Raw genomic sequence first — 57,671 nt, forward strand, 5'->3', positions numbered from 1 at the left:
GGTGTCGTTGTCGAAGCGCAGGGCCTTCATGCGTTTTGCGGTCAGCTTGGAGCCGACCATGTCGTGGTGGCGGAAGCTCACCGCGCCGCCCGGTTCGAAACGGCGCGTCGCCGGCTTCCCGACGTCGTGCATCAGCGCGGCGAAGCGCAACACAAAGTCCGGGCCAGGCACCGGGCCGTCCGGGCCAGTCTCGAGCGACGCGGCCTGCTCCAGGACCTGCAGGGAGTGCTGGTAGACGTCCTTGTGCCGGTGGTGCTCATCGGCTTCAAGGCGCAGCGCAGAAACCTCGGGGAGAACGAATTCGGCCAGTCCGGTGTCCACGAGGAGGTCGATGCCCGCACGCGGGTGCGCACCGTTAACGAGCTTGACGAGCTCCTCGCGCACGCGTTCGGCGGAAATGATCTTGATCCGCTCGGCCATCCCGGACATGGCGAGGCGCACGTCGTCGTGCACTGCAACGCCGAGCTGCGCCGCGAAGCGGGCGGCGCGCATCATGCGGAGGGGATCGTCGGAAAATGACGATTCGGGTGCTCCCGGGGTGGCGAGGACCGAGGCATGGAGGTCGCGGACCCCGCCGAACGGATCCACGAGTTCCAGGGAGGGCAGCCGGAGCGCCATGGCGTTGATAGTGAAGTCGCGGCGTAGGAGGTCGTCCAGCAGCGAGGAGCCGAAAGCGACTGCAGGCTTGCGGGAATCGGCGTCGTAGGCCTCGGCCCGGTACGTCGTGATCTCAATCTGGAAGCCGGACTTCTTCATACCGATCGTTCCAAAGGCGCGGCCGATCTCCCAGAAATTGTCGGCCCACCTCTTGATGATGGAAAGTGTCTGGTCCGGAGTGGCGTCAGTGGTGAAATCCAGGTCCGGCGAGACGCGGCCGAGAAAAAGGTCCCGCACCGGGCCGCCAACCAGCGACAGTTCGAATCCAGCGTCCACAAACCGCTGCCCGAGGTCCAGGACCACTGGATCCATCTGGAAATTAACTGAAGAACTGTCCAATACTTGCGCCATAGTTCCTTAAGCTTGTCAGATTTCGCTGCGCCATCCCACCGGATCCTTGTCATTGCGCTGTGATTGCGTGGCGACGGCACCGGGATCACGGGCGAGCGCCATCCGTACGTCACCGCGAGTCCATGTCCCGGTCATCACCAACGGGCAAGAGTCGTTAGAGTGGACTTCATGGCCAACCCGATCCCGAGTGCTCCTGGCAGGAGGACGAACGCACCATTGCCGTCGGCAATTGGTGCCCACGTCGCGCCCGTCCCGCACCCGGCCCAGGCGGCCCTTCCGACGGTGGAGGAAGTCTCCGCAGGCGGCGTCGTTGTAGACACGTCCGACGGCGAACTAAGGGTTGCGATCATCGCCCGCCTTAATAGGGGTGGCCGGCTCGAGTGGTGCCTTCCGAAGGGGCATCCGGAGGGCAAGGAAAACAACGAAGAAGCAGCCGTGCGCGAGATTGCTGAGGAGACCGGGATCGAAGGCAACGTCCTCGCTCCCCTCGGCAGCATCGACTACTGGTTCACCGTGAGCGGGCACCGGGTCCACAAAACCGTGCACCATTTCCTCTTGCGCGCGACCGGTGGAGAGCTGACCATCGAGAACGATCCCGATCAAGAGGCCATCGATGCCGCCTGGGTTCCCCTCCAGGAATTGGCCCGCAAGCTGTCCTTTCCCAATGAGCGGCGTATCGCGGATCTTGCCCGGGAAGTCCTGCCCGAACACCTCTAACGCAGCCTTTTATACGGTCTTGACGCACTAGGCAGCCCGGCTCATGGGACGATAATGACAATGTCTGCCGCCAAAACAACCCAGTCAACCCAATCCGGAGAAACCCGTTCCAGCGCCGTCATGGCTGCCGGGACGCTCGTTTCACGGTTCCTCGGCTTCGCCAAAACCTGGATGCTTGGCGCCGCACTGGGCCTGGGATCGACGGTTAACGACACGTTCATCAACGCAAACAACCTGCCCAACCTGATCTTCCTCTTGGTGGCGGGCGGCGTGTTCAACGCCGTACTGGTCCCACAAATCATCAAAGCCAGCAAGGGCCCGGACCGCGGCGCGGACTACATCAGCCGGCTCCTGACGCTGGCGGTGCTGGTTCTCTTGGCGCTGACGGCGCTGGTCACACTGGCCGCGCCCATGGTTATCGACCTCACGACCCAGGGCTATTCACCCCAGCAGAAATCGCTGGCCGTAACCTTCGCGTTCTATTGCCTGCCGCAGATCTTCTTCTACGGTTTGTATGCGCTCCTGACCCAGGTCCTCAACGCCAACGGCGCCTTCGGGCCCGCCATGTGGGCGCCGATCCTAAACAATGTGGTGGCCATCGCTGGACTGGGGATGTTCATCTGGATCCTCGGCGCCAACATCACCAACCCCCACACTTTGGACAACTGGGGACCTTTCCAGACCTTCCTGATCGCGGGATTCTCGACCGTCGGCGTGATCGCGCAGACCGCCATACTCCTCGTCCCGGTGATCCGCCTGAGGCTCGGGCTCCGGCCGCGCTTCGGCTGGCGGGGCGTGGGACTGGGCAAGGCAGCAAAACTGAGCGTCTGGACGCTCCTGACCGCCGCCGTCGGGCAGCTCGCTTTCCTTTACGTCATGAGGATCGCCACGATTCCCGGCTCCGAGCGGCTCCGCCTGGCGCACGAAGGGGACCCTGCTGCCGCCACCCTCCCCGGTAACGCGGTCCTGGAAGTCGCCAGCCAGCTGTACTTGCTCCCGCACTCGATCATTGCGTTGTCGCTCGCCACGGTGCTGTTCAACCGGATGGCCCACGCCTCCCAAGCAGGCAACAAAGCCGAGCTCCGCGAAGCACTTTCGCACGGACTGCGGACCATGGCCGTCGCCACTGTCTTCGGGGCACTCGCCCTGTTCGCCCTCGCCGGACCGCTGGGCATGTTCTTCTCCGGCGGGAACCCCCAGGACGGCGTCATGCTCGCCCAGACGCTGACGATCCTCGCGCTGAGCACGCCGTTCATGAGCGCCAACTTCATGATGTCCCGGGTCTTCTACGCCAACGAAGACGCCCGGACCCCCTTCTACATCCAGCTCATTCTGGCCCTGCTCAACGTTGTGGGCGCGTTCATCATCCAGTTCCTGCCGGTGGGCCGGATCATCTTCGCGATCGCCGTCCTGTACATGCTTGGCAACATCCTTTCCGTGGTCATCAGCGTCTGGTTCCTGCGACGCCTCCTCGGCCATGTGGACGGCCCCCGGATCGCAAACTCGTATATTCGCATGGGCTACGCCGCCTTGGGATCGGCGATCGCAGGCGCCTTGGCCTTGTGGCTCCTGGGCAGCTATCACGCTGACGGCTTCGCCTGGAGCAGCAGGCTCGCCGCTTTGGTGACGGTGGTCGTCGTCGGGCCCGTCATGCTGCTTGCGTACCTGTTCCTACTGCGCGTCTTCCACGTCAGTGAGCTCCGCGATTTGCTCCGACCGGTGCTCGGCCGGCTCGGCCGGGGAGTTCCGGTCGCGAAGGCACCGTCCGCGGGCGGAAAGCAGCCCCCGACGGCGGTCCGCGCCACAGTATCCGACGACACCGGGCTCATTCCGCGTATCTCGGGCGAATTCGACGCAGCATCCTTCCGCGCCGGACCCGCCTTGCAAACCATCCCTTCCAAGGACGGGTGGGATGGCGGCCACGATCCTGACCACCTTGCCGATGGGGGCATTGCGGAAGGGAAAGATACAGTGGACGCTTGGTCCGACATCGAGAAGTCATATCTGCCGGATGAACACATCCCCAGCACCGCGCAAGGGGCCGCAGGCCGCCCAGGCATCCCGTTGCCTGGCCGCCGTACCTATCAGGGGACACCGGGAAACAACCCATATTTCCGCGGTGGACCCCGCCGCAAAAGGTGACGCATCCTCGCAAACCCGGAGCCGGAACGGCCCAATCAGCTAGGATCAGAAACTAATACAGGTAGTTGCAGACCACGGGTCACCCGGCTGGCCGGATCCCGTATTCAGGACCCGCAGCTTCCGGACAGTCATAGGAGGAACCCGTGTCCCACCCGATCGATGTCGGATCAGTGCTTGGCGGCCGCTACAAAGTCACAGCCACCGTGCTGACTTCGCACGACCAAGATCTGGTGCTCGACGGCGTGGACCAGGTCCTCAACAGACCTGTCAGCATCCTCGTGGCCGGCCCCGGAAACGCTGAGCAGGTCGCCAAAAGCGCCCGCGAGGTAGCCACTGGGGAACGGCCCGGCCATGTCCAGATCCTCGATCTCGGCGTGAGCGACAGCACCACGTACCTCATCACCAACCACAGCAGCGCTCCTGACCTACTGGATCTCGTAGTGGCCACCAACCCGCCCTACGTCGAACCGTTCTTCACGGACACTCTTGGCAGCGAGATCTTCGGCCAGGCAAGGTCCCACGAACCCGAGACCTACGACGGACTGTACGACGAAGAAGAGCACGACGCCGAGTACATCAGTTACGACGAGGTCGAGCCCCATCCCGCCGGCGATTCGTTGCAGGGTGCCCCGGCACCTGCGGACCCGCGCCGCCCGGTGGTTCCTCCCATGCCTGCTGCCCGGCCGACGTCGGCCCCTGGGGGCATCGGTTCCCGCATCGCTGCTGCGGCAGCGGGAGCAGGGGCGGCTGCCGCTGCGGCCGCAGCCGCCGTAAAGGGTAACGGAAGATCAACCAGCGACCACGGCGAAGCCGCACCTTCCGGGAGGGCCGGATCCGCTTCGGCCGCCGAGTCGAGCCGGACCGCTCCCCAGCAAATCCAAGAGGCACCCGCCACGCAGGCTGTTCCGGCGTCCACCCCTCCGGCGCCTACCTCCGCGAACCCCGCCCAGGAATCCAAGGTCTCTCTCTGGTCCGAAGACGACTACGGCTTTGTTACCGACGACGCCGGCTCCCGAGGTGCGGGCGCTTCTCGCGATGCGGCCGCAGCTACCGGGGGATACAGCCGAGGAGCATCGAGCTTCCCCTCGACGGCGCGCGAGCAGGCAGAGCCCCTCGACGAGGACGAATACTACGACGAAGAGCCAGTCCGCGAGCCCCGTTCCTTCCGTTGGCTCGTGGGTGGGGTCCTTGCCGCCGTCTTGATCGTGGGTTTGGTTCTGGCTGTCACCAATCTCGGCAACCTCATCCCCGGCGGGACTCCGGCAGCCAAGCAGACCTCCACAGCTTCTCAAACGGTAACCGGACAGCCGAGTAGCAGTGCATCAGCAGCAGCGCCGGTCGCAGCGCCGCCGGTCATTGATGGAGTCACCCGCATGGGCGATTTCGAATTCGCCGCGAGCTACGACAAAGACCTGGTCAAGGCTTACGACGGCAACGCCGCGAGTTACTGGTCGGACATGGAGTTCGCCACCGCGGACTGGGGCGGCCTGGCACCTGATGGGGTTTCGCTGCTCGTCAAGCTCAAGGCACCCTCACAAGTAACGTCCGTCACCTTGAGTCAATTAGGCGCATCCGGTGGAAACATCAACGTTTACACTAACGACCGTCCGGCCATGGACGGCGCCAAATTGGTGGGCACCAACAGCTTCACGTCACCGGAGCTCACCATGCCGCTCAGTTCCCCTGTAACGGCGCAGTACGTAATCATCTCCATCAAATCCCTGCCCAAGCTGACCGCGCCCAAGACACGCTACGGGTTCGGCCTCCGCCTTGCGGAGATCAAGGTCCAGTAGTGGACGGCGGAAGGCCTGCGCTGCCGGACGGTACCCTGAATGGTGGCGGATATTAGGGTCCCCGGGAACATCGGAATATTCGGCGCCGCCACAAGGTTGTGCCATGTGGCCGGCCGCAAGGATCCGGTGCATCGACTAAGGAAGAGGTTCACCCACCAGTGAGCAACGCAGAAAACACCGCGTCCAACGTACGTGATGTCATCATCGTAGGCTCAGGGCCTGCCGGTTACACAGCGGCCGTCTACACGGCGCGCGCCAACATGAAGCCGCTGCTCATCGCCGGTTCCGTGACTGCCGGTGGCGAACTGATGAACACAACGGACGTCGAGAACTACCCCGGTTTCCCCGACGGCGTCATGGGACCTGATCTCATGGAGAACTTCGAAAAGCAGGCGGCACGCTTTGGGACTGAGATTCAGTTCGAGGACGTCACTGAACTGGACCTCGACGGCGACATTAAGTCCGTGACGATCGGCACGGGGGAGACCTTCAAGGCACGCGCCATCATTCTTTCCACGGGTTCCGCATACCGCGAGCTCGGCCTGGCGAATGAAAAGCGTCTTTCCGGACACGGCGTGAGCTGGTGTGCAACCTGTGACGGTTTCTTCTTCAAGGACCAGGACATCGCAGTGATCGGCGGCGGGGACTCTGCAATGGAGGAAGCACTTTTCCTCACCAAGTTCGCCAAGTCCGTCACCGTGGTACACCGCCGCGACGCCCTCAAGGCTTCAAAAATCATGGGTGACCGTGCGCAGGCCCACGAGAAGATCAATTTCGTGTGGAACACCGCCGTCGAGGACGTCATCGGTGGGGACAAGGTGACCGGCTTGAAGCTGAAGAACCTCGTCGACGGCACCGAGTCCGAACTCGCCGTCACCGGCGTTTTCGTGGCCATTGGCAACGATCCCCGCACGGAACTCGTAAAGGGAAAGCTGGAGCTCGCCCCTGAAGGCACCATCGCCGTCGACGGCCGCAGCTCCAAGACCAGCATCAAGGGCGTCTTCGCCGCCGGCGACGTCGTGGACCCCACCTACCGCCAGGCCATCACGGCAGCTGGTTCGGGTTGCGTCGCGGCTTTGGACGTCGAGCACTATCTTGCAGACCTGCACGCCTAATCGGCACGGCAGCCATCCATTCGAAGGGAAAGAATTATGAGCAACGCTAAAAACGTTACCGACGCCAGTTTCAGCACCGACGTCCTGGCCGCTGAAAAGCCGGTCATTGTGGACTTCTGGGCGGAGTGGTGCGGCCCGTGCCGCAAGTTGGGTCCCATCCTCGACGAAATCTCGGTTGAGTACGGAGACAAGGTTGACGTCGTCAAGCTGAATGTCGACGACAACCCAGCGATCGCCGCTGAATACGGCATCACGTCTATTCCGGCGGTTTACCTCTTCAGTGGGGGAGAAGTGAAGAGCACAGTTATCGGCGCCAAGCCGAAGCAGTTCTTCGAAAAGGAATTTGAATCCGTACTGTCCTAGGACGTCGGGCGCCCCTTTAGCGGTCGCTTCTGATTCGGCCGGTGGCCCTCGCTCTTGAGCGAGGGCCACCGGCTTTTTCGTGCCTTCGGTATGCGGTCTCGGGGTTCGTGGTCTCGCGACTGGCGGTGCTGGTGTGAATGTTGGTAGGCCGATGCAAGCGCTGTTGCTGCTCGTGGACTGACGATGTCTCAAGTGAACCATTTTCAATTTCAAAATAGATATTTTTCCGGGGAACGCCCAGGACTGGCGTGAAATCTGTTGTGCGACTGGAGTCGAGCTCGGATAAGGGCGATTTCCGGCAGGACTGGCATGGATCAAAGACTAACGACAAGTACGCTGTCGATTCTTCTGAGTCGTCCGTTGATGTCGGGGTATCCGCGCTGTTGCAGCGTTTATGCTTTAGTGCCAACGACGAGGTATTCGAGTGGGCTGTTTCACGTGAAACAATTCTGTCTCTTCGTGGAGTGCCGCGCCTCTGAATTTTCGAATTCGGTACGCAGTAGAACCTCGCATGCGCTCAGCGTTCGCATTGTTTCACGTGAAACATGGCTAACCGTTCGAGAGCCATCGACACGCACTTTAGTGTTCGAATTCGGTACGGGCAAAGAACGCGAGAGTTGGCATTCGTAAGGTTTCACGTGGAACCGTAAGTCACTGCTCGTTGTAAGGGGCTACAGGCACTGGCCGACCTGCCTGTTGACGGTGGTGTCGTGTCCAACTTACCCTGAATTCCCGACCCCTCGAACCCTGCGATCGCACCTTCTTGCAAGCTCCGGGACACCCCTAGGCAATGGGACCTATCCCGGGTCATCCTTCACTGATAGTTGGGGGAGTCTTGCGGAAACCCTTCCGAGCTCCATGTTTCACGTGAAACATGGTGACGGCCCGACCTTCTTGTCACATCCTCATCGGCCAGGACACGCTACGACCTCGCGCGCGTCCTTCGCGACGGACCAACACCGGCAGGCCCACGCGCGGTGTCTCGCACTCAGCTTAAGAGGCGAGAATCATCACACGCACGATTCGAGTCCATCGAATAGAGTTCGCTACGTCTCGCCACAGTCATCAACAATTGATTTGAGTTGATTCACCAGTGTCAGTCATCTTCCGGACTCCGGAACTCGGTCCGTCATCTATACAGAGACGTCGGTACCTTACGGTGGCAGTTGGACACTCCGGATATCGACAGAGCAGATAAAAGCCCTAGGACAGGGTTCTCAGCGAGGCTGAGCCGTCCGCGGCTCTACAGCAAGATGCGAGTCCCACTATTTGGCCTCTCGATCCCTATTGAGTCTTACGGGCCGGGGCTGCGCAGACACATCAGGCCCGGTAGCCCCAAGCGAGTGACGATTGCCTTGCCTCGCAACCACACGCGCTAGGTTGCCGCATGCCTGAAACGGCGGCCTCACGCACTTCTGGCGCACAGCGCGGATTGTGGGGCCAGCGAGATTCGAAGCAGACGCCTTTAGCTCAGCTCCTGGGAACAGAGCCAGCAATCAGCGATGGCACGGCACAGAGATACCAGTACTCGATTCGCCCACTCCACGGCGGCGACCGGAAGAGAGCCAAGCCTCCTCGGCTTCCAATTCTCTGAGCGCGGCGACTGAATCGCGATTGACGGCGCGAATAGGGTCTGATGGTGGCGGTCGAGGCCTCAAATGCTGCGCTCGATAGGCAGGTCATATTCTCGAACCATCAAGCGGTTCCGCCCGAATAGGTCCAGGCCGGGCCTTCATGAACACAAAGACACAGCGTCTATCCATAACTCCCGCACCCTGCATTAGCTTGGAGCCGGGTCCAGGACGGCCTCGGACGCCGTTCTACACACCGATGAACCTGGCCAAGTAGTCTGAGCCTGAGCCAAGGTGTTGTGGCCGGCGCCCACCTTTTTCCGATCGACCTACAGCCGCGGGGTTCGACGCACCCTTCTCCTAACTCTCACCACTGACCCGGCGTCACGAAGCGATACACGTAGCAGCGGCGGCTTCGCCGGACGATCACCCGGACGCGAAAAGACAAGTCGCGCTGAATCAGCCACCGCCGGGCAGCCTCGATCAGCCTACGCAAGCCTGCACTGTCCGGCGGTGGAAAGTGCTGGCGCTAGAAGCTTCGAACGCGGGAGGGTTGGGCGTGGCAGGGGGTGATCGGACTTCCCGGTTTGGTCAGAAGCGCAAGCTATCTGCATGATGGCAGACGAGTTCGTATTGCCGGGGCGGGAGGCCGAGGATTCGAACGGCTGAACATCGGTCGGTGATTCCCATTGCCGAGGGTTCTAGCTTCCCGTGGGACTGCGGCTCGCTCGCAGGTTTTGGGCTCAATGTCCTGCCTTAAGCTCGCCCTATGCCGGCGTCCGCGGCTGAAGAATCGTTTGAGAGCCGCAAGCGGCTCTTCACTGATTCTGCGGATCGGGCACCTGGTCAGGGGCATACCCACGTCATGAATGAACTGCCCTCAACGTAAGAGAGCGTGCGATCCGCTGGATGCGAGCACTGCAGCCACGTAGTCGTCACCGCTGCTTCCGCCTCGTTGTGTATTTACGCCGTGCCGATGGGCAGTCGCGACGCAGCGATGCCATCAGCCTGGAGTATGTGCCAGTCATCGCCGCCAGTTGTTTCACGTGAAACATGCCATGATCATGGTGCCCAGACTTGCTCACGCTGGGCCCGAGAGCCAGTCAGAGTCCGGAGACTGCTGACCGAGATGCGGGCGCTAGTGCACAACATCAGCCCGGTCTTCCACACCAGACGCTTCGAGGCTGCGAAGGATATCCACCGACGGGTCCAAAGTTATGCACATAGTTATCCACAGCGATATCCACGGCCGGACAGAGTCAGTCCGAGTAGCTCTCCCCGCCCGGTAAGAGACGCGATCAGCGTGAACCGATTCGACGCGCCCCCTCCCACATAGAACCAGGTTTAGCCTGCGCCAGAAATCGGCGCGAAACCCGGGAATTGGCCGAAATTAGGACAATTTTCAGTGAAAATGGGCAGTTCGAGAATGATGGTTCTGTTTCACGTGAAACAGAACCATCGAAAAGCACGAACACGGCTCGAGTATCTCTACCGCCCGGAGAGAGACACGCTGAGTGCACACCCCCGGCCCCTCAACCGCGCCAACTTATCAACAAAGTTATCCACAGGGATATCCACCGCTGCTTTCGGAGTTTTCAACAGATCCTCGACCGGGTCAAGAAGGTGTGGGTATCGCGCGAGCGGAGTACACTTTCTCCTTCGCCTGCCTAGAAGGCCCTTACGCCGCGCCTCGGTTTCGCGCGACCGTCACCGTCCGGGACCGTCGATAGTTCCAACGCGCCTGCCGCGACGCTGCGTCTCGCGTAGTCTCAATGCTCCGACTATGACCCCAGCTAGAGCCTCATCCTTCTACCTCCGAGCCCCTCGAAACTCGGATACCGACGTGAACAAGCAGGGGTTCGCCCGCCGAGTTTGCGCAAGGCATTCAGCAGATGCGTCCCCGGATTCGCCCAAGCACGAGCGTCGCAGCGCCGGGCCAAATCCGTACGCGCCACGGACTGCGGTGTTGATGTCAATCTTCCTACGAGTGCTTTGCCACGCAGCTAGTCTAGGGTCAGTCACATCCCACGGACCGGCAAGCGAGACAAAGTGCACTAGCAGTGGAGGCGCCGCGACACGAGTGACGGTAGGGCTGCTCAAAGCTCGGGGGAGATCCTGGCATGGCGCACTTGAGGGCTACGGTGGTGCCACCGTTTCATCCCAACGACCACCACGACTGGCATCAAGGACGCACCTGACCTGTCCGACTGCTGGCGTGGGCACCAGTCTCGGCTCCAGTATTGACAACGCCAGACACAGACCCAGAGCCGCCAGCGACTACAGGCGGGCTGCACTCACTGTGTCTTGCCCCGCTGGCACTACTGAGCACTGACTCCCGGGCCCAGCCGTCGAAATCTGGGCGAAGAATCTCCCTACGGGTCGGGACAATCATGATGAATCTAAGGCCCGTCCCTGCATCGAGGATGTAGCAACGGTGGCGGACGGATCTGGCCTGAACCAGGCTCATCAGTCCCAGCAGAAGCGTAAGAGGCTCATGGAACGCTTAGTTTCTGTCGGGCTCGTGGTCAAAGGCAACCGGGGAGCGGTCTCCGGCTACAGGCACTCCCCGCCGCAGAGATCAGCGTCCTAAGGGGGTTCGGTCGCGGCCACCTCACGCCCCTGACACTTCCCACCATCCAGCGTCAGCCTGCGGGTATCCGCAGTCCCAAGCCCCCAGAACGACGTCTAACGCTGCAACCAGTCGTGTGCGTCCACAGCAGCAGCGATTCCGAGCACCGGCTAACGCCCGGCGCGAGCAGACAGGTGGTTGGACATCGTCTCACGCTGAAGCCAATTCGCCTCAAAAGACTCGTCGCAAGTTCGATTGTCAGTGTCCGACCTGGCCGCGAGGCGTGCTTCCTGCCGCGCGCATCGATCTACTCTTGACACTGAAACAGGAAGCTTCCTCCAGTGTCTCCAACCGAAGTCGCCGCGTTCATTTGGGCATCCTTATGGTTGCGGCCGAAAGCCTGGAATCCCCTTCTAGACGGTGAGTGGACACAGGGAAGCCGAGAGGCTTTCAACCTCCGAGCCCTCTCGTTGACCCGAGTCGTTGTTCATTCAGGACGTACTGCGAGTCAACTACCAATTAGCGGGCACGTACCAGTGAACTGATCCCGGACCGGGCTGGAGCGGTCTGTTTCACGTGAAACAGACCGCCAGGAGAGTCCGGCCCCGACTGACGGGCGGCCTGACTCACGTATCCCCGCGCTATCCGAGCTGCGCTCGTCGGTCCCTGGTCAGCCGGGCAACTGTTTCACGTGAAACATCCGGCACCTCATTGCACACAGGAGGCACTGACTTCATATGCCCAACATGCTCGGACCGTCGTGCCGACATTGTCTGAAGTTGATGCGCAAGGTCTTGAGCTGTGCGGGCGAGATTAGCGAGTTGGGCGTTCTCCAGATCTTGCCCTCAAAATCATCCTTCCGCGGCAAGACACAGAAGTGGGGAGTGGAACTATTCCGGATGCCGAGAACCGGATCAACCAAGGACGCCTGAGTACTGCATCGACCAGGAAGAATCGAGCGAGACCCCGAAGTGCGTAGGAGATCCCGGCGAAGGGCCATTGAAAGGAGCGAGCCCTGTTGTTTCACGTGAAACGCGAAGACCTGTGCCCGCAAAGGAAGCTGGCCGCCAGAGTCCGACGCCCAGGGGATCGAAGTCGTCTGCTACGCCGGCATATTCCAGCCAGCTCGAAATACGGCCGATCGTCTCACGTGAAACACACTAATGGCTCAGCGATGCGTCGATCGCCCAGGTCTGCCGGCCCTCCAACCATGGGAGAGTGGCCTCAACCGGGCCACACGAACCGTACAAGCAAGCGATCGCAGATGGCCACGACCCATGCCAACCCTGGGAGGCTCCACCCGGCGGACTCCCTGAGCGATCAAGGTGGTTATGGGGACAACTGGGTTCTTACGAGCCAAGAGCAACCATTAAATGAAAATGGAGCCTGCCTCACTAGAAGCAAACTCCAGTTTCGTAGAAATTGAACGCCTAGCCTTCATCCCCGGGGGACAGAACATCCATGATGCGGTTCAAATCTTCAACACTGGCAAACTCAATGCTGACTCGACCCTTTCGTGCACCCAGGGTGATCTTCACGTTGGTGTCCAGTCGATCGGAAAGAGAAGACGCAAGGTAGTCGAGGCGCTCGTGGCGAGCATTGGGGCGCGGAATACTGTTCTTCGGGGGCACCGTAGGATCCTGGTACAACGCCACCGCTTCCTCAGTGGCCCGTACCGACATTCCTTCGGAAACAATCTTCTGCGCGAGACGCTCCATCGCGGCCGCATCCGGGAGAGCCAGCAATGCACGAGCGTGGCCGGCCGACAGCACGCTGGCCGCAACCCGTCGCTGCACCAGCGGAGGAAGTTTCAGGAGACGAAGAGTGTTGGACACCTGCGGCCGCGAACGTCCGATCCGATCGGCCAACTGTTCATGGGTGGTACCGAAGTCCTCCAGGAGCTGCTGGTAGGCGGCCGCTTCTTCCAGGGGGTTCAGTTGACTGCGGTGGAGGTTCTCCAGCAAAGCATCGCGGAGGAGGGCGTCATCATTGGTATCGCGGACAATCGCCGGGATAGTTTCGAGCCCGGCGGCCTGTACAGCCCTCCAGCGCCGTTCACCCATTACCAGTTCGTACGGTTCTCCACCCTTTTCGGTTGAAGTACGTACAACAATTGGCTGGAGGACGCCTATTTCCTTGACGGAATGAACCAGCTCCGCCATGTCGTCCTCATCGAAGACGCTACGCGGTTGCTTGCGGTTGGGATGAATGTCCCCGACGGGGATTTCGGCAAAACGCGCCCCGGGAACTTCGACTAGCTGAACCTCGCGCGCTTCCGCGGGAAGCGACTCAGAAACAACGTCGGCGGGCTCAGACGCGGTCGGTTCTTCACGAGAGCTGACATTCGCGGCGGGCGACTTCGCCGCAGGAGTCTTTGCCGCCGTCGTGCTCTTGGACGAAGATCCCCGCGAGGGGGAGCTCTTCGCTACTTCGGTTTCAGGAACCTCAGGCGTGTCCACCGTCTCCACGGCTTTGCGCGCCTCAGGGAAGAAAAGGTCCACAGGGCGGGAAGTCGGAACGCCATTGCCCGATGCACCGGCCGAAGCGGAGCTGGGAATGAGAGCCCCAAGACCCCTACCCAGGCCTCGTCGCTTTTCGCTCATTAGTATGTCCCTCCGGTGGAATGGCAAGAATAGAGCCCGCCAAGGATATTGCAGTGATTAAGGAAGTCTAGCGCTCGGCGATTTCCGCGGCGGCTTCCATGTAGGACAACGCGCCGCTGGATGAGGGATCGTAGGTCATTACCGTCTGTTGGTAGCTCGGAGCTTCCGAGATGCGTACGGAGCGGGGAACCACGGCGCCGAGGACCTGGTCCGGGAAATGTTGACGGACCTCGGAAGCCACCTGTGCGGCGAGATTCGTGCGGCCGTCGTACATGGTGAGGAGAATGGTGGAAACGACCAGATCAGCATTGAGGTGCTTCTGGATCATTTCGATGTTCTTGAGGAGCTGGCTTAGGCCTTCCAATGCGTAGTACTCACATTGGATCGGGATGAGTACCTCGCTTGCCGCGCAGAATGCGTTGACGGTAAGCAGGCCCAGGCTGGGCGGGCAGTCGATGAAGATGAAGTCCAGGCGAGCTTCAGCGTTCTTCGCGCGTTCCTTCGAATACACATCGATTGCGCGGCGCAGGCGCTGCTCGCGTGCCACGAGGGAGACCAGTTCAATCTCAGCGCCCGCGAGGTGAATGGTGGCCGGCGCGCAGATGAGATTGGGAATATCAGGGCAAGGTGCCACAACGTCACGCAGTGGAAGGTCGTTGATCAGCACATCGTAGATACTGTCGACGTCGGCGTGGTGTTCAATACCAAGAGCGGTGGACGCGTTTCCTTGGGGATCGATGTCGATCACCAGGACATTGAGTCCCGCGGAAGCCAAGGCGGCCGCAATATTGACAGTCGTGGTGGTCTTTCCGACGCCGCCTTTTTGATTGGACACGGTAAAAATACGGGTCTTTTCCGGCTTGGGAAGCTCGCGTCCCACCAACCGCTCGCGGCGTCGGGTCTCGTTGGCGAGCTGGCGCGCAATGGGGCTGGAGTCGTCGATGGAGTCCATGACGTTGTCGTGTCCGACGATCAAGGTTTCACGTGAAACAGCGGCGTTCGCAACCGAATTGGTACGCATCAGCGCAGACTCAAAGGACGCCGAGGGTGCAGCCATGGCCCGAGCCGACCCCAAGGAAATAAATGGCGGGATCCGCTGGGTGGAGGTTTCGCTACTGCCCACTGTCACACTCTCACTCTCATTCGGCTCTAGCTGCCGTTCTCTAGCTTAACCGCTCAGTTGCGGACACGCGGGACACAGCGCCGAAGCTAAGCGATCTTCCGCTGTTTGTTAACGACGATCCTCACCACTGTGGTGGGTTCTTCCAGGAGCTCCTGCCCGCAAACCACGACGGACGTTTCCACGCCGCCGAGCCTGCGGATCACTTTTGCTGCTTGCTCAATCTCTTCGGCAGCACTGCGGCCCTTGATCGCAACCACTTCACCCTTGCCGCTGAGCAAGGGAATGGTCAAGCCAGCCAGCTTGGTGAGGGCGGAGACAGCCCTCGCCGTGACAACGTCCGCGTCAACCATCCCCACCGCGAGCTCTGCCCGGGTGCGCATGACGGTGACATTGCCCAGCCCGAGGTCGTCCACGACTTCCTGAAGCCAAATGACGCGTCGCTCCAGGGGTTCGATCAGTGTAAGTTCAAGGTCGGGACGTGCAATAGCCAAGCACAAGCCGGGAAGCCCCGCGCCGGAACCAACGTCTGCAACGTGGCTGCCGTGGGCAATCACCGACTCGATGACCGCGCAGTTGAGAACGTGCCGGCTCCACAGGCGGGGAACCTCGCGCGGGCCAATCAACCCGCGCTCGGTTCCTGACGTCGCCAAATGCTCTACATACCGCTGGGCGAGACCAAGCCGGTCACCGAAAATCTTTTCTGCCGCCTGCAGTTCGGCTGCCGTGATTTCAACCATGATCCGTTAGTCGGCCGAAACCACAATGTGGCGGCCGGCGCCTTCGCCCTCAGACTCGGATACAAAGCCGAGGTCCGCGACAGCGTCGTGCACAATCTTGCGTTCGTAGGCGCTCATAGGTGCAAGTGCAACGGAGGCACCGGTCTCCTTGACCTTTGCGACGGCGTCTTCCGCAATCTGCTGCAGATCGCCGGCACGTTCCTTGCGGTAACCATTGATGTCGAGCACCAGGCGCGAGCGGTTCTCGGTCGCCGAAAGCACGGACAGGCGAGCGAGTTCCTGAAGGGCTTCGAGCACTTCACCGTCGCGGCCTACCAGGCTCTCAAGCCCCTCAGAGTCGTCTTCAGCCGCGATGGAGATGTAGGTGCGGCCATTGCGGATCTCGATGTCGATGTCGCCGTCGATGTCGGCAATGTCGAGGAGTTCCTCAAGGTAGTCTGCGGCGACGTCGCCCTCTTCTTCGAGGCGGCTCGCGGAAGTGCCCTTACCGTCAACAGCGCCTTCTTCGGAAGTTTCTTCTGTGGCTTCTGCCAGTTCCTCGGCGGCAGCGGCCGTTGCCTCTTCGGTGCTTTCAACAGACATTACTTCTTCTTCCTGTTCTTACGTTGTGGCTGGATGCGCTGCTGGGCCTTGACCTCGACGGCGGCCACTTCGGCAGCGACGTCTGCGTCCTTCTTACCGCCCAGAAGGGGGTGGGACGGCAAGCCCTTGGCGGCGCGACGCTCGGCAAGCGCCTTCGCTGCGGGGGATCCCGGCGTCGGCATGCGGCGGATGACAAAGAACTGCTGGCCCATGGTCCACAAGTTGGTGGTGGTCCAGTAGATGAGCACACCAATGGGGAAGTTGATGCCACCCACACCGAAGACGAGCGGCAGGATGTAGAGCATCATCTTCTGCTGGCGCATGAACGGGCTGGCCATCGCCTCTTCGGACATGTTCTTGGCCATGATCTGCTTCTGCGTGATGAACTGCGACGCCGTCATGGCCAGGATCATCACGATCGACAGGACCCACACGATCGTCTGATCGGATCCGGGGAGACCACCGCCGTGGAGCAAGGAAGCCGAGAGCGGTGCGCCGAAGATGCTGGATTCGTCGAACTGCACCACCTGGTCGTGGCTCAGGGCGCCGATGCCGATACCGCTCTGGCGGGCCTGGGTGATACCGGAAAGCACCTGGAACAGCGCGAAGAAGAACGGCATCTGGATCAGCATGGGCAAACACGCCGAGAACGGGTTGGTGCCGTGCTTCTTGTACAGCGCCATCTGTTCCTGCGCCATCGCCTGGCGGGAGAGCTGGTCCGTCTTGCCCTTGTACTTCGCCTGCATCTTCTTCAGATCAGGCTGAAGCAGCTGCATGCCCCGCTGGGCCTTGATTTGCTTGACGAAGACAGGGATCAGGGCGGCACGGATCACCAGCACCAAGCCAATGATGGACAGCGTCCAGGTCCAGCCGTTCTCCGGCGGCAGGCCGATGAAACTCAGCCCGTCGTGGAACCCCAGCATGATCGCGGACACTAGCCACTTGAACGGGGCCAGAATTGTTCCAAAGATGTCCATACGTTTTCCCTATTTCCTCAGGCCGCTGTGCGGCGACCGTCTTCATCAGACCACACAGCCAGGAACTGGTCCGGGTTGTTCAGTACAACAATTGTGGGCGTCTGGCCTTCGGGCCAGTGACGATGTCCGGCGGGGACGTGGTCCACGCCGCCGGCGTTCCAGGGGTGGCAACGCGCAAGGCGCCGCACTGCGAGCCAACTTCCCTTGACGGCACCATGCACCGTCACCGCTTCGAGGGCATACGCCGAGCAGGATGGGAAGAACCGGCATACCTGGCCGTACAAGGGAGAGATGATCCTGCGATACGTCTTCAGCAAGATGATGAGGACATTGCGCGGCAGCTCCCACAGAAATGTTCCGAAGATCCTCGGAGCGACTCTAAAGAAGCGGACGACGGCGGAGCTCAGCTCATGCACGCGGTGTCCCTTCCGTTGTGGTGCCCTGGGTGGGCGAAACAACTCGCGGAGAGGATCCGCCGAGCCGTTTCATGGTTGCCGCCAAGGCGGCGTTGTAATCCGTCAGCAGCTGGTCCCAGCTCGCCGTTGCAGCCGCGGGCAGCGCCCGGACCACAACAGCAAGACCCGTGCCATGTCCTTTCAAAGACAAAGCACCTGCTTCTCTCAGTCTCCTCTTAACGAGGTTCCTGGTCACAGCGTTCCCGACAGCTTTGGAAACGATGAAGCCGATGCGGCTCGGTTCTCCGGCACCGATAGGTGCCGTATATAACACTAAGTTCCGGCGTCCATTGCGGACGCCGGAACGTACAGTTGTTGAAAAGTCGGTAGAAGTCCGCAGACGATTACGGGTGGCTAGCACCTATTGACTCGCTTGGAAGGCTGACCGACGAGTCAGTTATTTAGGCCGACAGTTCGACGCGGCCCTTGCCACGACGGGCGGCCAGGATGGCACGGCCGGCACGGGTGCGCATACGAAGGCGGAAGCCATGCTTCTTGGCCCGACGGCGGTTATTCGGCTGAAAAGTCCGCTTGCTCACGTTAGTTACTCCAGTGGATCAAAGGTGCGCCCACCCGATCAAAAGGGGAAGAACTGGCCGACGCTAAGTTTATTGAGTATCCGCCGCCGCCCAACGCCGGATTTACCGGAGGTGCGGGTGGTCAAAAAGCGGACACATAGGACTTCACAACGTTAGGGCAAAAAGACCCCCCAGGTCAAACCGGGAGCCGCAGTGCCCGCTATCCCCAGCTGTGGCTAACTACCCACACCAGCCTGTGGATGAAGTGGCTCACAGGCCCTGTTTTAGAACCACAACAGTGTAATTATCCACAAGCTTCTTCCCAGCTATCTTCTGGAGTTTTCATCCCCTAGAGTGTCTCAGTAGCCGATTATCCACGGACTGTGCATAACCCTGTGGATTCGGTTCGGAATCCACTCATGGTTTGGACCTTCGGCTGCCGCAATCCAGGCAAGCAAGCACTCGAGGGAACCAATTGATGACGGTAGACGAAGCCAACCACGCCAACACGGTCGGAAGTTCCTGGCGGCGGGTGCTGAGCCTGCTGGAACAAGACGATCGCGTCACACCCCGGCAGCGTGGTTTCGTCATCCTTGCGCAGGCGCAGGGCCTGATCGGCTCCACCCTCCTGGTGGCCGTACCCAACGAACTCACCCGCGAGGTCCTCCAGACGCAAGTCAAGGACGCCCTCGATGATGCCCTCCGCAGCGTCTTTTCCGACGACATCCGGTGCGCGATCGACGTCGACACGGATCTGGTGCCCATCCACGAAGAACCGGCCCCCGCCGTCGAACTCTCTTCCGCGAACGACCTTGCCGTGGAATCTAAGCCACAGCCCACCCCACCGAGTACTTCGCACGAATTCGGCCGGCTCAACCCGAAATACGTCTTTGACACCTTCGTGATCGGTTCTTCCAACCGGTTCGCCCATGCTGCCGCCGTCGCGGTCGCGGAAGCACCGGCCAAGGCCTACAACCCTCTGTTCATCTACGGAGACTCCGGGCTCGGCAAGACGCACTTGCTGCACGCGATCGGCCACTACGCCCGCCGGCTCTACAGCGGCATCCGGGTGCGCTACGTGAATTCCGAAGAGTTCACCAACGACTTCATCAACTCCATCCGCGACGACGAGGGCGCCAGCTTCAAGACCACGTACCGCAACGTCGACGTGCTCCTGATCGACGACATTCAGTTCCTGGCAGGCAAGGACCGCACGCTCGAGGAGTTCTTCCACACATTCAACGCCCTGCACAACAACAACAAGCAGGTGGTCATCACCTCGGACCTCCCGCCCAAGCAGCTCGCCGGGTTCGAGGACCGCATGAAGTCCCGCTTCGAATGGGGCCTACTGACCGATATCCAGCCGCCCGAACTCGAAACCCGTATTGCGATCCTCCGCAAGAAGGCCCAGAGCGAAGGATTGTCCGCCCCCGACGACGCCTTGGAATACATCGCTTCCAAGATCTCCAGCAACATCCGCGAACTCGAAGGCGCGCTGATCCGCGTCACTGCGTTCGCCAGCCTCAACCGCCAGCCCGTGGATGTGGCCCTCGCCGAGATGGTGCTGAAGGATCTGATCACCGACGACGGTGCCCAGGAGATCACGGCCGACCAGATCCTGAAGCAGACGGCCGAGTACTTCAAGCTCAGCATGGAAGAGCTTTGCAGCAAGTCCCGTACGCGCACTTTGGTGACCGCGCGGCAGATCGCTATGTACTTGTGCCGCGAGCTCACGGACATGTCCCTGCCGAAGATCGGCCAGGAGCTTGGCGGCCGCGACCACACCACAGTGATCCACGCCGACCGCAAGATTCGCGAACTGATGGCCGAGCGCCGTGTGATCTACAACCAGGTGACTGAGCTGACCAACCGCATCAAGCAGCAGCAACGCGATTCCTAAGCGGCCACTACATACCTTATTAACAGGCACATGTGGATAAGCCTGTGGATACTTAAGGGGACAAACACGGTTAATGGGCTTAAAACCCTTAAGCCGTCTGTGGATCGTTAAAAACGGGCCTGGGGGTTATCCACGTCCACACCCTGTTTAAAACCCCTGTCACCCACATATGGTGAACAGGGCTTAACCGCGGAACTGCGGGTCCAGAGGCGGTTATCCACAGTTTCCACAGGGGTTATTAACACTACTAATCCCAAAAAAATGAATTCCCTCAAATAACAATCTCCTTCCGCCCACCCAGCGACGCAGCCTGTGGCTGCTTCGAACCACAAGCCAGCAAGCCGGGGATGGGTTAATGCCCGAAGTTCCGGCTAAGCTGTCTGCATCGCGTCCATCCTTGGCGCTGCTTTGTAGTTCGCTCGCTGCGGACCATGCAGCTTTTGGGTTCCGGGCGCTGGTTTTCGGGACTCCTGGGGGAGTTTCCGGTGGAACACTGGCAGCAGCAATGAAAGGCGGCACCCTTCCGTGAAGTTCAGAGTCGAGCGGGATGTCCTGGCAGAAGCCGTCACATGGACAGCCCGGTCCTTGTCTCCGCGGCCGCCCGTCCCGGTACTCTCAGGGCTCCTGCTCAAGGCAGAAGCCGGAACAGTGAGTCTCTCGAGCTTCGACTACGAGACCTCCGCCCGTCTTGAAATTCCAGCGGACATCACCACCGAGGGAACCATCCTGGTTTCCGGGCGCCTTTTGGCAGATATCTGCCGCAGCCTGCCCTCGGCTCCTGTCGACATCGAAACCGATGGCAGCAAGGTCACTCTCACGTGCCGTCGAAGCAGCTTCCATCTCGCCACGATGCCGGAATCCGAATACCCGCCGCTTCCGGCGCTTCCCGCCATCAGCGGAACCTTGCCCGGCGACGCCTTCGCCCAGGCTGTTTCCCAGGTCATCATCGCCGCAAGCAGGGATGACACCCTGCCGATCCTCACCGGTGTCCGGATGGAGATCGAGGATGACATGATCACCCTCCTCGCCACCGACCGGTACCGCCTCGCCATGCGCGAAGTGCCCTGGAAGCCCGTCACTCCGGGAATTTCCACAAGTGCTTTGGTGAAATCCAAGACCCTCAACGAGGTGGCAAAGACCCTCGGTGGCAGCGGCGACATCCATCTTGCCCTCGCCGACGACGACAGCCGTCTGATTGGCTTCGAAAGCGGCGGACGCACCACCACTTCCTTGCTCGTCGACGGCGACTACCCCAAGATCCGGTCGTTGTTCCCGGACTCCACCCCGATCCACGCAACGGTCCAAACCCAGGAACTTGTTGAGGCCGTTCGCCGTGTGTCCCTGGTCGCCGAACGAAACACCCCGGTTCGCCTGGCGTTCACGCAGGGTCAACTGAGTCTCGACGCCGGTACCGGCGAAGACGCGCAGGCATCCGAGGAACTGGAAGCCCAGCTCAGCGGCGAAGACATCACAGTAGCCTTCAACCCGCACTACCTGGTGGAAGGCCTGAGCGTGATCGAGACCAAGTTCGTGCGTTTCTCATTCACCACGGCACCGAAGCCGGCCATGATCACCGCGCAGGTCGACGCCGACGGCGATGACAAGGGCGACTACCGCTACCTCGTGATGCCTGTCCGCCTCCCCAACTAGCTAGCAGTTGATGTCGTTTTGGGGGCCCAGAACGACAACAAATGCGAGTCAGTCGGGTCTCTACCAAACAACCAACGCAGAAAAGAGTTCACACCGTGCACATCGGACTGATCGGCCTTGGAAAAATGGGTTTCAACATGCGCGAACGCATGCGCAACGGCGGAATCGAGGTCACTGGCTTCGACCGCAATCAGGACATCGCCGACGTCGCGTCCGTTGATGAACTGATTGCTGCCCTTCCGACGCCGCGCCTTGTCTGGGTCATGGTTCCCTCCGGCGACATCACCAATGCGGTGATCAGTGAACTCGGCGAGAAGCTTTCTGCAGGTGACATGGTGATCGACGGCGGCAACTCACGCTTCACCGAAGACCAGAAGCACGCTGCTTTCCTGGACTCCAAGGACATCCGCTTCGCTGATTGCGGTGTTTCGGGAGGTGTCTGGGGCCTGCAGAACGGCTACGGGCTCATGGCCGGCGGCGCCGACGAGGACATCGAACTCGCCATGCCGGTATTCGACTCCCTCCGCCCTGAAGGCGATCGTGCCGACAGCTTCGTCCACGTGGGCGGCGTCGGAGCGGGCCACTACGCGAAGATGGTCCACAACGGCATCGAATACGGTCTCATGCAGGCCTACGCCGAAGGCTACGAATTGCTCGCGGCCAAGGACATCATCAAGGACCTTCCCGGCACCTTCCGTGCTTGGCAAAAGGGCACGGTTGTCCGCTCCTGGCTGTTGGACCTCATGGTCAAAGCCTTGGACGAGGACCCGGGCCTGGCCTCCATCGGGGACTACGTCGAGGACTCCGGCGAAGGCCGCTGGACCGTTGAAGAAGCCATTGCCAATGCGATCCCGGCGCCGGCAATCACCGCTGCGCTCTTCGCCCGCTTCTCCTCCCGCGAGGACAACTCACCAGCCATGAAGATGGTGTCAGCGCTGCGCAACCAGTTCGGCGGACACGCCACCCGTCCGGCCAACTAGGCCCCGGCCGACCAGCAGTACGCGTGTACCTCGAACATCTTTCGCTGACCGATTTCCGCAGCTACGCGCAGGTTGACCTCAAACTCGGCCCCGGTGTCACGGTCCTGGTGGGGTCCAACGGCATCGGCAAGACGAACCTCATGGAAGCCATCGGGTATCTGGCTACCTTGAGCTCGCACCGCGTCAGTACGGATGCGCCCCTCCTGCGCTTCGGCACGGACCGGGCTTTGATCAGGGCGAAGCTTGTCCGCGGTGAACAATCGACGGTGGTCGAGCTCGAAATCAATACCGGCCGTGCCAACCGTGGCCGGATCAACCGCGGAAATCCTGTCCGCGCCCGCGACATCCTGGGCATTTGCCAGACGGTGCTTTTCGCCCCTGAGGACCTCGCCTTGGTCAAGGGTGATCCGTCCAACCGCCGGCGGTTCCTCGACGAACTGCTGGTCAGCCTCATGCCGGTGCACGCAGCCACCCGCAGCGACTACGACCGCGTGCTCAAACAGCGCAACGCCTTGTTGAAATCGGCCCGCACTGGGAAATTCACCTCGGGCCACGAAGCAACGCTCGATGTCTGGGACCAGCATATGGCACGGGCCGGCGCGGAACTCCTGCATGCGCGGCTGGAACTCGTGGAACGCCTCCGTCCCCACCTCAAGAGTGCCTACGCGCAACTAACGGATGGATCCAAGGAAGCGGGAGCGGTCTACCGCTCCACCATCCAGGGCGTGTTGGACGACGACGGCGGGCCCGCCGAGGGACTCACTGAAGGTTCAGAGGGGGTTGAGGACCTCCGCTCGCTGTCCGTGGAGCAACTCACCGAGCGCTACGTCCAGGCCTTCGCAGCCTCGCGCCGCAAGGAGTTGGAACGCGGGATTTCCTTGGTCGGACCCCACCGCGACGAACTCGAACTGGTTCTCGGCCAGGCTCCGGCAAAGGGATATGCCTCCCATGGCGAAACATGGTCCATGTGCCTCTCCCTGCGACTTGCCTCGTACTATGTCATGCTCGATGACACCCGTACCGGCGGTTCGGCTCCCATCCTCATCCTCGACGATGTCTTCGCCGAACTGGACGTGCAGCGCAGGCGTAAACTGGCTGGAATAGTGGCCGGCGCCGAGCAGGTTTTGGTGACGGCCGCCGTCGACGCCGACATTCCCGAAGAACTGGCGGGACGACGCGTGAAGGTTGTGCCCGGAGGCATTGATGGAGAAGGATAGCCCCGGCGGACGCCAGCCGGGCAGGGACCCTGACGAGATCGACGCTGCCCAATCAGCTTTGAACCGGATGCGCGAAGCCGCCGCCGCGCGCGGCGAAATCCGCCGCGCTGCCCCGCGGACAGGCGCCGCGCCTAAACGCAAGGGCGTCCGCGACACCCGAGGATTCAGCCAATTCCACGGCACGGGCCGGGATCCGCTCGGCCTGGGGAAGGTCGTCGGGAGGCTCGTGGCCGAACGCGGCTGGACGTCACCAGTGGCCGTCGGCTCCGTGATGGCCGAGTGGGATGCCCTGGTAGGACCGGAGATTTCCGCGCACTGCACGCCGGAGAGCTTTACCGACACCACGCTTCATGTCCGTTGCGATTCCACCGCCTGGGCAACACAGCTCAGGCTCCTGAGCACCAGCCTCCTGGACATGTTCCGAAGGGAACTCGGAGACGGCGTAGTGACGTCGATTCAAGTGCTCGCGCCCACTGCACCGAGCTGGCGCAAGGGCGGCCGAAGCGTCAACGGGCGGGGCCCCCGGGATACCTACGGGTAACTTCCCGGGCGCCCGTGTCTGCGCAGTTGCTTGAACGGCGCACAGGGGCGAGAAACCTCCCCGGACCGTACAGCTCCCTAGAGGGTGCCGTTTTGACAGCTTGCAGATGGGGCCAGCGGCCTCCCAGAGCTACTTTCCTGATCATAAGGGCCGGGTTTTGCAAGGAACTGCGCCCAGTCACGATAGAATCGGCATAGACAACTGGGCGCCGGTGAACGTTGATTGGCTCCGCTGAACAGCAATGTAAAAGCGGATCCGCTAATCACGAAGTAGCCGGCGTTAGCAGTGACGTCCCTGTTGGCGGCTGCCGTATCCCTGTGGTGTGTCCTGACGGACGTGCTTCCTTGGTGCGGTGACGGCCGGCGACCATCGAACACGGAGGAGTCGAAAGCGCCTGTGGCTAACGACAATGCAGAGACCTTGGCAGTAGATCCCGCGAAGGAGAACGCCCATAAGCCTGACACCCCCTCGGGGTCGAAGGAGTACGGTGCGAGTGACATTACCGTTCTTGAAGGTCTCGAAGCGGTGCGCAAGCGCCCGGGTATGTACATCGGATCCACAGGCCCGCGCGGCCTCCACCACTTGGTGTACGAAGTGGTTGACAACTCGGTGGACGAGGCCCTTGCCGGGTACTGCAGCCACATTGAAGTGACTCTCCAGGCCGACGGCGGCGTCAAGGTCGTGGACGATGGCCGTGGCATCCCGGTGGACATGCACCCCACCGAGAAGAAGCCGACAGTCGAAGTTGTCATGACCATCCTGCACGCCGGCGGCAAGTTCGGCGGCAGCGGCTATGCGGTCTCCGGTGGACTTCACGGAGTGGGTATTTCCGTTGTCAACGCGCTTTCGCGCAGGGTCGACACCGAGGTGCGTCGCCAGGGCCACGTTTGGCGGATGACCTTCGCCGACGGCGGCAAGCCACAGGGCGGACTCGTCCAGGGCGAACAAACGGACCAGACCGGAACGTCCCAGACGTTCTACCCGGACGGCACCATCTTCGAAAGCACCGATTTCGATTTCGAAACCCTCCGCGCGCGATTCCAGCAGATGGCCTTCCTCAACAAGGGCCTGCGCATCACCCTCACGGACGAGCGTCCCGTCGCGGGAGCAGCCGACGATGACTTGGATCTTGACGCGGTTGCCACCGACGGCGAAGTGGCGGCAGAACACCGCACGGTGGTTTACCAGTACGACGACGGTCTGCTCGACTACGTGAAGCACCTGAACTCGAACAAGAAGGTGGACGTCGTCCACGAGGACGTCATCGCCTTCGAAACCGAAGACACCGAGCGGCACATCGCCGTCGAGGTCGCGATGCAGTGGACCACGGCCTATTCCGAGAGCGTGCACACTTACGCCAACACCATCAACACGCACGAGGGCGGCACGCACGAAGAAGGTTTCCGCGCCGCGATGACGTCGCTCATCAACCGCTACGCGCGCGAGAAGACGATCATCAAGGAAAAGGAAGACAATCTCACTGGTGACGACATCCGGGAGGGCCTCACGGCCGTCATCTCCGTGAAGTTGTCCGAACCCCAGTTCGAGGGCCAGACCAAGACCAAACTGGGCAACTCCGAGGTCAAGGGCTTCGTCCAACGGGTCGTTACCGACCAGCTTGGCGACTGGTTGGAACGAAACCCGGGCCCGGCCCGCGACGTCATCCGCAAGGCTGTCCAGGCGGCCCAAGCCCGTATGGCCGCCCGAAAGGCACGTGACAACGCACGTCGCAAGAGCCCCCTGGAATCCTTCGGCATGCCGGGCAAGCTGTCCGACTGCTCCTCGAAGGATCCCGCGCGCTGCGAGGTCTACCTCGTGGAGGGTGACTCCGCCGGTGGTTCGGCCAAGCGTGGCCGTAACCCCGAGACCCAGGCCATCCTGCCATTGCGCGGCAAGATCCTGAACGTGGAGCGCGCACGGCTGGACAAGGCCCTCGGCAACAATGAAGTCCAGTCCATGATCACGGCCTTCGGCACGGGCATTGGCGAGGACTTCGACATCTCCAAGCTGCGATACCACAAGATCGTCCTCATGGCCGATGCCGACGTGGACGGCCAGCACATCACCACGCTGCTGATGACGCTGCTGTTCCGCTACATGCGTCCGCTGATCGAGAACGGCTTTGTCTACCTGGCCCAGCCGCCGCTGTACCGCATCAAGTGGTCGAACGCCCCTCACGACTACGTGTACAGCGACCGTGAACGTGACGCCAAGCTGGTCTCCGGCCAAGCCGCCGGCCGTCGCATCCCGAAGGACAACGGCATCCAGCGCTACAAGGGCCTCGGCGAAATGGACTACACCGAGCTCTGGGACACCACCATGGACCCGGACCACCGCACGCTGCTGCAAGTCACCATGGATGATGCCCTGGCGGCGGACCAGACCTTCTCCGTACTGATGGGTGAGGACGTGGAATCGCGCCGGAACTTCATTCAGCAGAACGCCAAGGACGTCAGGTTCCTGGATATCTAGAGACTTCAAAGCCCCTAGGAATATTCCAGTACTGACATATACCTGAAACGGAAATCATAAACTATGAGTGAAGAAACACCCGAGGTTCCCGCCGAGTCGGCCGGCATTCCGGAACCCGTGCTTGAGGGCGATGTGCTGACAGACCGCGTAGACCAGGTGGACCTGCAGACGGAAATGCAGCGTTCCTACTTGGACTATGCCATGGCCGTTATCGTCGGCCGTGCGCTTCCGGACGTCCGTGACGGCCTGAAGCCCGTCCACCGCCGAGTGCTCTACGCGATGTTCGACGGCGGCTACCGCCCGGACCGTTCCTTCAACAAATGTGCCCGCGTGGTGGGCGAGGTCATGGGCCAGTACCACCCGCACGGTGACACCGCGATCTACGATGCCCTGGTCCGCCTCATCCAGGACTGGACGATGCGCTATCCGCTTGCGCTGGGCCAGGGTAACTTCGGTTCTCCGGGCAACGACGGCGCCGCGGCTCCGCGATATACCGAAACCAAGATGGCCCAGCTGGCCATGGAAATGGTCCGCGACATCGACGAGGAAACTGTCGACTTCCAGGACAACTACGACGGCAAGAACCAGGAACCCACCATCCTGCCGGCGCGTTTCCCCAACCTGCTGGTCAACGGTTCCTCCGGCATTGCCGTCGGCATGGCCACCAACATCCCGCCGCACAACCTTCGCGAAGTCGCCGATGGCGTGCAGTGGTATCTGGCCAACCCGACGGCGAGCCGTGAAGAGCTGCTTGAGGCGTTGCTAGTGCGCATCAAGGGTCCGGACTTCCCGACCGGTGCCACCATCCTCGGCCACAAGGGCATCGAGGACGCGTACCGGACGGGCCGCGGCTCCATCACCATGCGCGCCGTAGTGAACGTCGAGGAACTCCAGGGGCGCACATGCCTGGTGGTCACCGAACTTCCGTACCAGGCAAACCCGGACAACCTGGCGATCAAGATCGCCGAACTGGTCAAGGACGGCAAGATCCAGGGCATCGCGGACCTCCGCGACGAGACGTCCGGCCGCACCGGACAGCGGCTGGTGATCGTGCTCAAGCGCGACGCCGTGGCCAAGGTGGTCCTCAACAACCTCTACAAGCACACCCAGCTGCAGGACAATTTCGGTGCCAACATGTTGGCGATCGTCGACGGCGTACCCCGCACCCTGAGCCTGGACGCCTTCATCCGGCACTGGGTCGCCCACCAGGTGAGCGTCATCGTCCGGCGGACCCGCTACCGCCTGCGCAAGGCCGAGGAAGAGGCGCACATCCTGCGCGCACTTCTCAAGGCCCTGGACATGCTGGACGAGGTTATTGCGCTCATTCGGGCCTCCAACACCACCGAGGCTGCCCGCGACGGCCTCATGGGGCTCCTGGACATCGACGAGCTCCAGGCCCGCGCCATCCTCGACATGCAGCTCCGCCGCCTTGCCGCGTTGGAACGGCAGAAGATCCAGGACAGGCACTCCGAGCTGGAAGCCATGATCACCGAGTTCAACTCGATCCTGGCCTCCGAGCAGCGCCAGCGCGACATCATCAGCCAGGAACTGGCTGAGATCGTGGCCAAGCATGGTGATGACCGCCGGACCCATATCCTTATGGGCTTCGACGGTGACATGTCCATGGAAGACCTCATCCCCGAGGAAGAAGTGGTGGTCACCATCACCCGCGGCGGATACGTCAAGCGCACCCGCAGCGACAACTATCGTTCGCAGCAGCGCGGCGGCAAGGGCGTCAAGGGTGCCCAGCTTCGCGGCGACGACGTCGTGGAGCACTTCTTCGTCACAACAACGCACCACTGGTTGCTGTTCTTCACCAACTTGGGCCGCGTGTACCGGGCCAAGGCGTACGAGCTTGCCGAGGCCGGCCGTGACGCCAAGGGACAGCACGTGGCAAACCTGTTGGCCTTCCAGCCGGACGAGCACATCGCCCAGGTCCTGGACTTGCGCGACTACGAGCAGGCCCCGTACTTGGTGCTCGCCACCAAGAACGGCCTTGTGAAGAAGACGCGCCTGGAAGACTACGACACCAACCGCACCGCCGGCGTCATCGCCATCAACCTTCGGGATGAGGACGAGCTTGTCTCGGCGCAGCTTGTGTCCGAAACCGACGATCTTCTCCTGGTTTCCCGCAAGGGCCAGTCGATCCGCTTCACGGCCACCGACGAGGCACTGCGTCCCATGGGGCGCGCCACCTCGGGTGTGACCGGCATGAAGTTCCGCGAAGACGACGAACTCCTCGCGGCCGACGTCGTCCAGGACGGCTCGTTCGTGTTCGTGGTGACCGAAGGCGGATACGCCAAGCGCACCGCCGTCGAGGAATACCGGCTCCAGGGCCGTGGCGGCCTGGGCATCAAGGTGGCCAAGCTGCAGGAAGAGCGAGGCGACCTTGTCGGTGCGTTGATCGTCAACGAAGAAGACGAAGTCCTGGTGGTCATGGAGGGTGGCAAGATTGTCCGCTCCGCCGTGGCCGGTGTTCCTGCCAAGGGCCGTGACACCATGGGCGTCATCTTCGCGAAGCCTGACAAGAACGACCGCATCATCGAGGTGGCCCGCAACAGCGAACGCGGCCTCGAGGAGTCCGACGACGATCAGGGCGAGGGCACAGACGACGCCTCAAGCGTCAATAGTGTCGAAAATCCCGCCGGAGGAACGTCCGAGGCGGACGATGACGTAACGTTGGCTGCAAACGGCGGCGCCGATCAGGCGACCGCGACGGCCGAATCGGGATCGGCCGCGGGATCCGGTAATGGGTCCGGCGTCGAGCTGAACGAAGACAACACCGGAGGTAACGAGTGAGCAATTCGGACTCATATCCCAAGCCGAGTACGGGTGTCCCTGGAGGATTGCGGCAGCCGTCGGCTACTCCGCGGGTAGACGCACCGGCCCGTCCCCAGCAGCGCCCTGTGGCATCCGCTTCGGGTGCGGCAGGAACTGGCGCGGAGAGGGTCCCGGGTCAGCGCCCGGCTGTTCCCGGCCAGCGCCCCGCCGTCCCAGGCCAGCGTCCCGCAGGAACGCAGCGCCCGGCGGGTCAGCGTCCCGCAGCGCCCGGCCAGAGGCCGGTGCAGGGCCAGCCGCGGCCCGCCCCAGGGGCTCCGGGGCTTGTGAAGCCGGCACCCAAGGCGAAGGTTCGCCGCGCCCGGCTGCTCGTCAGCAAGGTTGATCCGTGGTCTGTCCTGAAGATGGCGTTCCTGCTGTCCGTTGCCTTGGGCATCGTGACTGTGATTGCCGCAATCGTGCTTTGGACCGTCCTGGACCTCACCGGCATTTTCAACCAGGTGGACAGCCTTCTGGGCACCCTGGCAGGTTCGGAAAGCGGTGGCTTCGAACTCAAGAAGGTGGCATCGCTCGGACAGGTGGCGTCCTTCGCCACCATCATTGCGGTGGTGAATGTTGTGCTGTTGACCGCCCTGTCCATGCTCAGCGCCGTGCTTTATAACATTGCTGCAACACTCGTGGGAGGCATTGGCGTGACCCTCACCGACGACTAACCCAAACGGTCGGAAATTGAGGGAAACTGCTGAAAAACAGTGGTGAAAATACCTCGATTTGAGATCGGGCCGGGATGTGCTGTAAAGTCATGTCTCGGCCCGAAGAGGTATCGGGGCGTATAGCTCAGGCGGTTAGAGCGCTTCGCTGATAACGAAGAGGTCCCAGGTTCAAGTCCTGGTACGCCCACGGAACCTGCACAGGTTTTGCTAAAGGTTCGGGAAACTGAACCGGAACGGGGTGCGTGTGAAGAAGTTGCTCGTAGTCGCAGCTGCAATCGCAGGCGTCCTGCTCTACAAAAAAGTGCAGGAAACCGAAGCCCGGAAAACGGTCTGGAGCAAGGCAACCGACACGGTTGACTAGCGAAGGCGCCCAGTCTGGAGATGGTGAAAACCATCGAAGGAACTAAGGTAGTATGGATGGGTTGCTTCTTATGGGGGCATGGCGCAATTGGTAGCGCACCTGCTTTGCAAGCAGGGGGTTCGGGGTTCGAGTCCCCGTGCCTCCACCATAAGAAAGAGTCCCGGTCAGAAATGACCGGGACTCTTTGCGTTAAACCGCCCCACTAAGGTTGAAATGTGAACTTCATTGTTGCTGCTTTGGGTGTGCTCGGCGTCGCATCTTCCGGACCCCTCATCGCCGGAACGCTTGGAGCTACTTCCGTCACCGCACTGGCCATCGCCTTCTGGCGCAACGCAATCGCCGCCGTCGTGATGGCCTCGCCGGTCCTGATCCGTGAACCGCGCCAGTTCCGCAAGATCACCCGCAAGGAGTTCACCTGGTCTGCTGTTGCAGCAGTGGCACTGGCTTTCCACTTCGCCTGCTTCATCACCGCGCTCCAGCTCACGTCAGTCGCTGCCGCCACCGCCTTGGTCTGCTTGCAATCAGCATGGATCGCCGTTTTCCAGCTCCTCCGCGGCACCAAGCATCGCTGGCCGGTCCTGGTGGGCCTGGGTATCGCGCTGGGCGGCGTCGCGGCCATCACGGGCTTCGATATGGGAACTTCCCCGAAAGCCCTCCTTGGTGACATCCTGGCCCTCGCCGGAGGCGCGCTGGCCGGCCTGTATACCTTGGCCGGAGGCAAAGCCCGCCAGAGCATGGGCATTGGAACGTACACGACGCTTTGCTACGGGCTCTGCGCGGCCATCGTCGCCGTGCTGGCCCTCACGGGCGGCCAGCCTCTTGTAGGGTTCGACGCCGGCGGCTGGCTGGGGATCGTGGCCATCACCGTGTGCGCGCAACTAGTGGGCCACACCGCGTTCAACCATCTCCTGGCGACCATGAGCCCGCTGCTGGTGTCCATGATCATCCTGCTGGAGATTCCGGGCGCAGCCCTGCTCGCTGCGGTCTTCCTGCACGAGACCTTGCCGGCCGGTACTTACGCAGGACTCGCCTTGATCCTGGTCGGACTCGCCGTCGTCGTCGCTGGTCAGCGGCGCGGCAAAGACGATGTTGACGGCAAGATCGCCGAACTCGGTGCTGACTGAGCTGTATTCACGCGGCTACAGGCCGCCGCGGCGGACGCCCTGGCCTGCATTGGCCGTGTGGATGGCCCGGAGCAGCTTGGCCGGGAAGTAGACGGAGAAGAACACCACCATGGGGGCCTTTAGGGCCATCTTCTTGACGTTGTGGGCCTTGTAGGTCCGGTCAAAGCGGGTCACATAATAGCGGTAGTCGCGCGGTGAATCCTCGAGCCTGCGCGCAGACATGCCCGACACCATCTGCGGCCAGTACTGCACCCTCAGGTCGTGGTCGGCAAGATGCAGGGAAAGATCGATGTCCTCATGCATCTCGTCCCTCTCATCCAGGCAGGTTTCCCCGCGGATGGTTTCCCAGGCGGAACGGCGAAGGGCCATGTTTGATCCAAAAAGGAAGTGGTACTGGTGCTTCGCAAGCCGAAGCATGAGCTGGCGCATTTTGTCGTCGGCCTTGAGTCCGAATCGACGCATGGGCATGTCATAGTAGACCACCGGACCCGTTGCCGCCTGCACGGAGGGATCGGCGAAAGCCTTTTGCACCTGCTCAACCCAATCGGGTTCCACAACGGAGTCGGCATCGATCCGGCCGAGGATATCCGAGGTGGCGCTATTGAGGCCAAAGTTGCGGGTGGGGATCAGTCCCTGCGCCTCGTCCTGGCTCAGCAGGATGATGGGGCTCTCCGGGTATTCCTGCTGCATCTGCTGCACGATCTGCGCAGTGCGGTCTGTGGACCTGTTGTCCACGACGATGATCTCGTCCGCAGGTACTGACTGGTAAATGGCCGCGATGAGGCATTGCCGTATGACGCTTTCCTCGTTGTACGCCGGGATGATGATTGAAACGCTCGGCTTCACGGGTGCGACGGCTGCGTTGGTGGCTGCATCTACGAAATATCTATCGGTTGGCATCTCCATAAATCTAACATCAGGGCGGTGTTCCCAGAGGAAGCCTCCGGTGACAAGTGGCCAAACAATTGAAGGGACCCCGGCGAACCGGAATCCCTTCAACGCGCGGAGCGAATATGGCCTTCGCCTAGGCCTCGTGCTTGCCGGCTTCGTCCGTGGCTGCCTGGTCCTTGGCCGCTTCGTCCTTGTGGAGGCTGGCGGCGATGTTCTTAACCGCGGTCTTGGCGTCGGTTGCCACCTTGGCTGCGGTGTCCGTAGCGTCGTCGACAACGTGCTTTGCCTTCTCGGCTACGATTTCGGCTTTGTCAGCTACGTTGAGTTTCACGTCGTCAACCGTGTCAGCTACCTTAGTGGCGGCCTCGTTGGCCTTGTCGGCAACTTTCTCGGCTGCCGCTGCGGCCGGGACAGGTGATGGCGTAACCGGAACCGGGGTCTTCCACGGGTCCTCCACCGGGCGGCTGGCCTTCCACGCGGCGACGCCGGCCGCGGCAGCTGCTGCCACAATCGTGAAGATCAGAAAACCCCGCTTTTTGGGCTTGCGGGTCTTGGCGAGTTCTTTCGAGACTGTTTTTGATGCTTCCCCGGCAGCGGCTTTCAGCTGGGCCCCTGTGGCTTGCGCTTGTTCCTGCAGATTGTGAACCACTCCCGAGTCCACCAGCTTCTGGGCGACGGCGTCCACCTGCGCGGGCGCATTCTCAAGGGCTTGGTGGACCACCACGGAGGCTTGCCCGAGCTGCTCTGAGAGCTTGGGCAGGTACTCCTCAACAACTTTGTCCCGGGCGTGGCTGAGCGCCGGGGTGGCTTTGTTAAGGGCTTCCTGGATCTTGGGCGAGGCGTCCTCGACGACGTCGTGGATCTTCGGTGCGAGGTTCGCCAAGCCTTCCTGGAGCTTCGGCGTGACGGTTGCAACGCCGTCGGCGAGGTTGTACGCAGCCGACTTCAGGCCTTCCTGAAGCTTCGGCGAAGCGGTGTCGATTCCGTGCTGGATGCGGGGAACCGCCCAGTTCACAGCTGCTTCGACGCGCGGTGTCGCCCAGTCCTTGGCATTTTCGACACCATTCGCGACGGTGTGTTCAAGTTCGCGGGCAATCCGGTCCGATTTCTTCACAACTACCTCCCGATCAACATGCTCGTTTGTTGTTAGCCTACGTCGCTTGGTCGGCACCGGCTATTCATCCAGCGGATTCATGGAAGATTTCACCTAGCGCGGAACCGCCTTCCTGGCCGCCCCGGCGTTGACCCTGCGTGAAACAATGGCGACATGACCATCGCAACCGCAAAAGCAACTTTCCACACGAGCCTCGGTGACATCGTGGTTGACCTCTTCGGCAACCACGCGCCCAAGACGGTCGCCAACTTCGTTGGCCTGGCCACAGGCGAAAAGTCCTGGACGCACCCGGAGACCGGTGAAGACAAGACCGGTACCCCGCTGTACGACGGGACCATTTTCCACCGCATCATCAAAGACTTCATGATCCAGGGCGGCGATCCCCTCGGTCGCGGCATCGGCGGACCGGGCTACAAGTTCGACGACGAGATCCACCCGGAACTCAACTTCAACGCCCCTTACAAGCTGGCCATGGCCAACGCCGGCGTCCAGATGGGCAAGGGCACCAACGGTTCCCAGTTCTTCATCACCACCGTCAACACCGACTGGCTTTTCGGCAAGCACTCCATCTTCGGTGAGGTTGCTGACGAAGAGTCCAAGAAGGTTGTAGACGCCATCGAGGCTGTCCGCACCGGCATGGGCGACCGTCCTGTTGAAGACGTCGTCATCAACAGCATTGACATCGTCCAGCTCTGATCCGCGGAGCCTGAACAGCATATGAGTTACGGAATCCCGGCGGCAGAGCCGTCAGCAGACATTCCGGTGTGCCCCAGGCACCCGGACAGGCCCTCCTATGTGCGGTGCCAGCGTTGCGGGCGTCCTGCATGCCCCGAGTGCCAGCGGGCGGCCGCCGTCGGGTTCCAATGCATTGACTGCGTTAATGAAATGAAGCGTTCGACGCCGGCGGCGCGTTCCGCCTATGGCGGCGCCGTCGCGGCCGGACGGCCTCTGGCGACGTACATACTCATCGGGCTGTGTGCCCTGGTGTACGTGCTGCAATGGCTGATTCCCGGCGATGTCGTGGAGAATCAACTCGCTTTCGCGTCCGTCTACGCCGCTCCGCAATACGGGGCCTTCGAACCCTGGCGGATGCTGACCAGCGCTTTTGTCCACTCACAGGGTTTTGTGCTGCACATCGTGCTCAACATGTACATGCTCTGGATTTTCGGCCAGGTGCTGGAGCCCGTCCTGGGGCGCATCCGCTTTTTGGCCGTTTACCTGTTGTCCGCCATTGGCGGCTCTGTCGGTTTCCTGCTTCTGACGCCTGTTTTGCCTCCCACTGGAGTGGAAGGCGCGTCCGGCGCGATCTTCGGCCTCTTTGGCGCACTGTTGGTAGTTCAAAGCCGGCGCGGCGGAGACACCCGGCAGCTGTGGATCCTTATTGCCATCAACGGCGTGATTGGCTTCGTTATCCCCGGCATTGCCTGGCAGGCCCACTTGGGCGGCCTTGTTACGGGAGGCTTGTGTGCCGCCGTGATTGCCTTTGCTCCGCGTGGACCGCGCCAGGCGCTGTTGCAGACCGCCGGGATGGCCCTGGTGGCCGGAGTCCTGGTCCTGGCCACCGTCCTTCGGGCCACGGCGGGCTAACAGCTCCTTAGCTCTTTACCCCAGGAGCTCCTCCAAGCGGTCCATCGACTCTTTGATGCCCGCATCCATGCCGCTGGCTACTGCCATGTCCCGGGCCTCTACGGAGGGAAACACGGAACGCTGCACCACGCGTGTGCGGCCTCCGAGGTCTTCAAACCTGGTGGTGTCCAACGTGACTTGCCCAGGGGCGCCATCGAATTCGAAGGTCTGGATGATCCGCAATGGCTCCTGGACCTCGTGGAAGACCCCGCGGAAACCGAACTCGTTGCCCTGGCCGTCCACATGCGTATAGCGGTAGCTGCCGCCCGTCCGCGCGTCGTAGGATTCCAGGCGCATTTCCAGGCGACGCGGACCCAACCATCTGACGACGAGTTCGGGGTCCGTGAATGCCTGGAACACGTGCTCCGGTGCGGCGTCGAAGTCGCGGCTCGTGTCGATGAACGGCGTGCCCGCCGCGACATCAATGGTTGTTGTGTTGGTGCTCATTGTCCTTCTCCTCTTCCGGATTGTCCTTTTGGGTTGTGCTGGCCAATATTTCGTCCAGCCGGGCGAAACGTTCCTCGGCCTGAAGACGGTAGTTCTCGATCCACTCGGCCAAGGGACCCAGCGCCGCGGTGTTCAAGTGGCAGGGACGGCGCTGCGCTTCCCTGCTCCTCGTGATGAGCCCCGCGCCCTCGAGCACTTGTAGATGCTTGGAGATGGCTTGGAGGGTGACTGTGAAGGGCTGGGCGATCTCATTGACAGTGGCATCGCCCAGGGCCAACCGTGCTAGGATCTTGCGCCGGACAGGATCGGCGAGGGCCATGAACGCCCTGTTGAGCTGGTCTTCCGGATCCAGCACCGCTGTACCCATCGTGTCCGGCATGCGTCTCCCCTGCCCGGCTCCAGGCTCAAGCGTTGCGGACATCCGAGTCTTCCGCAGTACTCAAGCAAGTGGTTTATCAACTAGATCATTGAATAATGCCGGCTTAAAACTGTGCACTGAGTACGTCAAGACCCCTTGGATAGGTTTTCCACAGGGGTTATCCACAATGTGCGTAACTTACAAGGGTGTAGTTCGATGATGAATGGACTCTACGGGGCGAGATGGCAGGGGCTGCGCTTTTCTCTGGGGATTAACGTCCACACGTGTGGATAACTTTTGCCCACACGCCTGTGGGTATGTGGATAAGGAGTGCGTTTTCCGGGTGCGTGTGGACAACCTCACCCCTGGCAGCCGGAAGAGCGCAGTATCAACAGAGTTATCAACATTGTTAATAACTCACAACACTGTAGTTCTGTGTTTTGCCTGCACCTTGAGGCCCGCCGTTCTGGGAGTTTTCCACTCTGTGGGCACAGCTTTTCCCCAACTGTGGATAACTTGTGGGTAGCTGCCTGTTGTTAAGTGTGTAACTACGGCGCGACGTGCGGCAGCGGTTGTGGGAAGCGGATTTTGATCGCTCTGTCTTGCGTAGCGGCGCGTGGCTGGGACGAGGCGTGGAAAGGCGCCAATGAAATCTGTTACGGGAATCTATTGTTCATCCATCGCTCGCGGCCGCCGCCGCACGAGGCCAAACGATACGGCGGTGCCGCCGACACCAATAGAAGAGCGGACGAGTACTAGCCCCACCGCTTTCCACAACGCCAGCGCAATGGGAAGGTCGCAGCGACCATGCGGTGGTGTACCTGCGCCATGATGACGGGTTACACCTGGGTAGTGTTATGCTTTATGGGCAAGCCCGCCCCGCTTCCGCGGATTGGCGGGCATAGCTGTTTAAGAGGTTAGATCAGCTCCGGAGGACTTTCCGAGAGAAAGTCCTGGTACCAGCCCCACGCGAATTTGTTTCTTGGAAGTTGGTCAACGTGCATGTAGGCCGCGTATGCGACCAAGTCGGCCATCTGCGTCCATTGGGAACGTTCGGAGTCGTGGAACATCGGGTCTTCAATCACGTGACGGGTGTCCAACGGCAAGGACCGGTGGGCCTTGAAATAGCTTTGCGCGGATCCGTCACCATCCATGCTGACGAACACGAAAGTTCCGTCCTGAGCGTGGTCATGGTTCCACTGGTTGATGAGACGGGTGTAGACCGCGCGTACTGGGTGGCGTGAAGCTCCTGTCCTGGCGGGACGCCGTAGTCCCGCCAGAGCCGTTTACGAAGCTCCAGCCACTCGCGCAGAGCATGCCGCCATTCCGCAGGGGCGCATTCAACCCATCCGTAGACGATCCACCCAAACTTCGGGTCACCGGAATCGTCCATGTAGATCAATCGCGACATGGAACCAGACATGCGTTTAAAGTTACCGTGGTGTCGGGATCAGACGATCATCCACGCCGGACGAAACCAAGGCCGCGCGCCAGCCGTAGTCGCTTTTGGGTGGAGCCTCCCAGACGAAACCCCCGGCTCACAATTTCGGCACAGACGGACCCGTCCCCACAAGCCGAGTCACCACAGCATCGTGAAGTCGCCGCCGTCGGCCAAGTCGGACCAGAATTCGATACGAATCCTAGGCTGCTCGGTGGAGCGACCGGGTTGGCCGAGGAACTCGACGGTGCAATAGTCCCCCAGGTTGTTGCCGTAGTAGATGACGTCGGTTTGGTAGACGGAAAATACGGGACTTCCGCTGGCCGCCGGGCTTGCGGGTAGAAACCGGTGCACGAAAAACGGGACGAGCACGGGGACGTCCGCAAATTTCTGCTTTGCAACCGCCACTGCGGTGGTCCGCGACGGCGGTCGCTCACCCCACGACGCCGGCCAGCTGGGTCCCTGAGAGGCCGGGGCCGAGATCGACGTGAGCACGGTCGAGGACGCCGAGGGCCTCGTCGACTATAAATACCATTCCCAGATCATGCCACCGCTTTCAAGCCGATCCCGAAACGCTCGCCGAGGCACGCACGCCTGGCAGCCCGAATCGCGGACCGGCGTCAGACCGGAACGTGTTCCGTCTGGGAAGCAACTGTTTGGGGCCTGCGGGCTGCGTCACTGATCCGCAACAGCAGGGCGACGATGATCCAGTTGGCAAGGAGGGAGGACCCGCCCGCGGAGAGGAACGGCGTCGTCAGCCCCGTGAGGGGAATAAGGCGGGTGACGCCGCCGATAATGATGAAGCACTGGAGGGCCATGGAGAATGCCAGCCCGCAGGCAAGGAGCTTCCCAAAAGCATCCCGAATGCCCAGTGCGGCCCGGAATCCCCTCGTGAAAAGCAGCAAGTAAAGGAGAACGATCGCGAACAGCCCGATCAGGCCGAGTTCTTCACCGAGGGAAGCGATGATCATGTCGCTGTTCGCGAAAGGCACCAGGTCCGGGCTTCCGAGCCCTAGGCCTTTGCCGATCAGGCCGCCGTCGGCCATTCCGAAGAGCCCCTGGACAATCTGGGCGCTACCTCCGGGGAAGCGGGTGAAGACCTGGGGGTCGAAGGCATTAATCCAGGCGTCAATGCGCAAGCCGACATGGGAAAAGATCTTTGCTGCCGCGTATCCGCCCAAAAGCATGAGCACGACCCCGAGGACGAGCCAGCTGGCCCGGCTCGTGGCAACGTAGATCATCACGATGAACAGTCCGAACAGCAGGATCGACATGCCGAGATCGTGCTGGAAGACCAGTACGCCCACGCTCGCGGCCCAGGCAGTGATCATCGGCCCGGTGTCCTTGATCCTGGGGAACTGGAGGCGTCCGAATTTCCTGCCGGCCAGCAGGATCAAGTCCCGGTTGGAGGACAAGTAGCCTGCGAAGAAGACGGCCAGCGTAATCTTCACGATTTCGCCGGGCTGGAACTGCAGTGAACCGAGGCGTATCCAGACATTCGCGCCGTTGATATCGCCGGCCGAAATGCCTGGCACGAGGGGAAGGATAAGGAGGGCGGCGCTGACCGCAAGTGCAATGAAGGTGTACCGGCGCAAAAGCCGGTGGTCTTTCAAAAGCCACAAAACGGCGGCCGCGACCAGGACCGAGACGATCGTCCATGTGAGCTGATTGGCCCCGGCAGTCGTACCGTTTGACGCATCCAAGCGTTTGATCATGGCGATGCCGAGGCCGTTCAAGGCCACCACAATCGGGAGGATCACCGGATCCGCATACCTTGCCTTGAACCGCAGGACAACGTGGAAGATCCCGGCCAGCGCCGTCAAGGTACCCGCCTGAAGCCAGAATCCAACGTCGAGGGCTTCCTTCTTGTCCACGCTGGTCATTGCAAGGGCACCAATGCCGACGCCAAGTGCCAGCACCAACAGCACCATCTCCACGTTTCGGCGAGGCTTCGCCAGAATCGCTTGCTGGCTCATGGGCATCTTCTTTCGTGGATTCCGGACGGCCTGGCGGGTCCGGTTCTGTGGCTCAAGGTCAGGTTAGTGGCTCAACATAAGGTTCAGTGGGCCATCATAGCCGCAGCGGCTGGGCGGCGGTTGGGAACAGGATCCGGTCGATCAGCGGCCAGCTTCCGTAACGGTCTGTATCACCATGTCGTCGAGCTTGGGGAGCGCGTGCCCAAGCCGATGCCTGGCCTCCCCGACAGTTTCTTCCACCGCAGACAGCGGCGTGTTGGCGACGACGATCGTCACGGCGCCCTGGAGGCGGTGGCCGACCCAACGCAGTTGCAGCTTCGGCGCGGAGAGGACGCCCGGTGTCGTTTCCAACGCTTCCTGGGCGCTGTCGAGCAGTTCGGGTTCTATGCCGTCCATCAGGCGTCGTCCGATGCTGCGTACCGTGCCCCAGAGCAGGACGATGATGGCCGCCGAAATCATCATGCCGACAATCGGGTCCGCCAAGGGGAAGCCGAGCATGACGCCGCCGGCGCCAAGCACCACAGCGAGGGAGGTGAATCCGTCGATGCGCGCGTGCACGCCGTCGGCGACGAGCGCAGCGGAGCCGATCTGCCGGCCGACCCTGATCCTGTAAACGGCCACAATTTCATTGCCCGCAAAGCCGATGAGTCCGGCCGCAAGTACCCACCACAGATTGTGCAGGGGTTGCGGATGGAACAGGCGATCGATGGATTGCCACGCGGCGACCACTGCCGAAAGCGCGACCACGCCGACAATGAACAGTCCGGCAAGGTCCTCCGCCCGTCCGTATCCATAGTTGTAGCGTCGAGTTGCCGCACGACGTCCCAGAATGAATGCAATCCACAGTGGCACTGCGGTGAGTGCGTCCGAGAAGTTGTGGATGGTGTCGGCCAGCAATGCGACGGAGCCGCTGATGAGGACCACCAGGAACTGCAGGACGGTGGTTCCAAGGAGTATGAAAAGACTGATCTTCAGTGCCCGGACGCCCTGTGTACTGGACTCAAGCGCGTCGTCGATTGAATCGGCGGCATCGTGGGTGTGCGGGACGAAAAGCTCATACAGCCACCCCTTGAGCCCCTTGTGGTGCTCGTGGGAGTGTCCGTCATGGTCATGGTCATGGTCATGGTCGTGCACGTGCACGTGGTCCTCGTGATGACCAACTTGCTGGTGACCGCTCATGCCGATTCCTGTTCTGCGCGGTGGTGTGCAGGAGTACCGCCCAAGGCGTGTTCTGCTTGGAATATTGCATCCGCGACCAACTGGCGGGCATGCTCGTTCTCGAGGCGGTACATGACCCTGGTTCCGTCCTGTCGCGTGGAAACCATTCTCGCCAAGCGCATTTTGGCAAGGTGCTGCGACACTGCAGCGGGGGACTTCCCGACGAGGTCCGCCAGCGCTCCGACGGCCATTTCGCCGTTCCGGAGCGCGAGGATTATCCGGACCCTCGTGGCGTCAGCCAGCATCGCGAACACTTCGACAGCCAATTCAACGTATTGGCTGTCGACGCCCAGCGAGCAAGAACTATTATCTGCATTCATACGCAGATTCTTTCACAGATCCCGACGAAACCCACATCGAGGGCCCGGGATGGCGAACCAGAGGTCGATGAGGCGCAGCGATCAGCCAGGCCAGAATGAAGTTCTCAATACCTCGGGAGTGAACTCTCAGTGAACCCGCGGACACTATCCACAGCCTTGTGCACACTGGGTAAAACCACAGGTCCAAGGCGTGAGGGCCCGGTTTTCACCTGAATGTCGGGGATCCTGGCTTCATGTACATGGATGTCCACATGAATTGTCCACAGCTGTGGATAAAGTTACGCACTTCTGTGGAAAGCGGGTGGGTATCAGAGCCAAACTCCGGAGCTGCCCCGACGGTGGCTGTCAAGAAGATGCGTATCGATCATCCCGATCGCCTCCATCAGCGCATACATGGTGGTGGGGCCAACGAAAGCGAAGCCCTTCTTACGCAGGGCCTTGGACAGAGCAATTGACTCCGGCGATTGGGTAGCGACGTCGGCAAACGTACGCGGTTCCGGCGTCGACTCCGGTTGGAACGACCACACGAAGTCCACCAACCCGCCCTCGCTCCGCAAGGCGATGGTGGCCTTGGCGGTGGTGATGGCCGCACGGATCTTAAGGCGGTTGCGCACGATTCCCGAATCCTGCATCAGCCGTTCGACGTCCGCCTCCGTGAAAGCCGCGACGCTTTCAGGGTGGAAGTCCAGGAAAGCGGACCGGAATGCCTCCCGCTTGCGCAAGATGGTGGCCCAGGACAGGCCCGCTTGGAATCCCTCGAGGCTGATGCGCTCATACAAGCCCCGTTCGTCCCGGACGGGCATGCCCCACTCGTGGTCGTAGTACTCGCGCATGAACGGGTCAACGGATGCCCACGGCGGACGCGCAAGGCCGTCGTGGCCAATGATGGTGCCGTTCTCGGGCGGGTTCATAGGTGTTCCTCCACAGGGAGCCGGGCAAAAGCTGTTGTTGACATTGTGCCCCCGTCCTACGACATTCCCGTGACACGCATGGTGATGTTGATCCGCCCCCGCGGCAACCCGCAGCCTTCGGGAGCGGTTCCGGGGAGAACTTTGGTGACTCCGTGGTACGCAAAACGGGATGCGCCACCGAACACGAAGAGGTCTCCTGAGGAGAGTTCGACGTCGGTATACGGCTTGGTGCGCGTCTCCGTGTTTCCGAAGCGGAAGACGCAACTGTCTCCGATGCTGAGCGACACCACAGGGGCCCGGGACCTTTCGTCCTTGTCCTGGTGCATCCCCATCTTGGCGGCCCCGTCGTAGAAATTCACCAGCGCAGTGTCCGGCGTATAGCCGGCGGCTTCGGCGGCGTCGCCGTGGGCCTCGAAGAGCGCTTTGCGGCCCAGACGCACCATCCAGTCAGGAAAGTCGAGGACCCGCCGCCCGTTGACGTCAAAGGCCTCGCGTGTGTACCGATAGGGCTGCCAGTGCCAGCCGAGGCAGACCGTCCGGACGGACATCGGGTGCCCGCCTGGAAGGACGGCGGCGCGCAAGGGGACGGGACCTCGCGTCCACTCTTCGAAACGGGCTGCGATCCACTGTTGCTGTTCAAGGCTCAACCAGCCCGGAACGTGAACCGCGCCGGGCGCGATCTCCCGGGGACCGGCGTCGGGCGGTTCCGGCAACTCAAGCGGAAACAGCGGCTCTGTCCACCCTGAACTCATGCTGCCTCGAGCGCCAACAGGGCTCGTTTGGCTTCCGTGCCGCCGAGGTAGTTGCCGAACGATCCATCGGATTTCACCACCCGGTGGCAAGGAACAATCACCGGCAGCGGGTTGGTGGCGCAAGCAGTGCCGACGGCGCGCACGGCTCGCGGACTTCCGGCCGCCAAGGCCACTTGCGCGTAGCTTTCCGTGTGGCCGTAAGCGATTTGCGGCAAATGTTCCAGGACGCTGAGCCGGAACCCGCGCGAAAGGCTGAAATCCAGGGGGAGGTCGAACTGGTGCCGGGTCCCGGCGAAGTATTCGTCGAGTTCGCGGGCAGCCGGGTCCAGGCGGCTCGCTGAGAAAAGGATCCGCGGACTGAGCTTTTCCGCGAGCAGCTGCAGTACGGCGTCGTGGTCTTCCACCTCGAATGCCACGCGCACCATGCCGCGCTCGGTGGCCGCAAGGAGCAGTTTGCCGATCGGGGAATCCACCGTGCGGTAGGCAATGTCGAGGGCGTGCTGCTCCGCTGCAGCCGCTGCGAGGCGGTCGTGGAGCCGCCGCATGACAGCCGGCTCCACGGAATCGAGGGGTGCGAGGAGTTCGGAGACGTCGGGTTCGTCGTGGTGGGTGGTCATGGGGTTTCTTCTTTCACGTAGCTCAAGGAGCTGTCGAGGAGAATGGCGCGCAACGCCTTGACGCCGTCGGCTCCCGCTCGACGCGCTGCGTCGGGGGTTCCGCCGAGAAGCCCGGCGACATCCTTGTAGGGGAGCCCGGCGAGGTAGTGGTACGCCACCGCCCGGCGCTGCTTCGGCGGAAGCTGCCCGACGGCGTCGAGCACCTCCCGGTGGCCGTCGCCGGGGATTCCGAGAGCCGACGGTCGCACGGGCAGTTCGTCCACCGGAACCGGCTGGCGGTTCCTGGAGCGGACGATGTCGATGGATTTGCGGTGGGCGATCGTCACGAGCCAGGCCTGGACGTTGGCACCGGCCGGAAGTTCCGGGTAGGCCTTCAACGCGGAGAGGAAAGTCTCGGACCAGCCGTCTTCCGCGTCGTGGACGCCGAGAACCGCGCGGCACACGCGCAGGACCGTGGGTCCGTGCTCCCGGACGACCAGCTCGAACGGCTTCTTGGGCTCCATTAGAAGAGCTTGCTTTCCTTCGCCGCCGCTGGTTCTTCGAGTTCCAGGAGGAACCGTTTGTTGTCGAGGCCGCCGGCGTATCCGGTGAGCTTCCCGTCGCGCCCCACCACCCGATGGCACGGGACGATGATGCTCAATGGATTGCGTCCAACTGCCGAGCCGACGGCCTGGGAAAGGTTGCGATCGCCCAGTTCAGTGGCCAGTTCTCCGTAGCTGACGGTTTCCCCGTACGGAATTTCTTCGAGCCTTGCCCAGACCCGCTGCTGGAACGGATTCCCTGAAGCCTTGAACGGCACGTCGAACACGGTCCGCTCGCCAGCCAGGTATTCGCCGAGTTCAACGGCAGTTTGGTGGAACAGGGGATCCTCGGCCGGGACGGCTTCACCGAAGAATTCCGAAGGCGGCATATGCCAATGACCCTCGAAGAAAATGCCGGTCAGCTGATCGTCCCGGGCAGTCAGTGTGAGCCGGCCCAGCGGGGAATCAATCGTAGTGTGCCTGGTGGTCATGTCTAGTAGACGCTGCAGGCGGCGGAAATGTGAGGTCGCCGCTCAGGAGCGCCAGCGCGTGGTCATGAGGAAGCCGACAATTGCGATGCCGAAACCTGCCACGATGTTCCAGGAGGCCCATGCGGGCACGGGAAGTTGGCCGCTGGTGATGTAGAAGGTGATGATCCACAGCAAGCCGATGATCATGAGACCGAACATGACGGGCTTGTACCAGATGGGGTTCGGCTTGTACTGCTGCGCGGTGGCCGCTTCGGTGGGGCGGGCGGCCCTCTTGCGGGGCTTGGACTCGGGCACGGTTCCTCCTTGGCCGGCTGAATGAAAGGCCGCGCGCCAGCTTGATATCCTGCAGGAAGGAAAATTCCAGCGGTCAACGCGCACGCGGCAATTCCGGGGTTCGTTCTAGCAGCCAAGTCTAGCCGGATTTCGGAGGCTCCTCGTCGTCGGGCATCCGCGCCTGCAAAGAGGAGATCCAGTGGCGCAGCAGCAGACGCAGCAAGCCGCTGCCGTGCCGGACGACGGTACAGGAACCGGCGCGGAGCGTCCCCGCACCAGGGGACACAAGCCGCGGTCGGCGAGGCGCAAGGGACGGTCAAGCACGGGGGACATTGTGCGCAAAATCGTCCAGATCGTGGGCGAGTTGCTCGTCACCGCGGGACTCATCCTGCTGCTCTTTGTGGCTTGGGAACTGTGGTGGACCAACGTCGAAGCCGACGCCAAGCAAAGCCAGGCCGTCCAGGGTTTTGCGAAGAGTTTTGCGGGACCGGTGGCGCCCGTTGCCCCTGCCAACCCTGCTGCACCGCCGGACTACGGGAAGCCCGTGGTTGCCGAGGCTCCCGAGCACGGCGGCATGATCGGCATCATGTACATTCCTCGATTCGGCCCGGATTATTCGCGGCCCATCATCGAGGGAACCGGTTCCGACATTCTGGACACGCTGGGCCTTGGCCATTACGGGACCACAAGCATGCCGGGAGCCCCGGGCAACTTCGCCGTCGCGGGGCACCGCCAGACCCATGGCGCAGTGCTGGACAACATCCATCTCCTGGTACCGGGCGACAAGATATATGTGCAGACCAAAGATGGTTACTACACATACGTTTTCCGCAACAACCAGATCGTGCTGCCTTCCCGGACGGACGTCCTTCTTCCGGTTCCCACACAGCCCGGTGCGACGCCCACCGAAAGCTACCTGACCATGACCAGCTGCAATCCGCGCTTCGGTGCGCAAGAACGCATCATCGCTTACTCCGTTCTGGAGAGCTGGCAGCCGGCATCCGCCGGGCCACCACAGGACATCGCCAAGCAAGTCGCCCAGACGGCCGGAAAGGGTTAAGCCATGTACGGATGGATCTTCCGCCACCTTCCGGGACCCCTCTGGGTGCGTATCCTGACATCAGCGGCCCTCGTGGCATGCGCGCTTGTCTTGATGGTTCAGTTCCTGTTCCCCTGGATGTCACAGTTCACTACTTTCACCGACTCAACGATTGGTTCAGCACAGCAGCCATGAGCACAACAAAAATCCTCGTCGTGGACAACTACGACAGCTTCGTCTACACCCTGGTCGGCTACTTGCAGGAACTCGGTGCGGAAACCACAGTGGTCCGGAACGACGACGTCACCCTCGCCGAAGCGATCGAGCTGGCGGACGCGCGCGACGGCGTGCTGATCTCCCCCGGCCCCGGAACCCCGGCGGACGCCGGAGTCTGCATTGAGTTGATCAGGTGGTGCGGAGACAACAACAAACCGATGTTCGGGGTCTGCCTCGGGCACCAGGCACTGGCCGAGGCCTATGGCGGGACCGTCACGCACGCACCGGAGCTGATGCACGGCAAGACATCACCTGTGCAGCATGACGGCAAAAGCGTTTTCGCCGGTCTGCCTTCGCCGGTGACGGCAACCCGCTACCACTCCCTGGCGGCAGTCAGGGAAAGCATTCCCGACGTCCTGGAAATCACCGCCGAAACCGCCAGCGGGGTGGTCATGGGCCTGCAGCACCGTTCGGCGCCGCTGTGCGGTGTGCAGTTCCACCCGGAATCGGTGCTCACCGAAGGTGGCTACCTCATGCTCGGCAACTGGCTTGAATCACTCGGGATGTCCGGGGCGGCCGCCCGTGCAGCCACCCTGAGCCCCCTGATCCAGCGCTAGCCGCCTAGTCCGCCCAGGCCTCCGCCGCCCTTCGTGTCGCTCGGAGAAGGCGTGGGGGTCGGAGTGGGACTCGGGGGCGGGGCGGGAGCCTTCGCGACAATCACGCTGATGGTCTTGCCCTGCTCCACGAGGGAATTGAAGGCATCTCCCTGGCCCGTCACCTTTCCAGGGGCTACTTGCGAATTCTCCTGTTCGGTGACCGCGATGGCCAGGCCGTTCTGCTTGAGCAGTGCCTCGGCATCTGCCTTGCTCAATCCAACGAGTTGAGGCACGGCTACTTTGCCCGTGGACACCACCAAGTCAACGGTGCTGCCCACGCCCACCACGGCTCCGGAAGCCGGCTTGGTGCTGATGACGGAGCCCGCGGGGACCGTGGCACTATTGGCCAAGGTACTTGACCCGCCTACGAGTCCAGCCTGGCGCAGGAGGTCGCGGGCAGCGGCTTCGGTGAGGCCGCTCAGGCCTGCCGGGACGGTCGCCGAGACCGGCCCGTCTGAAACGTTCAGCGTGACTTGTGATTTCGGCGCCACTTGGGACCCCGCGCCGGGGTCGGTGCTGATCACTGTCCCCTTGGGTACCTTGTCATCCGGGACATGATGAGACTCCGGGCTGAGATTGGCGCCGTAAAGCGTCTGCAATGCCGTGGCCTCGCTCATATTGGTGACCGCCGGTACCGGGATCAACGCGGGCGGAGCCGGCTTCTGGTTCACCGTGCTGTACACCCAGAATCCGCCGCCGGCCAAGACCAGCAGCACCAAAATAACCACCACTGCGGTCCACGCACGACGGCGGGACTTCTGCCTGGCGGTCCGCTCGCGTTCAGGGGCGAAACCAAGCGGCATGGCGCCGTCGTGCTCTGCCTCAGACTCCGATTCGGCTGCCTCCCGGGCCAGCATGTCCTGGTCGCCGGCGGCCTGGCCGTTGCCTGGCTCTCCGCTCAGGGTGCTGTCCAGGAATTCTGCGCCCATCAGGCCGCGAGCCAGGCCACCTTCCGGAATCTGCTGTGTCGACGGCACCGCCTCCTGGACGTCGGTGGGTGTTCCGGCGGCAACTGCCGGAACAGCAACGCCGTTCTTGGCCGCGCGCAGGGCGCGTCGGAAGGCAGCAGCATCCTGGAAACGATCCGCGCGATTCTTCTGCAGGCCCTTGGCCAGGACACTGTCCAGTGCCTCTGAAACGGCCGGATTGAAGGTGCTGGCGGGTTCCGGGATCTCGCGGACGTGCTGGTAGGCCACCGAGACAGGGCTGTCGCCCGTGAACGGAGGACGGGACGTCAGCATTTCAAACAGGAGGCACGCCGCAGAGTACAGATCGCTGCGGGCATCCACGGTCTCGCCGAGGGCCTGCTCGGGCGACAGGTATTGGGCAGTACCAACCACGGCCTGCGTCTGGGTCATGGTTGCCGCGGAATCGGCCATCGCCCGGGCGATTCCGAAGTCCATGACCTTCACATCGTTTGACTCCCCGGTCACCATGACGTTGGCCGGCTTGATATCGCGATGGACGATTCCGGCCTTATGGCTGTATTCCAGAGCGGCGAGGACGCCAAGGATGAATTCGATGGCTTGATCGATGTCCAGTTCCTTGGCCCGGATCAGGTCGCGGACAGTCCGGCCGGACACGTATTCCATGACGATGTAAGGGACCCGGACGTCCTCGCCCGGGCCACCGGGGACGGTGTACTCGCCGGTGTCGTAGATGGCGACGATCGAGGAGTGGTTCAGGGCCGCCACCGCCTGCGCCTCGCGCTTGAAGCGGGCATGGAACTGCGGATCGCGGGCAAGATCGGCACGGAGCAGTTTCACCGCGACAGTTCGTCCGAGCACCGTGTCGATGCCCTTGTAGACATCGGCCATGCCACCACGGCCGAGCAATTCACCGAGTTCGTACCGCCCGTTGAGGACGCGCTGGGATGTCATTGGGGTGCTGTCCTCTCTGTGGGCAGGGGTGGAGCGTCCGGTTGGCATGGTGTCCTACGGGGTGGTCTTAGGGGAAGCAGACGGGTTCGTGGTCGGCTTGGACAGGTGATAGGTCACGACGGACCCGGCCGGTACTTTCTGCCCGGCTGCAGGTTCGGAACTGACGAATGTTCCCGGCGCCTGGCCGGTTGCTCCGTCAACGGGGGCTCCGGTGACCCAGCGCAGGCCCGCACCTTCGATGGTGGCCTGTACTTGCGATTCGGTGGCTCCCTTGCCGATGGTCGGCACCGTGACCATCTGCGGTCCCTTGGAGTAGTTGACGGTGATGGTCGATCCCTTGACCACGGGACCGGAAGGATTGATGTCGATGACAGTGCCGGGCGTGGATGGATCGAAGACCTGGACGCCGTTGACCGCGAGGCCGAGTGCATTGAGATCCGAGCGCACCTTGTCGTACGGCTGTCCCTTGTACTGCTCCGGGATCAGGTTGATCGTATCGGGGGTGGACGTGGCGGGCGTGGGGCTGGCCGAGGTCTCCGTGGGGCTCGGAGTTGCCGAGGTTGGCGGTGCGCTCGAGACCTGGGCCGGAGGGGTGGTGCCCGCCGGTGCTGGCCTGCTGGGCGAGAACAGCCCGGACTGGGTCAGGATCGCCCCTACCACGGCGAGCAGCACGAGCACGATCAGTGCAATGAGCGGCCACGTCCACGGGCTGCGTTTCTTCCGCTGCGGCTCCTCCTGGTACTCCTCTTCTTCATGGAGGTACTGGTTGTGCTCGCCAGCCTGATCCAAACTGCGTTCAGCAGCCAGGGCATTGGCCCGGGCCAGCGGATTTCCACCTTCGGCTGCGGCCCCTACCGCAGCGGCTCCCGCGGCGGCGGCGCCGACTACCGGGAGCGCCGACGTCGACGTCGACCGTGCTTCCCTGCCGTACGGCGAGGTGACAATGCCGGTGGGCGCGGTGGCGATGTCCGTGGGTGCGGTGATGGGGCCCGTGGCGGATTCGAACAGCAACATCCCCGGCACGGCGGCGTGTGCCTTGGCAATGTCGCCGGCGCGGATCGCTTCTGCGGCTTCAGCCAGCTTGATGGCATCCGCAGGACGGTTCTTCGGATCCTTGGCGAGCATGGACATCAGCAGGGCGCGTATCGGGGTAGGCAGGCTTTCAGGCAGCGGCGGCGGGGCGTCGTTGACCTGGGCCAGCGCAATGGCGATCTGGGATTCGCCGGAGAACGGACGATGCCCCGTGAGGCACTCGTAGCCGATAATCCCGAGGGAATATATGTCCGAGGCGCCTGTGGCCGTTTGTCCGGTGGCCTGCTCCGGAGCCAGGTACTGCGCCGTACCCATGACTTGGCCGGTCTGCGTGAGCGGAACCTGGTCCGCCAGGCGGGCGATACCGAAGTCGGTGATCTTGACACGGAAGTCCGGCGTGATCAGCAGGTTGCCCGGCTTGATGTCCCGGTGCACCAGGCCCTGGGCATGCGCGGGGGCCAGAGCCCGGGCTGTCTGGGAAATGATGGACAGGGTGCGGTCCGGGGAAAGGACCTGCTCGTGTTCCAGCATGCTGCTCAGCGGCTGACCTGGTACCAATTCCATCACCAGATAGGCGGAGCCGTCTTCCTCTCCGTAGTCGAAGACGTTGGCGATTCCCACGTGATTAAGCAGCGCAGTGTGGCGGGCCTCGGCGCGGAACCGCTGGAGGAACCCGGGGTCACCGGTGTATTCCTCCTTGAGTACCTTGATGGCGACGATCCGGCCGAGGATCTGGTCCTTTGCCCTCCAGACCTCTCCCATGCCGCCAATCGCAATGCGACTGGTCAGCTGGAACCTGCCGCCGAGGGTGATTCCTGACGTAGGCCTCACTTGTTCAACACCGCCTCAAAAATCTTCTTCGCGTTCGGACTGGTTAGCTTTGCGCCTGTAGACACATCAACGCCTTCCATGACAATGGTGACGGCTACCTGCGGGTCGTTGGCCGGGGCGAACCCGGTAAACCATGAGTTGTTCAAGCCTGAATCGCCGAGTTGCGCCGTACCGGTCTTGCCGGCCACCTGGACTCCCGGCACCGCGGCACCGCTCGCAATGCCCTTGGATACGACGTCGGTCATCCACTGTGTGATCTGGCTGGCGATATCGGGCGTGGTGGAAGTACGCAGCGCTTCGGCCTTGGGCTCACTGATGACACGCAGGTCAGGTGCCCGCACAGTCTTGATGAGGTTCGGCTTCATCTGGACGCCCTTATTGGCAATAGCGGCGGTCATCATGGCGATTTGCAGCGGAGTGGCCCTGACGTCACGCTGCCCGACGGCGGACTGGGCCAGCGCCGCCTGGTCCAGATTCTTGGGGAAGACACTGACCGCGGACTGCAGCTTGAGCTGGTCCCCGAAATCCTGTCCGAAGCCGAACTTGCTGGCCTGGTCCGCGATGGCGTTCTGACCCAGGTCCAGCGCGATGCTCGCGAAGGGCGTGTTGCACGACTGTTCCAAGGCGAAAGGGAAATCGGCTGTGTTGCGGGTTGAGCAGTTGCCGCCGGCATAGTTCGGCAGGGAGGCATTCGAACCGGGCAAGGGCAGGCTGTCCGGGTTCGGCAAGACACTGTCCTTGTTGTATTTCCCGGAGCTCAATGCAGCCGCGGTATCGACGAGCTTGAACACGGAACCGGGCGCCAACAGCTCGCCGGTGGGCCCGCTCACGGACTGGTTGAGGTTGATGCCGGGGACCTGGTTGATTTGATCGTAACCGGCCTTTTCCTTGGCGGGATCGTGCGTGGCGATCAAGTTGGGGTTATAGGACGGCTTGGAAACCATCGCGATGATGGCACCCGTCTTCGGGTTGGTGACGACAATTGAGCCGCGCTGACCGTCAGGAATGAGGTCGTATGCCAGCTTCTGGATCACGGGATCGAGGGTCAATTCCACCGAGGCGCCCTTCGGCTGGCTCCCGAGGAAAATCTGGCTCACGCGGTCAAGGAAGAGCTGGTCGGAGCTGCCTGCCAACTCATCCCGGAGCTGCTGCTCGAGCCCGGTGGACCCGTAGGTCCTGGAGAAGTAGCCTGTGATCCCGGCGTAGAGCTCCGGTTGGGCGTAACTGCGCTGGTACTTGCAGGTTTCGTCTCCGGCGACGGATTCGGCGATCGGCTTGCCGCCCACGATGATGGCACCGCGGTCGTTGCAGTAGTTCGCCAGGACGGCGCGCTGGTTCCACGGATTGTCATTGAGGTCGCCGGCGCCGATGACCTGGACATAGCTTATCGCGCCAAAGAGCAGGGCGAACATGGCAACTGCTGCCATCCACGAATTGCGTATGGAATGGTTCATGAGGTCTGCACCGCCTCTGTGGGGGCATGGGTAATGGGCGTAGTGTCCACCGGGCCGCGCGCGGTGTTCGAAATCATGAGCAGCAAGCCCACGATGATCCAGTTGGCAAGCAAGGAGGAACCGCCCGCCGCAAGGAATGGAGTGGTCAGCCCGGTCAGGGGGATCAGCCGCGTGACGCCGCCGATCACTACGAAGCACTGCAGCGCTATGGCAAAGGACAGGCCACAAGCCAAGAGCTTGCCGAACGCGTCCCGCGCGCCAAGAGCCGCGCGGAACCCGCGGGTGAAAAGGAGCATGTAGAGCATCACGACGGCAAAGAGGCCGATCAGTCCGAGTTCCTCACCGATGAGGGCCACGATCATGTCGCTGTTGGCAAACGGCACCAGATCCGGCCTGCCTTGTCCGAGCCCTGTGCCTCCGAGGCCGCCATCGGCCATGCCGAAGAGGCCTTGGACGATCTGTCCGCTGCCGCCCGGGGAGCGGTCGAAGACTTCCGGGGTGAAGGCGTTCCACCAGCTGTCCAGGCGGAACGCGACGTGGGAGAAGAACCTGGACGCCAGGAATCCACCGCCAAGGATCAGGGCGACTCCGATGACCACCCAGCTGATTCGGCTCGTTGCCACGTAAATGATGACGATGAACAAGCCGAAGAAAAGGATTGACGTGCCGAGGTCCCGCTGGAACACGAGGATGCCGATGCTCACGAGCCAAGCCGTGATCATCGGTCCAAGATCCTTGAAGCGCGGCAATTGCATGGGGCCGATTTTTCGGCCGGCAAGCAGGATGAGGTCCCGGTTGGAGGAAAGATAACCTGCGAAGAATATAGCCAAGGTGATCTTGGCGATTTCGCCTGGTTGGAAAGTCATGGGACCGATCCGGATCCAGACGCTGGCGCCGAGCACCTCGCCAGCGGAGATACCGGGAACGAGCGGCAGTACAAGGAGAACTGCGCTGGCCGCCAGCGAAATAAATGTGAAACGGCGAAGGAGGCGGTGGTCCTTGAGGAACCAAATTACGACGATTGACACGGCCATGGCCAGGAGGGTCCAGCGCAACTGGTTGTTACCCGTGTCCTCGCCTGGCTGGTCCATGCGATGAATGAGGGCCAGTCCCAAGCCGTTGAGGGCAACGACGATCGGAAGGATGATCGGATCGGCATATTTTGCGCGGAACCTGAGGATCATGTGAAAAGCGAATGCCGCCACGATCAAGAGACTCGACTGGAACCAGAAATCGCCATCGAAGGCGGCCGGACTGTTGAGCCCGACCATGGCGCTGGCGCCGATTCCCACAGCCAGGGCAAGGACCAGCAGGACGAGCTCGACGTTGCGGCGCGGCTTGGGTGTGGTGATGGCCAGAATCATCGCGACACCGCGCACGTGGGGGCAGCCGTGGACGTGGGTGACGATGTTGGCGGGTTCGAGGGACTCGGACTCGCCGGCGTCGGGCTTGCCGTGGGGGTGGGACTCGCCGTCGGTTTGGCTGTGCCCGTGGGGCAATTGACGGGCAGCCCCGTGGTGCCCTTTTCCTGCAGGTTTTTCACAATCTGCTGGGCATCGGCGAGATCCCGCGCCGGAACGGTCTGGCGAACGACTTGTTGCGTGAATTCAGGCAAAGAATCCATGCGGATGTTCGTCCTGGCCTCAACTTTCGAGAGCTGGAACGGGCCAAGGCTCTGGGAAATGCCATTGAAAATTGCGACGTGCTGGTCGAATTCACCGACGTAGTAGCGTGTCTGGGTCCACGCATAGCCGAGCCACAGCCCGGCGACCACGAATATGGCCAGGACTGCGGCAATGGCCGGCGTCAGCCAGCGTCGCTTCCGGGCGACAGGCGGTTGTAGATCCTGGCGGTCCTGTTCAGCCTTGTGGGTCAGCACCGTGGCAGCCCGGCGTGCAACGCTGCGTCCGGCTATGGTCGGGATCGAACCCGTATCGGCCGCGGTCGCGGCAGCCCCGACCAGTTCGTGCGGACGGCTTGCGAGCTCTTCGCGGAGGATCTCCGCCGACAGGTGCTCGCCAAGGTGGGGGTCTGTCGCCGTCGGAGGCTCAGTGGTCCCGGCGGGGTTTGCCGAACCCGCTACGGGAGCCGCCGCTGCGGTGGGATTTGCCGCGGCTGCGGGGATGTTGGCTCCGGACTCTTTGACCTGGGCTGCCGCATCGTTGCCGTGCGCGCTGTCCTTGCTCGGCGCGGACTTTCCGGGATCGGCCGCTTTCGGCGGCACTGGCGCTTCCCGGACGACGTCGACGGCGGCCGTGCTGAGGTTGTCGCTGGTCTCTTCCACGATTTCCAACAGCACCACGGTGACGTTATCGGGAGCGCCGTTGGCGAGCGTGAGCTCAACGAGGAGCTCGGCGCATTCGGCGAGGTCCTTGGTTTCGCGGACGACTTGCTCCACGACCGCGCCTTGGACGTAGTTCAGGCCATCGGAGCAGAGGAGCCAGCGTTCGCCCGGTACGACGTCGAGCTCGTCCAGGTCCAGCTCGGGGCTCGCGTCCACGTCGCCCAGAACCCGCATGAGGACGTTTTTGTGCGGGTGGGTCTCGGCTTCCTCCGGGCGCAGGCGGCCTTCGTCGATCAGCCTCTGGACGAAAGTGTGGTCCACGCTGATTTGCTCGAATTTGCCATTGCGCAGGCGGTAGGCGCGGGAATCGCCGATGTGCGCGAAGTGCAGCCGCCTGCCTTCGAGGAGCAGGGCGGTGACCGTGGTGCCCATGCCTGCGAGCTTCGGGTCTACGTGGACGAGCTCGGAGAGGAGGGAATTGGCGGTCTGGATTTCGTCTGCCAGGACTGTTTCCGCGCCGTCCGGGTAGGAATCGTGATCGAGGTGGATCATGTCCAGCACGGTGGATGCCGAGGCGACGTCCCCGCCCGCGTGCCCGCCCATTCCGTCCGCGACGACGGCAAGATGCCGGCCCGCATACGCAGAGTCGTCGTTCTTCGAGCGGACACGCCCGACGTCGGACCGCGCCGCGTAACGCATGATGAGGGGGAGTTCCGGAGGCAGAGCCTTGCCCTCGGAAGCTTGGGGGGAAGCCATGGGCTACGCCCTCAATTCGATGACCGTCTTGCCGATCCTCACGGGGACACCAAGCTCCACCGGCAGGGCGCGGGTCAATTGCTGATCGGCGAGGTAGGTGCCGTTGGTGGAGCCAAGATCTTCGATGAACCATCGGCTGCCCTGGGGGAACAAGCGCGCGTGCCTGCCCGAAGCATAATCATCCTCGAGGACCAACGTGGCCTCTTGTGCGCGGCCCAGCAGAATCGGACTCGCAGCCAAAGGAAGCGTGGTCCCTTTGAGCGGGCCTTCGACGACGACGAGCCGGTGCGCCTGTTGCTTCACGGGCTGGGGTGGCGCGGGGGCGAGTTCCGGGTGCTTGCGTACTTCGCGCGCCGTCGGAGTTCCCATGGCTGCTTTGCGGCCGATCACGAGATCACGACGCATGGTCGAGACGATGCTGAAGATCAAAATCCACAGCAACAGCAGGAAGCCGAAGCGGAGGGCGGTGATGGTCAGTTCACTGATGTCGCTCACGGGCGCCCACCAGAGGGCTGGGGGAGAAGTCTGAAGATGATCTTGGTCCGTCCCATGGTGATGGTGGATCCGTCAGTAAGTTCCACACTGCCGTCCACTTTATGGCCGTTGACGTAGCTTCCGTTGGTGGAACCGAGGTCGACGGCGCGGATGACTCCGTCGGCCGTCTGGATTTCCAAGTGCTTGCGCGAGACGCCGGTATCGTCCACCAGGATGTCGGCCTCGGATGACCTGCCCAGCACGATGGAAGGCGCGTTGAGGGAATAGCGTTGTCCGCCGATGTCCAGGACAGGCTGGAGCCGGGTGGGCTCGCGGCTCGGCGCCGCGGGGACAACGGGCCGAGGAGCAGCGGGCGCGGCAGCCCCGTCGGATTTCTCCGTGCGGGACGTGATTTCGAAATGGCCTTCGCGCTGGGCTTCGTCGTGACGGAAGGAGATCCGTACCGGACCCTGCAGGATGTAACCTTGGCTGCGCACGTGCTGGATGACGACGTCGCACAATTCTTCGGCCAGGGGAGTTCCCCAGTCCTGGGCGCGCGCGAAGTCTTGATCGCTCAAGAGGACGTCGAAGACGTTGGGAGCCAAGGTACGGCCGGCCGAAATAGTGATGGACTGGTTGTCCAGTTCGCGCCGAAGTTTGCTCGCTATCTCCACCGGCTCCACCCGAGCCCGCGAACCGGTGGAGAAGACGCCGCGGACGGCCTTTTCGATGCCACGCTCAACCCTGTCAAGCAAGCCCATGGTCTTTCTCCTTCCGCTTCGTTGACCCTGCAGTATCAGTAGCCAAGACGAATCCCCGCAGTGGCCAGAGCGCACGCGAGAAGCCTGTCTTCAACCCCGATACTACTGGGCAAGACTGTGAATGGCCTTATTCCACAACGGCTGGAACGCCGGAAAAGTTCGCCGGCCTGCATCATTTCGGGACGCTCTTCGCCGGATTTCCGCATCCTGTGGGCAACCGGCAATCCGTGGCGTCCCGGGGTTTTACGGCCTGTCCTTGGTCGATTGGTGTTTTCAACGGGTTGTCCGTTATGCTTGATCTCGCTGCTTTCGCAGGGGTAAGGCCGGGGAAACCTGGTACGGCCCGGGCGAAGGAAGTTGCGCGCGAGTGGCGGAACGGCAGACGCGCTGGCTTCAGGTGCCAGTATCCGAAAGGGTGTGGGGGTTCAAATCCCCCCTCGCGCACGCAATTCAAGGAACCCCGGTCTCTGATCGGGGTTCCTTTGTTTAACTCCCAACTGACTCGTGTTTAACTCCCAACTAACTCGCATTTGTTGTCGTTTTGACGGCTCATAACGACAACAAATGCGAGTCAGTTGGGCGATGCCCGGAGCGCGCCGAGCCCGGTGATCAGCGCATCCAAGCCCATGCTGAACGCGAGGTCGGACGGGTAGTTGTTCCGTTCGGGTCCAAGGCTGCGGACCGCCGAAGTGAAGTGCGGCGTGGAGTCGGCCAGGCGGCCGGAATCGAAAATGTCCGCCGGCGCGTTCGCGTCGAAAGCGGCACCGAAAATATAAGCCTCGAGGGCCACGATGCTGGGGATGATCTGCTTCTCCGGGAAACCCGCACGGAGAAATCCCTCCGTGACGGCTTCGTACATCGCGAGCGTCTGCGGGGCGTCCGTCACGGGGAGGACCGCGATCACCGAGATCAGCGGGGTGTGCCTTGCGAAGATGCGGCGGTAGGAATATGCCCATTGCCGGACGGCCTCCTCCCAGGGAAGCGTGCTGAAACCGCCGAAGTCGACCTTGGACATCAGGTCTTCTTCCACGAGCTTGAGGACTTCATCTTTGGAGGACACGTGGTTGTAAAGGGCCGACGGCGCCACTCCCAGGGAGCGCGCGAGTGCGGCCATGGTGAGCCCGTCGTAGCCCTTCTTGCTGATCAGTTCCAGCGCCGCTGCAGTGATGCCGTCCTGGTCCAGGACCGCCGCCATTGGCCGTCCTGCCCTGCGGCGCGCTTTGGTCTCGCCGGGAGCGGGGGTGGGTTCAGGCATCGCTGACCTTTCTGGAGGCTGTGTCAATGCATTATTCCATTTGGGTCTTCACAGCCGGGGTCAAGCCAGCT

51 protein-coding genes and 3 tRNA genes (1 of these 54 cut by a window edge) are annotated in these 57,671 nt (G+C 62.1%); 22 read left to right on the top strand and 32 right to left on the bottom strand.

Going from position 1 to position 57,671, the window contains the following annotated elements:
• Positions 1-1,008 carry the 5' portion of a CCA tRNA nucleotidyltransferase gene (locus AB4074_RS05025; protein ID WP_441412382.1) on the bottom strand. 489 nt of this gene lie to the left of the window's left edge, so 1,008 of the gene's 1,497 nt are visible here — the first part of the coding sequence; the start codon lies at positions 1,006-1,008; the stop codon falls past the left edge of the window.
• A gap of 216 nt (positions 1,009-1,224) precedes the next feature.
• Between AB4074_RS05025 and AB4074_RS05030 the strand changes: the two genes are divergently transcribed.
• From AB4074_RS05030 to trxA, 5 genes are all read left to right on the top strand, one after another.
• Entirely contained in the window at positions 1,225-1,725 is a 501-nt protein-coding gene (locus tag AB4074_RS05030; protein ID WP_345448356.1) for an NUDIX hydrolase, read from the top strand.
• A 60-nt stretch (positions 1,726-1,785) separates the two neighbouring features.
• Entirely contained in the window at positions 1,786-3,867 is a 2,082-nt protein-coding gene (gene murJ, locus AB4074_RS05035; RefSeq protein ID WP_441412383.1) for a murein biosynthesis integral membrane protein MurJ, read from the top strand.
• A 143-nt stretch (positions 3,868-4,010) separates the two neighbouring features.
• A complete protein-coding gene (locus AB4074_RS05040) occupies positions 4,011-5,660 on the top strand; it encodes an ABC transporter substrate-binding protein (protein WP_441412384.1) in 1,650 nt (549 codons plus the stop codon).
• A gap of 158 nt (positions 5,661-5,818) precedes the next feature.
• Positions 5,819-6,775, top strand: coding sequence for a thioredoxin-disulfide reductase (gene trxB, locus AB4074_RS05045; protein ID WP_441412385.1), 957 nt, complete (start codon positions 5,819-5,821; stop codon positions 6,773-6,775).
• A 36-nt stretch (positions 6,776-6,811) separates the two neighbouring features.
• Entirely contained in the window at positions 6,812-7,138 is a 327-nt protein-coding gene (gene trxA, locus AB4074_RS05050; RefSeq protein WP_078107075.1) for a thioredoxin, read from the top strand.
• A 5,570-nt stretch (positions 7,139-12,708) separates the two neighbouring features.
• On the opposite strand, the gene AB4074_RS05055 is transcribed toward trxA, so the two are convergent.
• The 8 genes from AB4074_RS05055 to rpmH form a co-directional block, all read right to left on the bottom strand.
• Positions 12,709-13,881 carry a ParB/RepB/Spo0J family partition protein gene (locus AB4074_RS05055; protein ID WP_441412386.1) on the bottom strand — a complete coding sequence of 391 codons (1,173 nt, stop codon included), beginning with the start codon at positions 13,879-13,881 and terminating at the stop codon, positions 12,709-12,711.
• Between the two features lie 67 nt (positions 13,882-13,948).
• On the bottom strand, positions 13,949-15,004 hold the full coding sequence (locus AB4074_RS05060) for a ParA family protein (protein WP_441412387.1): 1,056 nt from the start codon (positions 15,002-15,004) through the stop codon (positions 13,949-13,951).
• Positions 15,005-15,090: 86 nt separating this feature from the next.
• The gene (gene rsmG / locus AB4074_RS05065) at positions 15,091-15,741 is read right to left on the bottom strand and encodes a 16S rRNA (guanine(527)-N(7))-methyltransferase RsmG (RefSeq protein WP_345448256.1); all 651 of its coding nucleotides are present in this window, start codon (positions 15,739-15,741) and stop codon (positions 15,091-15,093) included.
• A gap of 6 nt (positions 15,742-15,747) precedes the next feature.
• On the bottom strand, positions 15,748-16,323 hold the full coding sequence (locus AB4074_RS05070; RefSeq protein WP_441412388.1) for a Jag family protein: 576 nt from the start codon (positions 16,321-16,323) through the stop codon (positions 15,748-15,750).
• A complete protein-coding gene (gene yidC / locus AB4074_RS05075; RefSeq protein ID WP_345448258.1) occupies positions 16,323-17,300 on the bottom strand; it encodes a membrane protein insertase YidC in 978 nt (325 codons plus the stop codon). Before yidC ends, AB4074_RS05070 begins: the two co-directional genes overlap by 1 nt.
• Before the next feature lie 17 nt (positions 17,301-17,317).
• Positions 17,318-17,716 carry a membrane protein insertion efficiency factor YidD gene (yidD, locus tag AB4074_RS05080; protein ID WP_441412389.1) on the bottom strand — a complete coding sequence of 133 codons (399 nt, stop codon included), beginning with the start codon at positions 17,714-17,716 and terminating at the stop codon, positions 17,318-17,320.
• Positions 17,709-18,116: a ribonuclease P protein component gene (gene rnpA / locus AB4074_RS05085; RefSeq protein WP_441412390.1), complete on the bottom strand. Its 408-nt coding sequence runs from the start codon at positions 18,114-18,116 to the stop codon at positions 17,709-17,711. The genes yidD and rnpA overlap by 8 nt, the downstream gene beginning before the upstream one ends.
• 40 nt (positions 18,117-18,156) lie before the next feature.
• Positions 18,157-18,294 carry a 50S ribosomal protein L34 gene (gene rpmH / locus AB4074_RS05090; RefSeq protein ID WP_011776797.1) on the bottom strand — a complete coding sequence of 46 codons (138 nt, stop codon included), beginning with the start codon at positions 18,292-18,294 and terminating at the stop codon, positions 18,157-18,159.
• Positions 18,295-18,751: 457 nt separating this feature from the next.
• Between rpmH and dnaA the strand changes: the two genes are divergently transcribed.
• The 12 genes from dnaA (at position 18,752) to AB4074_RS05150 (ending at position 32,009) form a co-directional block, all read left to right on the top strand.
• Positions 18,752-20,173, top strand: a complete 1,422-nt coding sequence (dnaA, locus tag AB4074_RS05095; RefSeq protein ID WP_345448260.1) for a chromosomal replication initiator protein DnaA — start codon at positions 18,752-18,754, stop codon at positions 20,171-20,173.
• A gap of 525 nt (positions 20,174-20,698) precedes the next feature.
• Positions 20,699-21,823, top strand: a complete 1,125-nt coding sequence (dnaN, locus tag AB4074_RS05100) for a DNA polymerase III subunit beta (RefSeq protein WP_059388865.1) — start codon at positions 20,699-20,701, stop codon at positions 21,821-21,823.
• Positions 21,824-21,864: 41 nt separating this feature from the next.
• Positions 21,865-22,803, top strand: coding sequence for a phosphogluconate dehydrogenase (NAD(+)-dependent, decarboxylating) (gnd, locus tag AB4074_RS05105; protein WP_441412391.1), 939 nt, complete (start codon positions 21,865-21,867; stop codon positions 22,801-22,803).
• 23 nt (positions 22,804-22,826) lie between these two features.
• A complete protein-coding gene (recF, locus tag AB4074_RS05110; RefSeq protein WP_441412392.1) occupies positions 22,827-24,020 on the top strand; it encodes a DNA replication/repair protein RecF in 1,194 nt (397 codons plus the stop codon).
• Positions 24,007-24,561, top strand: coding sequence for a DUF721 domain-containing protein (locus AB4074_RS05115; RefSeq protein ID WP_234752970.1), 555 nt, complete (start codon positions 24,007-24,009; stop codon positions 24,559-24,561). Before recF ends, AB4074_RS05115 begins: the two co-directional genes overlap by 14 nt.
• Before the next feature lie 396 nt (positions 24,562-24,957).
• Complete coding sequence (gene gyrB, locus AB4074_RS05120) at positions 24,958-27,033, top strand: DNA topoisomerase (ATP-hydrolyzing) subunit B (RefSeq protein ID WP_441412393.1); 2,076 nt, start codon at positions 24,958-24,960, stop codon at positions 27,031-27,033.
• Positions 27,034-27,096: 63 nt separating this feature from the next.
• Positions 27,097-29,832, top strand: coding sequence for a DNA gyrase subunit A (gyrA, locus tag AB4074_RS05125; RefSeq protein ID WP_404498703.1), 2,736 nt, complete (start codon positions 27,097-27,099; stop codon positions 29,830-29,832).
• Entirely contained in the window at positions 29,829-30,524 is a 696-nt protein-coding gene (locus tag AB4074_RS05130) for a DUF3566 domain-containing protein (protein ID WP_441412394.1), read from the top strand. Before gyrA ends, AB4074_RS05130 begins: the two co-directional genes overlap by 4 nt.
• A 113-nt stretch (positions 30,525-30,637) precedes the next feature.
• Positions 30,638-30,711, top strand: a tRNA-Ile gene (locus tag AB4074_RS05135).
• A 57-nt stretch (positions 30,712-30,768) separates the two neighbouring features.
• Positions 30,769-30,885, top strand: a complete 117-nt coding sequence (locus tag AB4074_RS05140; RefSeq protein WP_437771966.1) for a DLW-39 family protein — start codon at positions 30,769-30,771, stop codon at positions 30,883-30,885.
• 72 nt (positions 30,886-30,957) lie between these two features.
• A tRNA-Ala gene (locus tag AB4074_RS05145) sits at positions 30,958-31,033 on the top strand.
• Between the two features lie 67 nt (positions 31,034-31,100).
• On the top strand, positions 31,101-32,009 hold the full coding sequence (locus AB4074_RS05150) for a DMT family transporter (RefSeq protein ID WP_441412395.1): 909 nt from the start codon (positions 31,101-31,103) through the stop codon (positions 32,007-32,009).
• Between the two features lie 15 nt (positions 32,010-32,024).
• On the opposite strand, the gene AB4074_RS05155 is transcribed toward AB4074_RS05150, so the two are convergent.
• Both AB4074_RS05155 and AB4074_RS05160 read right to left on the bottom strand, forming a co-directional pair.
• On the bottom strand, positions 32,025-32,909 hold the full coding sequence (locus AB4074_RS05155) for a glycosyltransferase (RefSeq protein WP_441412396.1): 885 nt from the start codon (positions 32,907-32,909) through the stop codon (positions 32,025-32,027).
• A gap of 124 nt (positions 32,910-33,033) precedes the next feature.
• A complete protein-coding gene (locus AB4074_RS05160) occupies positions 33,034-34,014 on the bottom strand; it encodes a hypothetical protein (RefSeq protein WP_441412397.1) in 981 nt (326 codons plus the stop codon).
• A 153-nt stretch (positions 34,015-34,167) separates the two neighbouring features.
• Between AB4074_RS05160 and AB4074_RS05165 the strand changes: the two genes are divergently transcribed.
• Positions 34,168-34,710 carry a peptidylprolyl isomerase gene (locus tag AB4074_RS05165; protein WP_234752982.1) on the top strand — a complete coding sequence of 181 codons (543 nt, stop codon included), beginning with the start codon at positions 34,168-34,170 and terminating at the stop codon, positions 34,708-34,710.
• A gap of 21 nt (positions 34,711-34,731) precedes the next feature.
• Complete coding sequence (locus tag AB4074_RS05170; RefSeq protein ID WP_441412398.1) at positions 34,732-35,601, top strand: rhomboid family intramembrane serine protease; 870 nt, start codon at positions 34,732-34,734, stop codon at positions 35,599-35,601.
• Between the two features lie 15 nt (positions 35,602-35,616).
• Here the strand turns inward: AB4074_RS05170 and AB4074_RS05175 are convergent, their stop codons facing one another.
• The 13 genes from AB4074_RS05175 to AB4074_RS05235 all read right to left on the bottom strand — a co-directional run bounded on the left by AB4074_RS05175 (position 35,617) and on the right by AB4074_RS05235 (position 44,983).
• Positions 35,617-36,087, bottom strand: coding sequence for an SRPBCC family protein (locus AB4074_RS05175; RefSeq protein ID WP_441412399.1), 471 nt, complete (start codon positions 36,085-36,087; stop codon positions 35,617-35,619).
• On the bottom strand, positions 36,062-36,466 hold the full coding sequence (locus tag AB4074_RS05180) for an ArsR/SmtB family transcription factor (RefSeq protein ID WP_441412400.1): 405 nt from the start codon (positions 36,464-36,466) through the stop codon (positions 36,062-36,064). Before AB4074_RS05180 ends, AB4074_RS05175 begins: the two co-directional genes overlap by 26 nt.
• Before the next feature lie 896 nt (positions 36,467-37,362).
• Complete coding sequence (locus AB4074_RS05185; RefSeq protein WP_441412460.1) at positions 37,363-37,725, bottom strand: DUF3800 domain-containing protein; 363 nt, start codon at positions 37,723-37,725, stop codon at positions 37,363-37,365.
• Positions 37,726-38,024: 299 nt separating this feature from the next.
• On the bottom strand, positions 38,025-38,291 hold the full coding sequence (locus AB4074_RS05190) for a hypothetical protein (protein ID WP_441412401.1): 267 nt from the start codon (positions 38,289-38,291) through the stop codon (positions 38,025-38,027).
• Between the two features lie 212 nt (positions 38,292-38,503).
• The gene (locus tag AB4074_RS05195; protein WP_441412402.1) at positions 38,504-39,859 is read right to left on the bottom strand and encodes an FtsW/RodA/SpoVE family cell cycle protein; all 1,356 of its coding nucleotides are present in this window, start codon (positions 39,857-39,859) and stop codon (positions 38,504-38,506) included.
• Positions 39,860-40,000: 141 nt separating this feature from the next.
• Positions 40,001-41,038 (bottom strand): cation diffusion facilitator family transporter, encoded by a 1,038-nt coding sequence (locus AB4074_RS05200; protein ID WP_441412403.1) that lies wholly within the window; start codon positions 41,036-41,038, stop codon positions 40,001-40,003.
• Positions 41,035-41,397: an ArsR/SmtB family transcription factor gene (locus AB4074_RS05205; RefSeq protein ID WP_441412404.1), complete on the bottom strand. Its 363-nt coding sequence runs from the start codon at positions 41,395-41,397 to the stop codon at positions 41,035-41,037. The genes AB4074_RS05200 and AB4074_RS05205 overlap by 4 nt, the downstream gene beginning before the upstream one ends.
• 308 nt (positions 41,398-41,705) lie before the next feature.
• Complete coding sequence (locus AB4074_RS05210) at positions 41,706-42,308, bottom strand: DNA-3-methyladenine glycosylase I (protein WP_441412405.1); 603 nt, start codon at positions 42,306-42,308, stop codon at positions 41,706-41,708.
• A 56-nt stretch (positions 42,309-42,364) separates the two neighbouring features.
• Positions 42,365-43,060: an alpha-ketoglutarate-dependent dioxygenase AlkB family protein gene (locus tag AB4074_RS05215; protein WP_441412406.1), complete on the bottom strand. Its 696-nt coding sequence runs from the start codon at positions 43,058-43,060 to the stop codon at positions 42,365-42,367.
• Positions 43,057-43,677 (bottom strand): methylated-DNA--[protein]-cysteine S-methyltransferase, encoded by a 621-nt coding sequence (locus AB4074_RS05220; protein WP_441412407.1) that lies wholly within the window; start codon positions 43,675-43,677, stop codon positions 43,057-43,059. Before AB4074_RS05220 ends, AB4074_RS05215 begins: the two co-directional genes overlap by 4 nt.
• Positions 43,674-44,180 carry an RNA polymerase sigma factor gene (locus AB4074_RS05225; protein WP_441412408.1) on the bottom strand — a complete coding sequence of 169 codons (507 nt, stop codon included), beginning with the start codon at positions 44,178-44,180 and terminating at the stop codon, positions 43,674-43,676. Before AB4074_RS05225 ends, AB4074_RS05220 begins: the two co-directional genes overlap by 4 nt.
• A complete protein-coding gene (locus AB4074_RS05230; RefSeq protein ID WP_441412409.1) occupies positions 44,180-44,689 on the bottom strand; it encodes a methylated-DNA--[protein]-cysteine S-methyltransferase in 510 nt (169 codons plus the stop codon). The genes AB4074_RS05225 and AB4074_RS05230 overlap by 1 nt, the downstream gene beginning before the upstream one ends.
• Positions 44,690-44,731: 42 nt before the next feature.
• On the bottom strand, positions 44,732-44,983 hold the full coding sequence (locus tag AB4074_RS05235) for a cell division protein CrgA (RefSeq protein WP_078107039.1): 252 nt from the start codon (positions 44,981-44,983) through the stop codon (positions 44,732-44,734).
• A 310-nt stretch (positions 44,984-45,293) separates the two neighbouring features.
• Between AB4074_RS05235 and AB4074_RS05240 the strand changes: the two genes are divergently transcribed.
• Together AB4074_RS05240 and AB4074_RS05245 are read left to right on the top strand one after the other, a co-directional pair.
• Entirely contained in the window at positions 45,294-46,022 is a 729-nt protein-coding gene (locus tag AB4074_RS05240; RefSeq protein WP_441412461.1) for a class E sortase, read from the top strand.
• 170 nt (positions 46,023-46,192) lie between these two features.
• Positions 46,193-46,834 carry an aminodeoxychorismate/anthranilate synthase component II gene (locus AB4074_RS05245; RefSeq protein WP_345448282.1) on the top strand — a complete coding sequence of 214 codons (642 nt, stop codon included), beginning with the start codon at positions 46,193-46,195 and terminating at the stop codon, positions 46,832-46,834.
• Here the strand turns inward: AB4074_RS05245 and pknB are convergent.
• The 7 genes from pknB to AB4074_RS05280 are packed head-to-tail and all read right to left on the bottom strand — an operon-like array spanning position 46,831 to position 56,345.
• Complete coding sequence (gene pknB / locus AB4074_RS05250; RefSeq protein ID WP_441412410.1) at positions 46,831-48,801, bottom strand: Stk1 family PASTA domain-containing Ser/Thr kinase; 1,971 nt, start codon at positions 48,799-48,801, stop codon at positions 46,831-46,833. The two genes, AB4074_RS05245 and pknB, sit on opposite strands and share 4 nt — an antisense overlap.
• A gap of 6 nt (positions 48,802-48,807) precedes the next feature.
• A complete protein-coding gene (locus AB4074_RS05255; RefSeq protein WP_441412411.1) occupies positions 48,808-50,616 on the bottom strand; it encodes a protein kinase domain-containing protein in 1,809 nt (602 codons plus the stop codon).
• Positions 50,613-52,070: a penicillin-binding transpeptidase domain-containing protein gene (locus AB4074_RS05260; protein ID WP_441412412.1), complete on the bottom strand. Its 1,458-nt coding sequence runs from the start codon at positions 52,068-52,070 to the stop codon at positions 50,613-50,615. The genes AB4074_RS05255 and AB4074_RS05260 overlap by 4 nt, the downstream gene beginning before the upstream one ends.
• Positions 52,067-53,434 (bottom strand): FtsW/RodA/SpoVE family cell cycle protein, encoded by a 1,368-nt coding sequence (locus AB4074_RS05265; protein WP_441412413.1) that lies wholly within the window; start codon positions 53,432-53,434, stop codon positions 52,067-52,069. The genes AB4074_RS05260 and AB4074_RS05265 overlap by 4 nt, the downstream gene beginning before the upstream one ends.
• A complete protein-coding gene (locus AB4074_RS05270; RefSeq protein ID WP_441412414.1) occupies positions 53,431-55,110 on the bottom strand; it encodes a PP2C family protein-serine/threonine phosphatase in 1,680 nt (559 codons plus the stop codon). The genes AB4074_RS05265 and AB4074_RS05270 overlap by 4 nt, the downstream gene beginning before the upstream one ends.
• A 3-nt stretch (positions 55,111-55,113) precedes the next feature.
• Complete coding sequence (locus AB4074_RS05275; protein ID WP_441412462.1) at positions 55,114-55,596, bottom strand: FHA domain-containing protein FhaB/FipA; 483 nt, start codon at positions 55,594-55,596, stop codon at positions 55,114-55,116.
• A gap of 5 nt (positions 55,597-55,601) precedes the next feature.
• Complete coding sequence (locus tag AB4074_RS05280) at positions 55,602-56,345, bottom strand: DUF3662 and FHA domain-containing protein (protein ID WP_345448288.1); 744 nt, start codon at positions 56,343-56,345, stop codon at positions 55,602-55,604.
• 361 nt (positions 56,346-56,706) lie between these two features.
• On the opposite strand from AB4074_RS05280, the gene AB4074_RS05285 reads away from it, so the two are divergent.
• Positions 56,707-56,789 (top strand) — tRNA-Leu (locus AB4074_RS05285).
• 127 nt (positions 56,790-56,916) lie between these two features.
• On the opposite strand, the gene AB4074_RS05290 is transcribed toward AB4074_RS05285, so the two are convergent.
• Entirely contained in the window at positions 56,917-57,600 is a 684-nt protein-coding gene (locus AB4074_RS05290) for a TetR/AcrR family transcriptional regulator (RefSeq protein WP_441412415.1), read from the bottom strand.
• Between the last annotated feature and the right edge of the window lie 71 nt (positions 57,601-57,671).

Origin of the sequence: Arthrobacter sp. 2MCAF14, assembly GCF_052115645.1 — a bacterium.
Lineage (GTDB): Bacteria > Actinomycetota > Actinomycetes > Actinomycetales > Micrococcaceae > Arthrobacter.

Excerpts from the sequence above, each read along its gene's own strand:
- murJ (WP_441412383.1), top strand. The coding sequence starts at position 1,786 with ATGTCTGCCGCCAAAACAACCCAGTCAACCCAATCCGGAGAAACCCGT.
- trxA (WP_078107075.1), top strand. The coding sequence starts at position 6,812 with ATGAGCAACGCTAAAAACGTTACCGACGCCAGTTTCAGCACCGACGTC.
- AB4074_RS05055 (WP_441412386.1), bottom strand. The coding sequence starts at position 13,881 with ATGAGCGAAAAGCGACGAGGCCTGGGTAGGGGTCTTGGGGCTCTCATT.
- rsmG (WP_345448256.1), bottom strand. The coding sequence starts at position 15,741 with ATGGTTGAAATCACGGCAGCCGAACTGCAGGCGGCAGAAAAGATTTTC.
- AB4074_RS05070 (WP_441412388.1), bottom strand. The coding sequence starts at position 16,323 with ATGTCTGTTGAAAGCACCGAAGAGGCAACGGCCGCTGCCGCCGAGGAA.
- yidC (WP_345448258.1), bottom strand. The coding sequence starts at position 17,300 with ATGGACATCTTTGGAACAATTCTGGCCCCGTTCAAGTGGCTAGTGTCC.
- dnaA (WP_345448260.1), top strand. The coding sequence starts at position 18,752 with ATGACGGTAGACGAAGCCAACCACGCCAACACGGTCGGAAGTTCCTGG.
- gnd (WP_441412391.1), top strand. The coding sequence starts at position 21,865 with ATGCGAGTCAGTCGGGTCTCTACCAAACAACCAACGCAGAAAAGAGTT.
- AB4074_RS05115 (WP_234752970.1), top strand. The coding sequence starts at position 24,007 with ATGGAGAAGGATAGCCCCGGCGGACGCCAGCCGGGCAGGGACCCTGAC.
- gyrA (WP_404498703.1), top strand. The coding sequence starts at position 27,097 with ATGAGTGAAGAAACACCCGAGGTTCCCGCCGAGTCGGCCGGCATTCCG.
- AB4074_RS05155 (WP_441412396.1), bottom strand. The coding sequence starts at position 32,909 with ATGCCAACCGATAGATATTTCGTAGATGCAGCCACCAACGCAGCCGTC.
- AB4074_RS05165 (WP_234752982.1), top strand. The coding sequence starts at position 34,168 with ATGACCATCGCAACCGCAAAAGCAACTTTCCACACGAGCCTCGGTGAC.
- AB4074_RS05170 (WP_441412398.1), top strand. The coding sequence starts at position 34,732 with ATGAGTTACGGAATCCCGGCGGCAGAGCCGTCAGCAGACATTCCGGTG.
- AB4074_RS05175 (WP_441412399.1), bottom strand. The coding sequence starts at position 36,087 with ATGAGCACCAACACAACAACCATTGATGTCGCGGCGGGCACGCCGTTC.
- AB4074_RS05180 (WP_441412400.1), bottom strand. The coding sequence starts at position 36,466 with ATGCCGGACACGATGGGTACAGCGGTGCTGGATCCGGAAGACCAGCTC.
- AB4074_RS05195 (WP_441412402.1), bottom strand. The coding sequence starts at position 39,859 with ATGAGCCAGCAAGCGATTCTGGCGAAGCCTCGCCGAAACGTGGAGATG.
- AB4074_RS05200 (WP_441412403.1), bottom strand. The coding sequence starts at position 41,038 with ATGAGCGGTCACCAGCAAGTTGGTCATCACGAGGACCACGTGCACGTG.
- AB4074_RS05205 (WP_441412404.1), bottom strand. The coding sequence starts at position 41,397 with ATGAATGCAGATAATAGTTCTTGCTCGCTGGGCGTCGACAGCCAATAC.
- AB4074_RS05210 (WP_441412405.1), bottom strand. The coding sequence starts at position 42,308 with ATGAACCCGCCCGAGAACGGCACCATCATTGGCCACGACGGCCTTGCG.
- AB4074_RS05215 (WP_441412406.1), bottom strand. The coding sequence starts at position 43,060 with ATGAGTTCAGGGTGGACAGAGCCGCTGTTTCCGCTTGAGTTGCCGGAA.
- AB4074_RS05220 (WP_441412407.1), bottom strand. The coding sequence starts at position 43,677 with ATGACCACCCACCACGACGAACCCGACGTCTCCGAACTCCTCGCACCC.
- AB4074_RS05225 (WP_441412408.1), bottom strand. The coding sequence starts at position 44,180 with ATGGAGCCCAAGAAGCCGTTCGAGCTGGTCGTCCGGGAGCACGGACCC.
- AB4074_RS05230 (WP_441412409.1), bottom strand. The coding sequence starts at position 44,689 with ATGACCACCAGGCACACTACGATTGATTCCCCGCTGGGCCGGCTCACA.
- AB4074_RS05245 (WP_345448282.1), top strand. The coding sequence starts at position 46,193 with ATGAGCACAACAAAAATCCTCGTCGTGGACAACTACGACAGCTTCGTC.
- pknB (WP_441412410.1), bottom strand. The coding sequence starts at position 48,801 with ATGCCAACCGGACGCTCCACCCCTGCCCACAGAGAGGACAGCACCCCA.
- AB4074_RS05260 (WP_441412412.1), bottom strand. The coding sequence starts at position 52,070 with ATGAACCATTCCATACGCAATTCGTGGATGGCAGCAGTTGCCATGTTC.
- AB4074_RS05265 (WP_441412413.1), bottom strand. The coding sequence starts at position 53,434 with ATGATTCTGGCCATCACCACACCCAAGCCGCGCCGCAACGTCGAGCTC.
- AB4074_RS05270 (WP_441412414.1), bottom strand. The coding sequence starts at position 55,110 with ATGGCTTCCCCCCAAGCTTCCGAGGGCAAGGCTCTGCCTCCGGAACTC.
- AB4074_RS05280 (WP_345448288.1), bottom strand. The coding sequence starts at position 56,345 with ATGGGCTTGCTTGACAGGGTTGAGCGTGGCATCGAAAAGGCCGTCCGC.
- AB4074_RS05290 (WP_441412415.1), bottom strand. The coding sequence starts at position 57,600 with ATGCCTGAACCCACCCCCGCTCCCGGCGAGACCAAAGCGCGCCGCAGG.